This window comes from Streptomyces sp. x-19, assembly GCF_046549115.1.
Lineage (GTDB): Bacteria > Actinomycetota > Actinomycetes > Streptomycetales > Streptomycetaceae > Streptomyces > Streptomyces albulus_C.
Genome location: NZ_JAJPWK010000025.1, coordinates 1 through 57,479 on the forward strand (window position 1 = coordinate 1; position 57,479 = coordinate 57,479).

45 protein-coding genes and 2 pseudogenes (1 of these 47 running past the window's edge) are annotated in these 57,479 nt (G+C 72.3%); 19 read left to right on the forward strand and 28 right to left on the reverse strand.

The genetic code is table 11. The features are described 5' to 3' along the window. Both ACLJT4_RS34690 and ACLJT4_RS34695 read right to left on the reverse strand, forming a co-directional pair. A partial coding sequence (locus tag ACLJT4_RS34690; RefSeq protein WP_411128561.1) for an AMP-binding protein occupies positions 1–582 on the reverse strand: 582 nt, incomplete at its 3' end. 77 nt (positions 583–659) lie between these two features. Next, positions 660–2,057, reverse strand: a complete 1,398-nt coding sequence (locus ACLJT4_RS34695) for a serine hydrolase domain-containing protein (RefSeq protein WP_411128563.1) — start codon at positions 2,055–2,057, stop codon at positions 660–662. Positions 2,058–2,312: 255 nt separating this feature from the next. On the opposite strand from ACLJT4_RS34695, the gene ACLJT4_RS34700 reads away from it, so the two are divergent. From ACLJT4_RS34700 to ACLJT4_RS34710, 3 genes are all read left to right on the forward strand, one after another. Further along, the gene (locus ACLJT4_RS34700) at positions 2,313–3,095 is read left to right on the forward strand and encodes an ABC transporter ATP-binding protein (RefSeq protein ID WP_411128565.1); all 783 of its coding nucleotides are present in this window, start codon (positions 2,313–2,315) and stop codon (positions 3,093–3,095) included. 11 nt (positions 3,096–3,106) lie between these two features. Then, positions 3,107–5,662, forward strand: coding sequence for an FtsX-like permease family protein (locus ACLJT4_RS34705; RefSeq protein WP_411128567.1), 2,556 nt, complete (start codon positions 3,107–3,109; stop codon positions 5,660–5,662). A gap of 143 nt (positions 5,663–5,805) precedes the next feature. Next, entirely contained in the window at positions 5,806–6,240 is a 435-nt protein-coding gene (locus ACLJT4_RS34710) for a hypothetical protein (RefSeq protein WP_411128569.1), read from the forward strand. A 148-nt stretch (positions 6,241–6,388) separates the two neighbouring features. Here ACLJT4_RS34710 and ACLJT4_RS34715 read toward each other — a convergent pair whose 3' ends face one another. Then, positions 6,389–6,616: an MbtH family protein gene (locus tag ACLJT4_RS34715; protein WP_411128571.1), complete on the reverse strand. Its 228-nt coding sequence runs from the start codon at positions 6,614–6,616 to the stop codon at positions 6,389–6,391. Between the two features lie 160 nt (positions 6,617–6,776). Between ACLJT4_RS34715 and ACLJT4_RS34720 the strand changes: the two genes are divergently transcribed. The 6 genes from ACLJT4_RS34720 to ACLJT4_RS34745 all read left to right on the forward strand — a co-directional run bounded on the left by ACLJT4_RS34720 (position 6,777) and on the right by ACLJT4_RS34745 (position 12,914). Continuing rightward, positions 6,777–7,625, forward strand: coding sequence for an alpha/beta fold hydrolase (locus ACLJT4_RS34720; protein ID WP_411128573.1), 849 nt, complete (start codon positions 6,777–6,779; stop codon positions 7,623–7,625). Further along, a complete protein-coding gene (locus tag ACLJT4_RS34725; RefSeq protein WP_411128575.1) occupies positions 7,622–8,320 on the forward strand; it encodes a hypothetical protein in 699 nt (232 codons plus the stop codon). The genes ACLJT4_RS34720 and ACLJT4_RS34725 overlap by 4 nt, the downstream gene beginning before the upstream one ends. A 105-nt stretch (positions 8,321–8,425) precedes the next feature. Next, the gene (locus tag ACLJT4_RS34730) at positions 8,426–8,617 is read left to right on the forward strand and encodes a hypothetical protein (protein ID WP_411128577.1); all 192 of its coding nucleotides are present in this window, start codon (positions 8,426–8,428) and stop codon (positions 8,615–8,617) included. Positions 8,618–8,641: 24 nt separating this feature from the next. After that, positions 8,642–10,963: a TOMM precursor leader peptide-binding protein gene (locus tag ACLJT4_RS34735; protein ID WP_411128579.1), complete on the forward strand. Its 2,322-nt coding sequence runs from the start codon at positions 8,642–8,644 to the stop codon at positions 10,961–10,963. 78 nt (positions 10,964–11,041) lie between these two features. After that, on the forward strand, positions 11,042–12,283 hold the full coding sequence (locus ACLJT4_RS34740; RefSeq protein ID WP_411128581.1) for a sensor histidine kinase: 1,242 nt from the start codon (positions 11,042–11,044) through the stop codon (positions 12,281–12,283). Between the two features lie 19 nt (positions 12,284–12,302). Next, positions 12,303–12,914 carry a DNA-binding response regulator gene (locus tag ACLJT4_RS34745; protein ID WP_411128583.1) on the forward strand — a complete coding sequence of 204 codons (612 nt, stop codon included), beginning with the start codon at positions 12,303–12,305 and terminating at the stop codon, positions 12,912–12,914. A gap of 138 nt (positions 12,915–13,052) precedes the next feature. Here the strand turns inward: ACLJT4_RS34745 and ACLJT4_RS34750 are convergent, their stop codons facing one another. Both ACLJT4_RS34750 and ACLJT4_RS34755 read right to left on the reverse strand, forming a co-directional pair. Continuing rightward, complete coding sequence (locus tag ACLJT4_RS34750) at positions 13,053–13,706, reverse strand: LuxR C-terminal-related transcriptional regulator (protein WP_411128585.1); 654 nt, start codon at positions 13,704–13,706, stop codon at positions 13,053–13,055. Further along, on the reverse strand, positions 13,694–14,860 hold the full coding sequence (locus ACLJT4_RS34755; protein WP_411128587.1) for a sensor histidine kinase: 1,167 nt from the start codon (positions 14,858–14,860) through the stop codon (positions 13,694–13,696). The genes ACLJT4_RS34750 and ACLJT4_RS34755 overlap by 13 nt, the downstream gene beginning before the upstream one ends. A 201-nt stretch (positions 14,861–15,061) precedes the next feature. Here ACLJT4_RS34755 and ACLJT4_RS34760 point away from each other — a divergent pair, with 201 nt between their 5' ends. Then, complete coding sequence (locus ACLJT4_RS34760) at positions 15,062–15,247, forward strand: hypothetical protein (RefSeq protein ID WP_411128589.1); 186 nt, start codon at positions 15,062–15,064, stop codon at positions 15,245–15,247. Between the two features lie 1,149 nt (positions 15,248–16,396). On the opposite strand, the gene ACLJT4_RS34765 is transcribed toward ACLJT4_RS34760, so the two are convergent. Further along, the gene (locus tag ACLJT4_RS34765) at positions 16,397–18,556 is read right to left on the reverse strand and encodes a RecQ family ATP-dependent DNA helicase (RefSeq protein ID WP_411128591.1); all 2,160 of its coding nucleotides are present in this window, start codon (positions 18,554–18,556) and stop codon (positions 16,397–16,399) included. Positions 18,557–18,840: 284 nt separating this feature from the next. Beyond that, positions 18,841–19,620, reverse strand: a complete 780-nt coding sequence (locus ACLJT4_RS34770) for a hypothetical protein (protein ID WP_411128593.1) — start codon at positions 19,618–19,620, stop codon at positions 18,841–18,843. Between the two features lie 522 nt (positions 19,621–20,142). On the opposite strand from ACLJT4_RS34770, the pseudogene ACLJT4_RS34775 reads away from it, so the two are divergent. Continuing rightward, positions 20,143–21,423, forward strand: a pseudogene (locus ACLJT4_RS34775) (helicase-related protein); the annotation flags it as partial. A gap of 320 nt (positions 21,424–21,743) precedes the next feature. Then, positions 21,744–22,289: pseudogene (locus tag ACLJT4_RS34780) on the forward strand (hypothetical protein); the annotation flags it as partial. Between the two features lie 383 nt (positions 22,290–22,672). Here ACLJT4_RS34780 and ACLJT4_RS34785 read toward each other — a convergent pair. The 5 genes from ACLJT4_RS34785 to ACLJT4_RS34805 all read right to left on the reverse strand — a co-directional run bounded on the left by ACLJT4_RS34785 (position 22,673) and on the right by ACLJT4_RS34805 (position 26,829). Then, positions 22,673–23,359: a hypothetical protein gene (locus ACLJT4_RS34785; RefSeq protein WP_411128595.1), complete on the reverse strand. Its 687-nt coding sequence runs from the start codon at positions 23,357–23,359 to the stop codon at positions 22,673–22,675. A 67-nt stretch (positions 23,360–23,426) separates the two neighbouring features. Then, a complete protein-coding gene (locus ACLJT4_RS34790) occupies positions 23,427–24,128 on the reverse strand; it encodes a ribonuclease HII (RefSeq protein ID WP_016576566.1) in 702 nt (233 codons plus the stop codon). A 233-nt stretch (positions 24,129–24,361) separates the two neighbouring features. After that, complete coding sequence (locus ACLJT4_RS34795; protein ID WP_037633649.1) at positions 24,362–25,267, reverse strand: ADP-ribosylglycohydrolase family protein; 906 nt, start codon at positions 25,265–25,267, stop codon at positions 24,362–24,364. A gap of 11 nt (positions 25,268–25,278) precedes the next feature. Continuing rightward, positions 25,279–25,938, reverse strand: a complete 660-nt coding sequence (locus ACLJT4_RS34800) for a histidine phosphatase family protein (RefSeq protein WP_411128597.1) — start codon at positions 25,936–25,938, stop codon at positions 25,279–25,281. A gap of 285 nt (positions 25,939–26,223) precedes the next feature. Continuing rightward, complete coding sequence (locus ACLJT4_RS34805) at positions 26,224–26,829, reverse strand: YdbC family protein (protein WP_411128599.1); 606 nt, start codon at positions 26,827–26,829, stop codon at positions 26,224–26,226. A gap of 359 nt (positions 26,830–27,188) precedes the next feature. Between ACLJT4_RS34805 and ACLJT4_RS34810 the strand changes: the two genes are divergently transcribed. Further along, positions 27,189–27,710, forward strand: a complete 522-nt coding sequence (locus ACLJT4_RS34810) for a TerD family protein (protein WP_411128601.1) — start codon at positions 27,189–27,191, stop codon at positions 27,708–27,710. 349 nt (positions 27,711–28,059) lie between these two features. Next, entirely contained in the window at positions 28,060–28,917 is an 858-nt protein-coding gene (locus ACLJT4_RS34815; protein ID WP_411128603.1) for an alpha/beta fold hydrolase, read from the forward strand. A 143-nt stretch (positions 28,918–29,060) separates the two neighbouring features. On the opposite strand, the gene ACLJT4_RS34820 is transcribed toward ACLJT4_RS34815, so the two are convergent. After that, complete coding sequence (locus tag ACLJT4_RS34820; protein ID WP_411128605.1) at positions 29,061–31,946, reverse strand: vitamin B12-dependent ribonucleotide reductase; 2,886 nt, start codon at positions 31,944–31,946, stop codon at positions 29,061–29,063. Between the two features lie 121 nt (positions 31,947–32,067). Next, on the reverse strand, positions 32,068–32,595 hold the full coding sequence (gene nrdR, locus ACLJT4_RS34825; protein WP_016572372.1) for a transcriptional regulator NrdR: 528 nt from the start codon (positions 32,593–32,595) through the stop codon (positions 32,068–32,070). 560 nt (positions 32,596–33,155) lie between these two features. Here nrdR and lexA point away from each other — a divergent pair. Further along, the gene (gene lexA, locus ACLJT4_RS34830) at positions 33,156–33,953 is read left to right on the forward strand and encodes a transcriptional repressor LexA (RefSeq protein ID WP_411128608.1); all 798 of its coding nucleotides are present in this window, start codon (positions 33,156–33,158) and stop codon (positions 33,951–33,953) included. An 84-nt stretch (positions 33,954–34,037) separates the two neighbouring features. Here lexA and ACLJT4_RS34835 read toward each other — a convergent pair whose 3' ends face one another. The 5 genes from ACLJT4_RS34835 to ACLJT4_RS34855 form a co-directional block, all read right to left on the reverse strand. Next, complete coding sequence (locus ACLJT4_RS34835; protein ID WP_044379918.1) at positions 34,038–36,026, reverse strand: ATP-dependent DNA helicase; 1,989 nt, start codon at positions 36,024–36,026, stop codon at positions 34,038–34,040. Between the two features lie 61 nt (positions 36,027–36,087). Next, the gene (locus ACLJT4_RS34840) at positions 36,088–37,911 is read right to left on the reverse strand and encodes an IucA/IucC family protein (RefSeq protein ID WP_411128610.1); all 1,824 of its coding nucleotides are present in this window, start codon (positions 37,909–37,911) and stop codon (positions 36,088–36,090) included. A 114-nt stretch (positions 37,912–38,025) separates the two neighbouring features. Next, the gene (locus ACLJT4_RS34845) at positions 38,026–38,706 is read right to left on the reverse strand and encodes a GNAT family N-acetyltransferase (protein ID WP_411128612.1); all 681 of its coding nucleotides are present in this window, start codon (positions 38,704–38,706) and stop codon (positions 38,026–38,028) included. Between the two features lie 43 nt (positions 38,707–38,749). Next, positions 38,750–40,771: an IucA/IucC family protein gene (locus tag ACLJT4_RS34850; RefSeq protein WP_411128614.1), complete on the reverse strand. Its 2,022-nt coding sequence runs from the start codon at positions 40,769–40,771 to the stop codon at positions 38,750–38,752. Continuing rightward, entirely contained in the window at positions 40,768–42,162 is a 1,395-nt protein-coding gene (locus ACLJT4_RS34855; protein WP_411128616.1) for a diaminobutyrate--2-oxoglutarate transaminase family protein, read from the reverse strand. Before ACLJT4_RS34855 ends, ACLJT4_RS34850 begins: the two co-directional genes overlap by 4 nt. A gap of 284 nt (positions 42,163–42,446) precedes the next feature. On the opposite strand from ACLJT4_RS34855, the gene ACLJT4_RS34860 reads away from it, so the two are divergent. Continuing rightward, a complete protein-coding gene (locus ACLJT4_RS34860) occupies positions 42,447–43,634 on the forward strand; it encodes a trypsin-like serine peptidase (RefSeq protein ID WP_275462643.1) in 1,188 nt (395 codons plus the stop codon). 170 nt (positions 43,635–43,804) lie between these two features. On the opposite strand, the gene hflX is transcribed toward ACLJT4_RS34860, so the two are convergent. The 6 genes from hflX to miaA form a co-directional block, all read right to left on the reverse strand. Then, entirely contained in the window at positions 43,805–45,292 is a 1,488-nt protein-coding gene (hflX, locus tag ACLJT4_RS34865; RefSeq protein ID WP_411128618.1) for a GTPase HflX, read from the reverse strand. A gap of 247 nt (positions 45,293–45,539) precedes the next feature. After that, complete coding sequence (locus ACLJT4_RS34870; protein WP_411128620.1) at positions 45,540–47,174, reverse strand: M1 family metallopeptidase; 1,635 nt, start codon at positions 47,172–47,174, stop codon at positions 45,540–45,542. A 137-nt stretch (positions 47,175–47,311) separates the two neighbouring features. Next, positions 47,312–49,477: a RelA/SpoT family protein gene (locus tag ACLJT4_RS34875; protein WP_411128622.1), complete on the reverse strand. Its 2,166-nt coding sequence runs from the start codon at positions 49,475–49,477 to the stop codon at positions 47,312–47,314. A gap of 221 nt (positions 49,478–49,698) precedes the next feature. Beyond that, complete coding sequence (gene dapF, locus ACLJT4_RS34880; RefSeq protein ID WP_411128624.1) at positions 49,699–50,577, reverse strand: diaminopimelate epimerase; 879 nt, start codon at positions 50,575–50,577, stop codon at positions 49,699–49,701. A gap of 73 nt (positions 50,578–50,650) precedes the next feature. After that, entirely contained in the window at positions 50,651–51,169 is a 519-nt protein-coding gene (locus ACLJT4_RS34885) for a hypothetical protein (RefSeq protein WP_411128702.1), read from the reverse strand. A 109-nt stretch (positions 51,170–51,278) separates the two neighbouring features. Then, positions 51,279–52,217, reverse strand: a complete 939-nt coding sequence (miaA, locus tag ACLJT4_RS34890) for a tRNA (adenosine(37)-N6)-dimethylallyltransferase MiaA (RefSeq protein WP_411128626.1) — start codon at positions 52,215–52,217, stop codon at positions 51,279–51,281. 182 nt (positions 52,218–52,399) lie between these two features. Between miaA and ACLJT4_RS34895 the strand changes: the two genes are divergently transcribed. Next, on the forward strand, positions 52,400–52,858 hold the full coding sequence (locus tag ACLJT4_RS34895; protein ID WP_411128628.1) for a hypothetical protein: 459 nt from the start codon (positions 52,400–52,402) through the stop codon (positions 52,856–52,858). A gap of 97 nt (positions 52,859–52,955) precedes the next feature. Here ACLJT4_RS34895 and ACLJT4_RS34900 read toward each other — a convergent pair whose 3' ends face one another. From ACLJT4_RS34900 to ACLJT4_RS34910, 3 genes are all read right to left on the reverse strand, one after another. Next, entirely contained in the window at positions 52,956–53,675 is a 720-nt protein-coding gene (locus tag ACLJT4_RS34900; protein WP_411128630.1) for a class III extradiol dioxygenase subunit B-like domain-containing protein, read from the reverse strand. Between the two features lie 50 nt (positions 53,676–53,725). Continuing rightward, the gene (miaB, locus tag ACLJT4_RS34905) at positions 53,726–55,243 is read right to left on the reverse strand and encodes a tRNA (N6-isopentenyl adenosine(37)-C2)-methylthiotransferase MiaB (protein WP_411128704.1); all 1,518 of its coding nucleotides are present in this window, start codon (positions 55,241–55,243) and stop codon (positions 53,726–53,728) included. Positions 55,244–55,334: 91 nt separating this feature from the next. Then, complete coding sequence (locus ACLJT4_RS34910; protein ID WP_233660288.1) at positions 55,335–55,952, reverse strand: maleylpyruvate isomerase family mycothiol-dependent enzyme; 618 nt, start codon at positions 55,950–55,952, stop codon at positions 55,335–55,337. 118 nt (positions 55,953–56,070) lie between these two features. Between ACLJT4_RS34910 and ACLJT4_RS34915 the strand changes: the two genes are divergently transcribed. Further along, on the forward strand, positions 56,071–57,009 hold the full coding sequence (locus tag ACLJT4_RS34915; protein ID WP_411128632.1) for a LysR family transcriptional regulator: 939 nt from the start codon (positions 56,071–56,073) through the stop codon (positions 57,007–57,009). Between the two features lie 48 nt (positions 57,010–57,057). Then, on the forward strand, positions 57,058–57,479 hold the 5' end (the start) of the coding sequence (locus ACLJT4_RS34920; protein WP_411128634.1) for a TAXI family TRAP transporter solute-binding subunit. Its footprint extends 571 nt past the window's final position; the window shows 422 of its 993 coding nt (coding positions 1–422); the start codon lies at positions 57,058–57,060; its stop codon lies beyond the right edge, outside the window.

The window sequence follows — 57,479 nt, forward strand, 5'->3', positions numbered from 1 at the left end:
AGGCGTGATAGAGAAATTCGGGTCCCGTACGACGCGCAGGAAGCCTTCATGCGGAAGCACAACTCCCTTGGGACGACCGGTGGAACCGGAGGTGTAGAAGACATAGGCGGGACTCTGCGGAAACACGGCGACCGCCGGAGCGGTGGCCGGGCAGTCGGCGAGGGCGAGCTCCTCCCAGCGCACCACGCGGCCGCCGGTCGCGGCCGCCACCTCGGCGGTGGCGGCCTCGGCGAGCACCACGGCCGCGCCGGAGTCGGCGACCATGAACTCCAGGCGCTCACGCGGGTATTCGGGGTCGAGCGGTAGGGCGGCGGCGCCGGCCTTGAGCACGCCGAGCAGGGCCTCGACGGGCCGAACACCGCGGCCGAGGCAGATGCCGACCCGGTCGCCGGGGCCCACACCCCGGTCCAGCAGGGCGTGCGCGAGCCGGTTGGCCCGGGCGTCCAACTCCGCGTACGTCACCCGCTCGCCGTCACACACCACAGCGAGCGCGTTCGGGCTGTCGGCCACCCACACGCCGAACGCCTCGGGAAGCACCACACCTCCGAAGCCGCCACCCTGCGAAGCCCACGACTCCAGCACCCGAACCACTCCCCCACGCATAGAAACAAAACAAATTCAGACGGACGAAGAACGAAGCACGCGCCCCGAAAAGGGAATCAGCCGAGCCGGCCGATTCCCTTCCGCACCTGCAGTCGTCCGCCGCTCATATACATTCCGTCGACCTGCCCGGTGCGGGAATCCCGTACGAAGCAGTACAGGTCCTTGGATTCGTCACTGGCGTGTCCACCACCGGCCGTTTCGCCGGCCAGCCTGAATTCCAGGCCCCGGTGGATTTCCAGTACGGCCGGCGGCAGGCCCGGCCGGTCCAGCACCAATTTCCCGGTGCCGTCCCCGGCACGTTCCCCGCCGTCGGAGCGGCGGACCGTGAGGAGGTCGGCGCCCGAGCGGTACTCCCCGCACACCTCGGCGGCGGCCGCGTCCAGGTCGGCACCGGACAACGGCGCCCCGAGATCCGGCTCGCGGAAGCGTCCGATGTCGAAGCCCTTCACGGCGAGCGCCTCGAGGAAGGCGTTGCCCATCTGGCGGCCGGAGGTGGCATTGGTCATCAGAGCCACCGCGATCCCCCTCTCGGGGTCGAGGCGCACGGAACAGCTCGCCCCTCCGGTGTTGCCGTCGTGCCCCAGCCAGGTGCGGCCCGCGCCGTCGGTGTGGACGGCGAGGCCCAGTCCCCAGCCCTCGGCCAGGCCGAAGGCGGCCGAGCCCGGGACCGGGGTACGCATCTCCGCGAGGAGTTCGGGCTCCAGCACGCCCGCGGCGTCAGTGGTGAGGTGGACGGCGGCGTAGCGCAGCAGTCCCTCGGCGCTCGACATCAGCGCGCCCGCGGGCACCAGCGCCCGGGGCAGCCCGGGTTCGTCGACGGGCTGCACCGTGCCGGTCGGCAGGTGCACGGCGTGCTGCCCGGCCACCGGGGCGGGGGCGGAGCCACCGAGGAAGCCTGGCGTGACGCCGAGCGGGGTGAGGACGAAATCGCGCACCGCCTCCCACCAGGTCACCCCGGTCACGGACTCCAGGACCCGGCCGGCGAGGACGTAGCCGAGGTTGGCGTACGAGAAGTGCAGGCCGGGCTCGCACACGGCGGTGACATCGGCCGAGGCGGCCACGCAGTCGCGCAGCGAGAGGTCGCCCTCGACGGGCGGCATGTCCGGCAGCCCGGCGGTGTGGCTCAACAGGCCCCGCGGCGTCGCGATGAACAGCGGACTGTTCAGGGTCGCCGCCAGCTCCGGCAGCAACGGACCGACCGGCTCGTCGAGTTCCAGGTCGCCGTCGCTGACCAGCTGTGCCAGCAGCAGCGCGGTCGCCGACTTCGTCACCGAGCCCCACGGGAAGACGGTGTCGGGCGTGACCGGCCGGCCCGACCCGTGGCTCGCCTCTCCGTGGACGAAGGACGTGATCTCGCCGCGCTCGTAGACGGCGAATTGCACGCCCGGTACGAGGTATTCACGGGCGAGGGTTTCGAGCAGGCCGGCCACTTCGCCGTGCGCGGGCAACCTCATGGCAATTTCAGCGGATTCCGTCATCAAGTCCACCCAGGTCAATGAATAAGCGCCAGGGTAACGACGCCCCCACGCGCACCCCAAAGAGCTAAAGCCAGGAGTTAAACAGGTAGGTGGGCGGGGAGCCCTGGACGGTGGAGCCAGAGGAACGGGGAGGGTGCAGCCGGCTACACCTTCAATACGGGGTTAAGGGGGTTCGCCGCGCATCATCTCTTCCCATACTCTGATGCCGCTGACGAACTGAAGGGCAGAAATATGACATCGGTTTGGCGCCGGTCCGCCACAGCCGGGCACTCCGGCGACCACATAGCGGCCGCCGCGATGCGGATGGAGTCGGTGAGCAAGACCTACGGCACGGGAGCGGCCGCGGTCACCGCGTTGAACGACGTCTCGTTCGAGGTTCCCCGTGGGTCGTTCACGGCCGTCATGGGTCCGTCCGGCTCGGGCAAGAGCACCTTCCTGCAGTGTCTGGCCGGTCTCGACCGGCCGACGTCCGGCCGCGTCTACCTCGGTGACACCGAGCTGAGCGGCCTGAAGGAGTCGGCGCTGACGGCCGTCCGCCGGGAGCGGATCGGCTACGTGTTCCAGGCGTACAACCTGATGTCCGCCCTGACGGTGAAGCAGAACGTGACCCTGGTGCCCCGGCTGTCCAACACCGCAGTGGACGATGCCTGGTTGGAGGAGATCCTGCGCCGGGTCGGGTTGAGCGAGTACGCCGACCGCCGCCCCAGCCAGCTCTCGGGCGGCCAACAGCAGCGGGTGGCCATCGCCCGCGCACTGCTGGCCCGCCCCGACGCGGTGCTCGCCGACGAGCCGACGGGCGCCCTTGACACCCGCAGCAGCCAGGAGGTCCTGCGGCTGTTCCGGCAGATCGTCGACGAGACCGGGCAGACCCTGCTGATGGTGACGCACGACCCGGTGGCGGCGTCGTACGCCGACTCGGTGGTCTTCCTGGCCGACGGCCGGCTGGCCGGGCAACTGGTGCGGCCGACCCCGGACCAGGTGGCCGAGCGCCTGACGCACCTGGGCAACTGGTAGAGAGGCGCGGCATGTTCGACATCGCGTGGAGCACCATCAAGAATCGCAAGGGCGGGTTCATCGCGGCGTTCATCGCCGTCTTCTGCGGGTCCGCCGTCGTGGCCGCCTGTGGCGTCCTGCTCATGTCCGGCCTGCTGTCCGGGGTTTCGCCCGAACGCTACGCGGGTGCCGCGGTGATGATCGGCGGCAAACAGAGCAAGGACGTCGCCCAAAACTTCGACCAGCACTACGCGGAGCGGGTCACCCTCCCGGCGTCGCTGGCCGCCGAGGCCGCCAGGGTGCCCGGCGTGCGGGGGGCCGTCGGCGACCACACGATCGCGATGAGCATCGCCGGTCCGCAGGGCCGCACCCTTGAGCTCGGCCACCCGCTGTACGGGCACGGCTGGGAGTCGGCCGCGCTCGGCCCGTTCTCCCTCACAGAAGGCAGCGGGCCGCGCGGCGACCAGGACGCGGTGCTGGACACCGCGCTGGCACGGAAGGCCGGGGTGAAGGTCGGCGACAGGGTCCGGCTGGCCGTCGGCACCACCGGGGCCTCGTATCGGGTCACCGGCCTGACGACGGCGAAGGCCGGTCTCGACCGCCAGTCGGCAGTGTTCCTCACGGACGCGCGAGCGGCGCAACTGTCGCAGCGTCCGGACCGGGTGACCGCGATCGGCGTGCTCGCCGAGCCGGGCGCCGACGCCGGGAAGCTGGCCGACCGTCTCGCGAAGGCCCTGGCGGGCTCGCCGGAACCGATCTCCGTGTACACCGGTACGGACATTGGCGACCTGGAGTTCTTGGACGTCGGCCAGTCGCGCGGCTTCCTGGTCGCGCTCTCCGCGTCGTTCGGCGGCACCGCGCTGGTCGTGGTGGTCTTCGTGGTGTCCTCCACTCTGGGGCTGGCCGTCCACCAGCGCCGCCGCGAGCTCGCCATGCTGCGCGCGATCGCCGCCTCGCCCCGCCAGATCCACTCGCTGATCGGCAGTGAGATCCTGCTGGTAGCGGCGGTCGCCGCGGTACTCGGCGCGGGCCCGGGCTTCCTGATCGCAGGCACACTGCGCGACGCGTTCGCCGCGGTGGGCGTGCTGCCGGGCGACTTCGAGCTCTCGTACAACCCGACTCCTGCGGCCGCGGCCGTGGTGCTGTGCGTGCTGGGTGCCCAACTGGCCGGCTTCATCGCCGCCTTCCGCACCGCGCGGATCCAGCCCGTGGTAGCGCTGCGCGAGTCGCAGACCGAGCCGCCGCGGCTGAGCCGGGTCCGGCTCAACGCCGGGCGGATCCTCATCGTGCTGGGCCTGGCGGCGGCCGTCGTGCTGCCAACGGCGATACCCGGCCAGCTCGCGATCGCGGGCGCCGCGGGCTCGCTGCTGATCCTGATGTTCGGCTGCGCGCTGATTGGGCCTCAGCTGGTGAAGCTCGTCACGGGCCTGCTGGCGCCGCTACTGCGCCGCTTCCGGGTCAGCGGCTACCTGGCCGCCGCCAACACCAGCGCCAACTCGCGCCGTCTCAGCGCCGCCGTGGTCCCGCTGGCGCTCGGCGCGGCCATGGCCCTGATGCAGCTCTCCACCCTCTCCACGGTCGAGGCGGCCGCCGGGCACCAGGCCGCCACGGGCGTCGTCGCAGACTACGTGCTGGCCAGCGACGCCACTGGGCTGTCACCCGAACTGGCCGGCACCGTACGGGCGGTGCCGGGTGTCGGCACGGCGACCCCGGTCATCCGCTCCCAGGTGATGCTCACCTACCGCGAGATCGACAAGATGGCCACCCGTCCCTTCAGCGCGCAGGGCGTCGACCCACGCGGCATCGGCCGGACCCTCGACCTGGACGTGCGCAAGGGCAACCTGGAGGGGCTGAGCGGCGACACCGTGGCCCTCAGCTGGATGGCCGCGGACACCGCTGGCCTCGGCGTGGGTGACACCGCCGACGTCAATCTCGGCGACGGCGCCGAGAAGAAGCTGAAGGTGGTCGCCGTCTACGGCAACGGCCTGGGCTTCGGCGACGTCACGCTCCCCCACGACCTGTTGACCGCACACACCACCGACCGGCTCGACGCGGCCCTGCTGGTGACAGCGGCGGGCGCAGGCGACCGCGCCCGGGTGGGCACCGCCCTGACCGGCCTGGCGCAGCACACCCCGACCCTCCGGGTGCAGCGGCCCGACGAGTTCGCGGCAGTCCAGCAGGGCCAGTTCGCCCAGCAGTCATGGACCAACCTGATAGCCAACTCCCTGCTGCTGCTCTACGTGCTGATCGCCGTGGTGAACACCCTGGTGATGGCGACCACGGCCCGCAGCCGCGAGTTCGCCATGCTCCGCCTGATCGGCACCAGCCGGCGCCAGACCCGCCGGATGATGTTCATGGAGTCCTGGGTCGTGGTGATCACGGCGGTCGTGGCGGGCGTCTTCATCGCCGTTCCGCCGACGGTCGGCAGCAGCCTGGCCATGACCGGCCGTGCCCTGCCGCACGTGGACCCGGTGGTCTGGGCGGGCGTCGCCGCGTTCGTCGCCCTGCTCGGCTGGGCCTCCATCGCCCTGTCCACGCGCTCGGCCCTGCGCGGCCGGCCGATCGACGCGGTGTACACGGGTGACTAGGGTCTGCCCGGCTGCGGTGACCGGCCGGGGCAGGTGACCGACTCGACGCGGCGGCCGCCCGGGGCGAGCCACCGACCCGACTTGTGCGAGGGTGGCCGCGCGTACCGGCATCTGCTGGCCGACGGCGCGCGCTGCTCGCCACGGTGGCCTGGCTGGTGGTCTGGGCCGCCTCGGTGCCCGGTCCGGGCCACCGCGTCCGGCGACCGCTGGGTCAGCCGGTCAGCGCGGTGTTCCAGTTCGTCCAGCCCGCGCGCCGACTCGGCTCCGGCGCGCCGGTGCCGTACCCGTTCTCGTTCTTCTTCACCGTCGACTCGGCGCCGCGGGGCGTGGCGGCGACGGCTGACGCTCGGGCTGAGCGCCACGGTGGTGACACCGGTGCCGGCCCGGGCGCATGCCCGGCTGGTCGGGGCGCTGCCGACGCCTCCCGCCGTGCGCGACTCGCCGAGCTCGTACAGGAGCTCACCGCTGCCCGGGCGGCCACCCTTCATGCGCGCGGCAACGAACTGCGGTGCATCGAACGGGACTTGCGCGACGGCGCGCAGGCCCGCATGGCGGCGGGGCTGCCCTGCGCGTGGTGACCGCGGGACTCTTGGTGAACGAGCCGTACGACAACAGGGCGGGTGCTCCGGATCTCTCCGGGGCACCCGCCCTGCCCGTGGGGGGGGTGGTGGCGACGACTGCGGCGACAGGCCGTCAAGGCACCTGATGCGAGGCTCAGGCGGAGGGTCAGGCAGCGGTCTGCTCCGCCTGCTCCATTGCCCGTATGAGGCTGGCGGGCCGCATGTCGGTCCAGTTCTTCTCCACGTAGTCGAGGCACGCCTGACGGCTGGCCTCCCCGAACACGATGGTCCAGCCGGCCGGGACCTCAGCGAAGACGGGCCACAGCGAGTGCTGGTTCTCGTCGTTCACCAAGACGTGGAAGGTGCCGTTGTCGTCGTCGAACGGATTGTCCATAAGTCTTTGTCTCCCCTTCGGTCGTGCCGATCGTGACCCGCATGATCGGCACGACGCAACGATTTAAGGCAGGGTCGAAACTCATGGTCCGGCTGCACGCAGCCCACTACGTTGCCGAGCCGGAACCACCCGGTTCTGCGGCGCAGAGGAGGGCGTGACCGTGCCGGTCAGCACAATCAACGGAATCAGCCTCGGCTACGAGGTCACCGGCCACGGCAAACCCGTGGTGATGGTCATGGGCACCGGGGCGAGCGGCCGTGCCTGGCACCTGCACCAGGTGCCGGCGCTGGTGGCCGCGGGCTACCAGGTGGTCACCTTCAACAACCGCGGCATCCCGCCCACCGACGCCTGCGCGGACGGGTTCACCGTCGAGGACCTGGTGGCCGACACGGCCGCCCTGGTCGAGCACTTGGGCTTGGGGCCCAGCCGGTTCGTGGGCACCTCGCTCGGCTCCCACGTCGTCCAGGAGCTGTGTCTGTCCCGTCCGGACCTGGTCACCGAAGCCGCGCTGCTGGCGACCCGGGGCCGCAAGGACGCGATGCGCCGCTACCGCGACCGCGCCGTACGGGAGCTGCACGACAGCGGGGCTGTCCTGCCGCCGAGCTACGCCGCGACCGTACGCGCCATGGAGTACCTCTCCCCCGCGACGCTCGATCGGGACGGCGAGATCCAGGACTGGCTCGACCTCTTCGAGGTGGCTCCGGCCAGTGCGGCGGCCGGCTACCGGGCCCAGCTCGGCATCGAGATGGCCCCGGACCGTCTGGGCGCCTACCGGCAGATCACGGCACGCTGCCTGGTCATCGGGTTCGCCGACGACCTGGTTCTCCCCGCGCATTTGGGCCGGGAAGTCGCGGACGCCATCTCGGGTGCGCGGTACGTCGAGATCAAGAATGCGGGCCATTACGGCTACATGGAACGTCCGGACCGTGTGAACGCCGAACTCCTGCGCTTTTTCGGGCGCTTGGAGGAAACACGGGTTTCCGGGCGAGCGGAGGAAGCGCGAGCATGATTGTCGGAACGTCCGTGCGGGCGAGGGAACTTGGCCTGCTCCACCCGCGGGTCTGGCGCCTGACGTCCGAACGTCCGCTGCTGTCGGCGGCGGGCCTTTCGGCCGACGAAGCGGCCTCGCTCCACCAGCCGCACCGGCCGGTCCCCGCGGGATACCGGGAATTGCTCTCCGCACTGGGCTACCCGTCCGTCGTACCCGCCGGTGAACGCCTGCGCGAGCTCGTGGCCACCCGGGGCTGGCAGTCGCACGGCGCCGTCGTCGACGCCGTCACCGTGGCAACGCTGCGTCACGGTGCGGGCATTGGGCTGCACCGGGCACCGTCGGCCGGTGACGAGCAGGACCTGCTCGTCACCCGCGCGGAGGGCGGCGAGCGGATCATCCCGGCCTTCTCCAGCAAGTCCCGTCCGATCCCGCCGGGCGACCTCGTCTACGGCCTCACCCGGGACGGCCAGACCGTGGAGCCGCTCGCCTGGCTGGGCAAGCGCGACTGCGACGCGGCCGCCCACCAGCTCACCGCGGACACCCACGAGGCCCTCCTCGTGGTCCTCGGCGCGCCCGGCGAGGACGCGGCACACAGCGAGGAGATCGGCGCCACCGCCGCCGAGGTCCTCGCCGCGGCCCGGATCGAAGTGGCCATGACACCTGTGCCAGTCGGAGTTTCCGAACCGGATTCGAAGACTCTGCCAGGTTCATGACCTGTTGACACCCTTCTCCGCGTTTGCCAGACCTACCTGTAAAGTGCTGGTGCCGCGCGGGCCTGATCCAGAATCAACCGAAACCGAAAAGTTGGGGGAATAGTCATGTCCAATTCCATCTCCGCGTATAGCCGATTCGGTGAGCAGACCGCGGCGGACACGATGCGCTCGGCCCTGCGCGAGCTGGTCATCGAGGACCTCGACGCGCCCTCGTCCGTGGGCGCCGCCCTGCTGTCCGTCTGCGTCGTTTCCGTACCGGCCGGCACGTCCCTCGTGGCCCCCATACACGCCGAGTAGCGGACGGGAACGGGGAATCGACGCATGTCCGTGCCGGATGTGGATCATGCCGCACCGTCCGGTGAGGAGGATGGCACGCGGCTCGGCTTCAAGAGCCATCTGCGGGCGACCCTGGTCCCCGGAGAAGCCGCGTATCTCGTCTCGCACCGCGGCGTCACTGCCCTGCACGGCCCGCCCGCGGAGGTCCTCGTCCCCCTGCTGGACGGCAGCCGCGGCCCCGCAGCCGTCGTGCGCGAGGCCGCCCCGTCGCTGACGCCGGAGGAGGCCCACGCCTCGCTGCGCGCTCTGGACGCCGCCGGGTTGCTCCGGGTGCAACCCGCCGCCCCGGACGTCGCGCCCGTCGGCACTCACGGTGACCCGGCGGCGGAGGCTTACTGGGACCTGGCCGGCCTCGACGGCGGCCAGGTCCCGCACGAGCTGTCGCACCGCACTCTGCGGGTGGTCGCACCCGCGGGTCTGGACACCGCCGAGGCCGAAGCCGCCTGCGCCGCCTCCGGCCTCCTCCTCGCCGCCCCCGGCGAGGAGGACGCAGCCCTGACCCTCGTCCTGTGTGAGGACTACCTCTCGCCATGGCTGCGGGAGGTCGACGCCGAGCACCGCGCGGCCGGACGCCCCTGGTTGCTGGCCGGCCTCGGTTCCACTGCCTCCTGGGTCGGACCGGTGCTCCAGCCGCACGACGGCCCCTGCTGGCACTGCCTGGCGACCCGGCTGCGCGGCCACCGCCGCTCCGAGGAGCCATTGCGGCGGGCCCTCGCTCTGGCCGGGCCTCCGACCCGCCCGGCGGCCACCCTGCCGGCAGGCCGCTCACTGACGGTCCAGCTGGCCGTCCTGGAAGCCGCCAAGTGGCTGGCAGGCGTGCGCAATGACACACAGGGCGCCGTCCACATCTTCGACACCCTGCGGTTCGGGGCCACCTCCCACCCGGTCGCCCGGCTGCCCCAGTGCCCGGCCTGTGGCGACCCCGGCCTGGTGGCGCAGCGGGCCGGGCGCCCGTTCGTGGCGCGATCGCGCCCCAAGACCACGCTCGGCCTCAACGGCCACCGGGCCTTGTCCCCCACCGAGATGCTGCGCCGGTACGCGCCGCTGGTCGACCCCATCACCGGGATCGTCCGCGAGATCCGGCGGGCCCCGGGCAGCCCCGGCTTCGTCGACGCCTTCGTGGCCGGCGAGAACCTCGCCATGCGCAGCCCCACTCTCGCGGGGCTGCGCGCCGGCCTGCGCTCCCTCAGCGGCGGCAAGGGCCTGAGCGAAGAGGAGGCCCGGACCAGCGCCCTGGGCGAGGCGGTCGAACGGTACAGCGGCACCCGGCAGGGCGACGAGCCCGTCGTCCGCGACACCTACCGCGCACTGGGACCTGCGGCCGCGCTGCACCCCAACGCCTACCAGCTCTACTCCGACGAGCAGTTCGCCCGGCGCGATGCCATCAACGCGCGCGGCGACCGACTGCAGTACGTACCCCCGCGCTTCGACGAGGACCTGCCCACCGACTGGACCCCGGTCTGGTCGCTCACCCACGGCGTCCGACGTCTGGTGCCCACCTCCCTGCTGTACTTCAGCGAGGAGCCCTCGCCCGACGGCCTGTTCGCCGACTCCAACGGCAACGCCGCCGGCTCCAGCCCCGAGGACGCCCTGGTCCAGGGGTTCCTGGAGCTCGTCGAGAGGGACGCGGTGGCCTTGTGGTGGTACAACCGGACCCGGCGTCCCGGCATCGACCTCGACGCGTTTGACGAGCCGTACATCGGCCGGCTCCGCGAGGGCTACCGCTCCATGGGCCGCGAGATCTGGGCCCTGGACCTCACCTCCGACTTCGGCATCCCGGTGGTGGCGGCCCTGTCCCGGCGCACCGACAAGCCCGCCGAGGACATCGTCTTCGGCTTCGGCGCGCACTTCGACCCGCGCCTTGCACTGCGCCGCGCGCTGACCGAGATGGGGCAGCTGCTGCCGCTCGTGGCCACAGCCACGCCGGAGGGCACCGGCTACCGCGTCACCGACCCCGAGCCGCTGGACTGGTGGCTGCGCGCCACGGCCGCCGACCGACCGTATCTGCGCCCCGACGGCTCACGGCCACGCGACCCCGCCGATTGGACGTACGTGGCGACCGCCGACCTGCGGGAGGACGTCGAGCTGATCACCGAGACCATCCGCGCCCGCGGGATGGAGCTTCTCGTCCTCGACCAGACCCGGCCCGACCTGGAGCTTCCCGTGGTCAAGGTGCTGATACCGGGGCTGCGGCACTTCTGGCCCCGGTTCGCGCCCGGCCGGCTCTTCGACACCCCGGTAGCCCTGGGGCACCTCGCGCGGCCGACTCCGTACGAACAGCTGAATCCGGTCCCACTGTTCGTTTAGCTGTTCGACCAACCCTATGATCAAGCCAAACGCCCAGGTTCAGCCACAAAGCAGACAAGGCAGCCCACGCACACGACCATGCCAAGTCACGACGAGATCAACACCGCACCTCCGGTGACCGTGCCGGGCGGGGCCACAAACCACACGCCCGACGTCCCGGACCTGCCGGCACCCCAGCTGGCCCGCGTGATCCTCACGGTCGCGCTGCTCAGCTACCTGAGCGTCACGGTCCTCAACCTGCTGGGCACCGACCTGCCCACACCGTCACTGCTGACCTCGCTCGTCTGTCTGGCCCTCATCTTCGCCCTCCAGCTGCGGCACTCGGGCGCCGCCGTACGCTGGGCCCCCGTCCAGCACCGGACCCTCACCCTGGGCGTCCAGGCGCTGCTGACCTACCTGCCGATCGTGGTCTTCCACTCGCAATGGGGCGCCATGGCCGGCTTCCTCGCCGGCTCACTGCTCCTGGTGCTGCCCGGCCGGTGGGCCTGGCCCGCGTACGGGTTCGTCGGGCTGACCATGCTGATCCCGCCGACCCTGGACGGCCTCTCCATCCTGGAGACCGTCTACCTCGCACAGTCCACCCTGCTGACCGGCCTGGTGGTGTACGGGCTGACGCGGATGACCGAGCTCGTCCAGGCCCTGCACGACACCCGCAGCCAGCTGGCGGGCCTGGCAGTGGCCAGGGAACGGCTGCGCTTCGCCCGGGACCTCCACGACCTCCTCGGCTACAGCCTCTCTGCGATCACGCTCAAGAGCGAGCTGATCCACCGACTGATTCCCGTCCAGCCCCGCAGGGCCATGGAGGAGGTCAGTGAGGTGCTCAGCATCTCCCGGCAGTCGCTGGCCGACGTGCGCGCGGTCTCCAGTGGCCTGCGCAGCATGTCCCTGGAGCAGGAGATGCGGTCGGCCCAGTCGGTGCTGGAGGCGGCCGACGTCGAGGTGCGGCTGGAGATCCGGCTGGGCGCCCTCGGCCAGGAGGTCGACTCCGTGCTGGCCGCCGTGCTCCGCGAGGCCGTGACCAACGTGCTGCGGCACTCGCGCGCCGGCACCTGCGTGTTGACGGCCGTCCAGGAAGAAGGCCGGGTGCGGCTTTCGGTCTCCAACGATGGCGTGGACCCGTCGTATCGCGACGAGTCGCCCCACAGTGGTCGCGGACTGGGAAACCTGCGGGAACGCCTGCAGTCGACCCACGGCACGCTCACCGTCACCCGCGGCCCGGGCGGCACCTTCGGACTGGTCGCGGAGGCCCCGGCACGGCCGCCGCGCAGACTCGCAGCCCCTGACGACGCCGGCCTCGGCGCCCAGGAACCCGCCGCCTGACCTGGGAGGACCCTTCATCATGACGATCCGCATCCTGCTGGCCGAAGACATGAACATGGTGCGCGGTGCCCTGGTCGCCCTGCTCAACCTGGAGGACGACCTGGAGGTCGTCTGCGAGGTCGAGCGCGGCGACGAGATCCTCGACGCCGCCGCCCGGCACACGCCGGACGTCGCCGTCATCGACATCGACCTGCCCGGAATCGACGGACTCACCGCGGCCGAGCGGCTGCACAAGCAGCTCCCGGGGTGCCGCACTCTGATCCTCACCAGCCTTGGCCGTCCCGGCGCGTTGCGCAAAGCGCTGGCCGCGCAGGTGTCCGGCTTCCTGCTCAAGGACGCCCCTCCCCAGGAGCTGGCCACGGCCGTGCGCAGCGTGACGGCCGGGAACCGGGTGATCGACTCGCAGCTAGCCCTCTCCGCGTGGAACAGCACGGAGAGCCCGCTGACCGCACGCGAGTCGGAGGTCCTGCGGCTGACGGCCGACGGCCTGGAACCCGTCGAAATAGCCAGACACCTCCAACTCTCGCTCGGCACCGTCCGGAACTACCTCACCACCGTGGTGACCAAGCTGAACGCCCGGAACCGGGTGGACGCCATCAAGATCGCACGCGATTCCGAATGGCTGCTGTGACGCTCCCGCGCGAGCACCTGAGACGAGTATGGCGACCGGGCCCGGGGCGGCGGTACCGCGAGACTCATGTCTTCGGCGTGAATCTTTCACGGGTGCCGTGGGCTCAGGCCCTCCACATCCACCTGCGGCATGGATGCGTCACGTCCGGACCCTCTTGTTGAGATAGGCGAGGACGGCGAGCACCCGGCGGTGGCCGCTGTCGCTCGCAGGCAGCCCGAGCTTGAGGAACACATTGCCGATGTGCTTGCTCACCGCGCGCTCGGTGACCACCAGCTGGCCAGCGATCGTGGCGTTGTCCCGGCCCTCCGCCATCAGCTGGAGCACCTCGCGCTCGCGCGGCGTCAGCGAGTCGATCGGGTCATCCTTGCGTGTGGCCAGCAGCTCGGCCACCACCTCCGGGTCCAGCGCGGTGCCGCCGGAGGCGACCCGGTCCAGGGCGTCGAGAAACTCGTCGACCCGCCCGACGCGATCCTTGAGCAGATAGCCCACGCCACTCGCGCCGCCGCCCAACAGCTCAGCCGCGTACGTCTCCTCGACGTACTGCGACAGCACGAGCACGGGCAACCCGGGGATCTGCGCCCGCGCCGCGAGCGCCGCACGCAGCCCCTCGTCCCGGAAGCCGGGCGGCATCCGCACGTCCAGCACCGCGACGTCCGGCCGGTGCTCCAGGAGAGCGGGCAGCACCTCGGGGCCGCTGGCCGCTACCGCCGCCACTTCGTGCCCCGCGGAGGTGAGGAGCAGGACGAGCCCCTCCCGCAGCAGGGCATTGTCCTCGGCAATCACCACACGCACGGAAGCTCCACTTCGATACTGGTCGGCCCCCCGATGGGGCTCGACACCAGGACGGTGCCGTCGAGCGCCGCGATCCGCCGCCGCATGCCGAGCAGCCCGCTACCACCCGTCTCATCGGCGCCCCCGCAACCCTCATCGCGCACCGTGATCCTCAACGCCCGAGGGGCCCGGACGAGTTCCACCCAGGCGCGGCGGGACCCGCTGTGCTTGGCCGCGTTGGTAAGCGCTTCGGCGACGGCGAAATACGCCGCCGCCTCCACCGCGGCAGGCGCGCGCACATCGTCCTGCATGCCCTTCTCGGCCACCTCGACCTCCAGGCCGCTACCGACGGCGAGCGCCCGGACCGCGCCGACCAGCCCCCGGTCGGTCAGGATCGGCGGGTGGATGCCGCGCACCACGTGCCGGAGCTCGGTCAGCGCCTCCTCGACCTGGTCCTGCGCGTCGTCGAGGAGCTTGCGGGAGGCGTCGGAGTTGCTGTCGTACACCCTCCTGGCCATCCCCACCCGCATCGACAGGGCCACCAGGCGGGCCTGCGTACCGTCGTGCAGGTCGCGCTCGATGCGCCGCAGCTCGGCGCCGTGCGCCGCCACCGCGCCCGCCCGGGTCACGGTCAACTCCTCGACGCGCTCGGCGAGTTCGCTACTGCGCCGGGCGTCCGCCGAGGGCTCCAGCAGGGACCGGGACCAGGCCGCGTCCAGGTCGGCGAGCCGGCCGACGAGCGGCAGCACCAGGGCGCGGTGGCCCAGCAGCCCGCACCACACGCCGTCGACGAAGAGGGCGAAGATCCAGACGAGAAGCGCGGCGTACGCCAGTAGCCAGCCGTAGAGGAAGTGGGCCATCAGCCATCGCAGGTCACGGTAGGTGCCCTGGTCCTTGACCGCCGTGCGCACACGCTCGGAAAGCGTGCCGACGAGCGGCACGTACGCCTCGGGAACCTCCTCCCCCGTCCAGTCAGCCACCTCACGCCGCTTGGCCCCGGCGAGCTTGCGCAACAGCAGCACGGTCTCCGGCAGCACGCCCGCCCCGATGGCCATCGCCGTGACGACCACGGTGAACACCAGGACGGGCAGGAACAGAAGCGAGGCCAGAGCCAACCCGGCCGATCTCAGCAGCTGCCTCGTCGCCCGCCATGCGAGCCACAGCCTCTCTCTCATGGCCATCAGACTAGGCGACCACCGAGCACCGCAAAGGAGTGCGCACCACCCACCCCGTGGTGTAGCGGGCTACACCACGAGTCCGGCAGAGCACTCCCTCGATCTCCGGCCGGGGAAGCGGCATTGTGGTGTCCACCAGGCAAACGCTCTGGGAGAAACGCCCGGGGAACCGTCCCCACCGCTCAACGAAGGGAAACGGCCATGAAGGCCCTCAAGGCCCTGCTCTGGATCCTCCTCGTGGCAGCCGTCGCCGCCAACGTCTCCACCAGCTTCGCCTTCGAGGGCGCCAAGCAGGTCGTCATCAGCGTCAGCACGGGCTCGGTGGCAATCGTTTCGGCGGTGTGCCTCTTCCTCGCGCGCAACAAGCGGCGGACGAAGACCTCCTGATCCGCGGGGCGCCACCACGCATCACTCGTCAGCTCGTCCCTGGTGTCCACGAGTCCGCGGTCGCGCTAGGCATGAGCCGAGCACCATTCGCCCGCTGCCCACGCTTCGGGTGCTCCTCCGAACACGAGCCTTTCGAGAAGCGTGCGTTGCCGTTCGTTCAGGGCGAACCACCGGTGCAGGAACACCAGCCCACACCGCGCCCCACCCTCTGCATTGCACTGAAGGAGCGGCGGCCAAGGCCAGTGGGAGTACCCTGGGACTTTTCTGGGGCTTCCAGCTGCATCAACGGGCATGAGCGGGAAACAGCCGAAAGACTATTCATACAGGTCAGCGACTTGGAACCACGCTGCGCAGCAGGTCACGCAGCGCAGTGGACTCTTCCGGGACATCTGGCCAAGCTCATGGAGGAATACATCGGCTGAACCGGAGAATGGCGGCGCCCTCGCCCTGCTCCTCCGGGAGGGGCAAGCGCCTCCGACCTCCTCGCGCTCAACGTCGGCGACACCACCCCTTCGACGAAAGAGCCTGACCAAGTTGCTCCCGTGAAGGGTTCACCTCACACCGTTCGATCAGCAATCAGCCGCGCCTCTGCTCCGAGAAGCTGTCGGTGACCACCAAGAAGGCCCGCTGTTCCCCCTCCCTCGGGCCAACGCACGGGCTGTGATACCGCCACTGCCCATCTCCGACGGAGCAGCAGTACGGGCCACACGCAATCCGTCTCGGCTGGCTCCGCGACCGGCACTCACGAGGCAGCACCGGTAACTGAAACCCTCTCCACGATCAACGAGAAGAACCCGCCTGCCAACCCGCTCGAAGCCGGGGTGGCAGACGACTTCTGCCATGCCCTGACAGGCCGTCAGAACATGCGCCAAACGTGCGTCACGCACGTCAAACATGCGTCAAGATTTCACCCGTAACGCCCACAGCACACATAACGCACACTGCCTAAAACAGCAGGTCAGAGGCCCATTCTGGTGGGCTCAAGGATCGTCATGCACTCCACATGATGGGTCATCGGCAACACGTGGAGCCAATCAGCAAACCGCTCACTCTGCCCTTCACCGTGCACCTCGGCGTTCTGGACCGTAAGGGCTCCACCAAGACCGATTCCAGGGCTGGCTCGTCCACGGCGCCGCCAATGGAGTTCGCCTATCCAGCCAGCGCTAGAACGAGCGGAAGCACCTCATCAGTACCGGCCTGACGCAGGAGACGTGCACCTACGGCCAGCGTCCAACCCGAGTCGGCGTAATCATCAACGAGCAGCACCGGGCCGGGGGTGCCGGCCAAAGCGGCGGCCAGCTCGTCGGGCACGGTGAACGAGGCGGCCAGGGCGCGCAGCCGCTGAGCGGAGTTGCTGCGATGCGCCGCGTACTCGTCAGCCTGCGGGGTGTAGGCCAGGCTGCCCAGCAGCGGGAGCCTGCCGACCCGGGCCACGCCCCCCGCCAGTGAGGCGACCAGCTGCGGGCGGGTACGGGACGGCATGGCCACGATCCCCACCGGCCGCGCCACCGCGTCAGGAGAACCGCTGGCCCAGCCACCCGGCGAACGGGCCCAGTCGGCCATCACCGTCACGACGGCGGCCAGCACATCGCCCGGGACCGGCCCATCCGCCGCCTGCACCGACAGGAGCGGACGCAGGCGGTTGCCCCAGCCGATATCCGACAGCCTGCCCAACGCGCGCCCGGTGGCCGACTGTTGGCCCGCAGGGATACGACCCTTGAGGTCCAATCCGACCGCGGCGAGCCCGGTCGGCCACATCTTGCGAGGCTCGACCTCGACCCCCGGACGGTCCAACTCGCCCGTCGCCGCTGCAAGGGCCCCAGGAGAGACAGCCGGATCAAGCCAGGGGCCGGCGCAGGTGTCACAGCGACCACATGGAGCCGCCTTCTCGTCATCGAGCTGCCGCTGCAAGAACTCCATCCGGCAACCCTCCGTCGCCACGTAGTCCCGCATGGCCTGCTGCTCGGCCTCCCGCTGCCGGGCCACCCACGCATACCGCTCCGCGTCGTACGCCCACGGCTTCCCCGTCGCGGTCCAGCCGCCCTTCACGCGCTTGACCGCTCCGTCTACGTCCAGGACCTTCAGCATCGTCTCCAGGCGCGAGCGGCGAAGGTCCACCAACGGCTCCAATGCCGGCAGCGACAGCGGGCGGCCCGCCTGCTCCAGAACCATCAGGGTGCGCCGGACCTGCTCCTCCGGAGGGAATCCCACCGAAGCGAAGTACGCCCAGATCGCCTCGTCCTCCCGCCCGGGCAGCAGCAGAACATCCGCATGATCCACTCCACGCCCCGCACGCCCTACCTGCTGGTAATAGGCGATCGGAGACGAGGGTGACCCCAGGTGCACGACAAATCCCAGGTCCGGCTTGTCAAAGCCCATCCCCAGCGCGGACGTGGCGACCAGCGCCTTCACCCGGTTCGCCAGCAGGTCCTCCTCCGCCTGCAGCCGGTCGGCGTTCTCCGTCTTCCCCGTGTAGGAGGCCACCGGATACCCGCTCTGCCGCAGGAACGCCGCGACCTCCTCGGCCGCCGCGACCGTCAGCGTGTAGATGATCCCGGAACCCGGAAGGTCCCCCAGTCGCTCGCCCAGCCACGCCAGCCGATGCGCCGCATCAGGCAGCTCAAGCACCCCGAGCCGCAGGCTCTCCCGGTCCAGCGGCCCCCGCAGCACCAGAGCATCCCCGCCCCCCGTGCCCAGCTGCTCGGCCACATCCGCGGTCACCCGCGCATTCGCCGTCGCTGTCGTGGCGAGCACCGGCACACCCGCCGGCAACTCCGCCAACATCGTGCGCAGCCGGCGGTAGTCAGGCCGGAAGTCGTGGCCCCAGTCGGAAATACAGTGCGCCTCGTCCACCACCAACAAGCCGGCCGTGGCCGCAAGCTTGGGCAGCACTTGATCGCGAAAATCCACGGAATTGAGGCGTTCCGGACTTACGAGGAGAACATCGGTCTCACCCCGCTCGACCTCCCCGTAGATGGTTTCCCACTCCTCCGGATTGGCCGAGTTGATCGTGCGTGCCTGGATCCCGGCCCGCGCCGCCGACTCGACCTGGTTGCGCATCAGCGCCAGCAGCGGCGAGATGATCACCGTCGGGCCGGAGCCACGACGGCGCAGCAGCGCGGTGGCCACGAAGTACACCGCCGACTTGCCCCAACCGGTGCGCTGCACCACCAGCGCCCGTCGGCGCTCCTCCACCAGAGCCGCCACCGCCTGCCACTGGTCCTCCCGCAACCGCGCCGAACCCCCAGGGTCGCCGACGAGCTCAGCGAGGATGGCATCGGCTTCAGCACGGAGCTCCAGGTTGTCCATGCCCCCATGCAACCCGATGCCACTGACAATCAGCGAATCCACCCAGCACGCACGTCCGGCAAGTGTCCGCCGGGCACCAGCCAGCAGGTGCGGACGCCGAGGGACAGCACGACACCGATACGGGAAACGGAACCGCCAGACAGACGTTGCACGGTGGAGAGCCTTCTAGCGTTCGGCGGCAGGTCGCTGCCTCCCCTGTACGGACCGGCTCCGGGTGCGTCCGCACCAGGGGCGATGAAGGGGTGACCTCACTCCGTCACAAACGACGCGGCGAGAGCGTCAGCCTATTCTCCCAATTCCGCCGGGATCGGCGCGTCGAAGACATCAACAACGAACTCCGAGGTTCCGCTGCCTTCGAAGTCGACATCCCGGTTACTGTGCAGCAGCGTGTGAACCCTGACCCAGCGCCCCTCTGCACTTGCAGCTTCTGCTACGCCGAGCGCACCACGAACAGGTCCGAGGTCGGCAAGCGGCTGCTCGCTCGTCCAAGTCCTCAAGAGCTGTACTTCTGCAGGAAGGGCCCATGAGCGCGGCTCAGAGCTGGCCGGCACGGAGACCTCGTCACTGCGAAGCTGGACCACCCACGCGATGTCGCCATCGCTCCTGCGTTCGTTCGACATGCGGATACCGAACCCGATCATGTAGGCGCCATCGAGGTATTCCTCAAGCTCGTCGTCGATCTGCCTGAAATAGACGGCCTCACGGACGACATCGATCGGCCCGTATCCGGTGAAGGCTCCAAGCTCCGACGCACAATTTTCCTTCAGGTACTGCCGCGCCGCCTTAGCCACTGGGGCTGGAACGCGGTCCAGCACGGCTTGGAGAACCGTGTCATCCCGGTCGGCCAGGAAGCTGTTAAGACCTACGACGAACTCCTCCGTCAGGTGGAGATCACTTGCCCCCAGCGTGGTAACTGCCTCCAACCGATCGCTCGGGTCCTTACAGAGGGCAAAAATCCTGCTGCGCCCTGGGCTCGTGTGCGCGATGAATGAATAGACCACTGTCTGCCTCACCGGATGTCTCAGAAGCGGCAACAAAACGCACTTACACGTCAGTGCCGACACAAGTAAATGGAATCCCGCCCGCAAATCGACGTATCGACCGAACTACGTATTCGTTCGCATGGTCATTGGGGCAGTTTGCCGTCAGGCCCGGCACTTGGGCCCGGTCCTGCATAGCGCCAAAAGCTACCAAGGAGCCGCCGCGAAAGCAAAACAGAATGCACATTCGATAATTGGCAGCTCGCGCAGCCTGCCAGTCGCCAACGGCCGGGACGCGGTTGGCGTAGCCGACTCAATCGGGTTCGGCATTGCGGCAAGATACGACCTGTGAACACTTCATCGCTTTCTGTAAGCGTGGCACGAGCCGAGAAGCGTTGAGGCCGGCGAGCACCAGCAAGTCCAAGTCGCATCCGCAAGAACACCCTGCTCTGCAGCCGAATTGCCCACGAAGGGAGGCACCGGCCACGCAGGGATCGAGAACGGACGCAACTGCCTACTCGACCCTGACGCCCCCCGACCAGTGCATTTACGCAGGTCAGGGCCCCAATTCCACCTGGAATTTGAAGGCCCTCCCAGTTCTGTGGCCCCGAGCGGCTGAACAACCCGGACTTCCGCGATCAGGTGTTGCCCAAGCTCGCGGCGGCCACCAGGCTGCTGGTGGTGGACGAGGCGCACTGCATCTCCGACTGGGGCCATGACTTCCGTCCGGACTACCGGCGGCTGCGCACGATGCTGGCCGATCTCCCGCCCGGGGTTCCGGTGCTCGCCACGACGGCCACCGCCAACGCCCGGGTGACGGCCGACGTCGCCGAGCAGCTGGGGACGGGTGAGGGCTCCGCCGAGGCCCTGGTGCTGCGCGGGCCGTTGGACCGGGAGAGCCTGAGCCTGGGGGTGCTGCCGCTGCCGGACGCCGCGCACCGGCTGGCGTGGCTGGCGGACCATCTGGACGACCTGCCGGGCTCGGGGATCATCTACACGCTCACCGTCGCGGCCGCCGAGGAGGTCACCGCGTTCCTGCGGCACCGGGGGCACACGGTCGCCTCGTACACCGGCAAGACGGAGAACGCCGACCGTCAGCAGGCGGAGGACGACCTGCTCGCGAACCGGGTGAAGGCGCTGGTGGCGACGTCCGCGCTGGGGATGGGCTTCGACAAGCCCGACCTGGGGTTCGTGGTGCACCTGGGTTCGCCGTCGTCGCCGATCGCGTACTACCAGCAGGTGGGCCGGGCCGGCCGCGGTGTCGAGCACGCGGAGGTGCTGCTGCCGGGCCGGGAGGACGAGGCGATCTGGAAGTACTTCGCCTCGTTGGCGTTCCCGCCGGAGGAGCAGGTGCGGCGGACGCTGGAGGTGTTGGCGGCGGCGGACCGGCCGGTGTCGCTGCCGGCGCTGGAGCCGCAGGTCGAACTGCGCCGCTCCCGCCTGGAGATCATGCTCAAGGTGCTCGACGTGGACGGTGCCGTCCACCGGGTCAAGGGCGGTTGGACGGCCACCGGCCGGCCGTGGGCGTACGACGCGGAGCGCTATGCGTGGGTGGCGCGGCAGCGGGCGACCGAGCAGCAGGCGATGCGGGACTACGCCGCGGGGTCGGGGTGCCGGATGGAGTTCCTGCGGCGGCAGTTGGACGACGAGGAGGCGGCTCCGTGCGGCCGGTGCGACAACTGCGCGGGAGCGCGGTTCACCCCCGAGGTGTCCGCCGCCGCGCTGGACGCGGCCCGTGGTGAGCTGGGCCGCCCCGGCGTCGAGGTGGAACCGCGGCGGATGTGGCCGACGGGGCTGCCGGCCGTCGGCGTCGACCTCAAGGGCCGGATCCCGGCGGGCGAACTGACCGCGACAGGCCGGGCGTTGGGGCGTCTTTCGGACATCGGTTGCTGCGCAGGGCCGGGGCCGACGTGGTGTTCCCGCTGGTCCTCGCCGTGCAGGGGTAGCCGGCACGGCCGCCGGGGCCGCGGGGGCGGGACGGATCACCCGGGTATCGGAGGGCGGTGCGGTGGGCAGAGATAGCAGCGGTGTACCGGGATTTCCAGCCGTGCGCGGGGATTTGCTCGTTGCCGCAAGCCTGTACGAGCCGCGAGAATGGGAGGTGCTTCCCGGTGTCCGGCCGTGCGCGGTCCGACAGGGTCATGCCGTGGTGCGCCGGCGCGCCCGGTAGCAGCCCGGAGCGTGGACGCGCAGACGAAGGGAGGACGATGGCCTTCGGATTCGCCCGGCCCCCGCAGGACCCGCCGCCCGAATCGGCCGATTCCACCGCTCGCCTGGGGCGACTGTTGGAACCTGCGGAGTGGGCGTCGGCCGGAATCCCCCTCCTGCGCAACCCCCGTGACGTCGTCGCCGACCTGTACGGCCTCCATCTGCCGGGTTTGTCCAGCGTGATCGTGGCGGTGCTGGACGGTCAGGGACGGGTCGTCGCCAGCGCGTCGTTCACCGCTCCGACGGTGGCCCCTGACGGCTGGGCGTACCGCAACGCGCTGTTGGACCAGTTGCGTCGGGTCATTCCGCACGATCTGCGGCTGCGCGTGCCGGTCCGGACTGCCGTGCTCCTGCACTGCCGGGAGGACGGGCTCCGCTGGACCGAGGCGGACGGCGCGTGGATGTGGGGGCTGCGGGACGCCTGCACCCTGCACGGGCTCCGCTGCGGGGCGTTCATCGCGCTGACCCGGGACCACTGGCAGGTCCTGGGCGAAGGGCGGGGCGGGCGGCGGCCCAGGGCGCCGGCCCCCGGCAAGCCCCGTGGTGAGGACGCGGTGCGCGCGGGCTCCGGCCACGGCGCGCGCGGCGGGACCGGAGCAGCCGCCCCTGGGAACGTCACTCCCCCGCCTGCGGCACCGCCGCGTGACGTGCGACCCCCCGGGGGGCCGGCGGCCCCTGAGGACGTGCCGTCCGGCCAGGGGCAGGCGGCCGCGCAGCATGTGCCGTCGGCGCGGAGTGCCGCGCCGGGCGAGCAGCCGCGGAACGGCGGTCGGGGTGCGTCCGTGCGGACTGCCGGCGGTGCGGCGGACGCCCGGCTGCGCCGGGCGTCGCGCTGAGCGCCGCGGGCCCGGGCGGACGCCCGCAGTCCGGGCGCGCCAACGAGCCCGACCGGCCATGAGGGCCGGCGGGCCACGCCGGGCAGCGGCGGTCAGGCGTGGGCGCCGAGCACCGCGTTGATCCGCTCCGGGTCGCCGCAGACGATCAGCAGCGCTCCGGCTCGGGCCAGAGCAGCGGGCAGTGCCCGCGCGGTGGCGTCGTCGTTGTCGGCGTTGACAGCGTTGCCGTCGTTGCCGTCGTTGCCGTCGTTGACGGCGACGACCACGACGGGCCGCCCGGTGACGCGTTCGGCGCCGGCGTCGGCGTAGAACACGTCGTCGGCGGCGTCCTGCTGGGCCCAGTAGGACGCCGCGCCGAAGGACAGTTCGTGGGTGGCCCACGGGTGGTTCTCGCCGGTGGTCAGCACCAGGATCTCGCCCGGCGGACGGCCGGAGTCGAGGAGCAGGTCGACGGCCTCGTCGGCGGCGTCGACAGCTCCCCCGGCGGGCGCCGGGATCAGCTGGAGCTGGGGGCCCGCGGCGGTGCCGGTCGGGGCGACCGGCGGCTGCGGGGAGTCGGTGCGCTGCACCGGCGGGGCGGGAACGGGCCCGCGCGACGGGGCGGCGGGTCCGGGCTTGCCCGGACGGGCACTGGAGGCCGGGGCGCCTCGCGGCGGGGCGGGGCGGGGACCGGGACCAGGGACGGGACGGGGGGTCGGCGCGGTGCGGCCGGCGGCCGGAGTTGCGCGGGGACCCGGGACACTCTCGTGAATCTGAGGCTCCTCGGGGATGAGAGGCATAAAGGGATGTCTATCAAACGTAGGTGCGGGACATGTCAGTGGGTACCGAATTCCTGCCCCGCTCCGCTCAGAAGTCGAAGCCGAGTTGGCCACCGGCCTCCAGAGCGGCTGCTTCGGGGGTGACGCGCACCTTCTTGAGGTGCCGCCACCTGGGCAGGGCGTCCATATAGGACCAGGACACCCGGTGGTACGGCGTGGGACCGTACTCCTCCAGGGCGGTGCGGTGGGTCGGCGAGGGGTAGCCGGCGTTGGTCGCGAAGTCGAAGTCGGCGTACTCCAGGCCGAGTTCGGCCATCATGGCGTCCCGTTGCACCTTGGCGATCACGGACGCAGCGGCGACCGCGATACAGGACTGGTCTCCCTTGATGACCGTACGGACCCGCCACGGCGCGCCCAGGTAGTCGTGCTTGCCGTCGAGGATGACCGCGTCCGGTGGGACCGGGAGTGCCTCCAGGGCACGCACGGCGGCGAGCCGCAGTGCCGCGGTCATGCCCAGGGCGTCGATCTCCTCCGGAGAGGAGTGCCCCAGGGCGTACGAGGTGACCCAGGTGGCGAGCACCTCGCAGAGTTCGGTGCGGCGCTTGGGGGTCAGCAGCTTGGAATCGGTGAGTCCGTCCGGTGGTCGGCGCAGTCCGGTGATGGCGGCGCAGACGGTGACCGGGCCGGCCCAGGCTCCGCGCCCGACCTCGTCGATCCCTGCGACGATCTTGGCGCCCGTGGTGGCGCGCAGCGATCGTTCGACGGTATGGGTGGGGGGCTCGTACGGCATGGCGCCAGCCAGATTACGCCTATTCGGCGCGGCCGTCCGCATCGGATCCGAAGCTGGCGCCCACGGGCCCGCCAGGAGGGCCGGACGCGGCGGGCCGGAGCGCCCTTCGGCGGGTCGGTTCGGGCGGCCGGGCGGGCGCGCGGCAGGCGGGAGCGGTGGGTGAAGTCACCCGTCGGCGGGGCCCGTTGGGTGGCGGGGCGGACGGGTCGGGCGGGCAGGCGGTGCGGCGGCGGTCAGAGGGCGGGGGTCCAGGCGGGGAGCGGCTCGGTGCGGTCGAGCCATTCCCGGGGCGGGGCGCCACCGGGGGACGCGGCGACGATGCCGCCGACGATGCCGCAGGTGGTGTCGACGTCGCCGCCGGCCCGTGCGGTGGTCCAGAACGCCTGCTCGAAGTTCCCGAGGTTGCGGGCGGCGGCCCACAGGGTGAACGGCACGGTGTCGTGGGCGCTGGTGCGGCGCCCGCAGCCCAGGACGGCGGCGACGGTGCCGGGGTCGGCGTAGTCGAGCATGTCGCGGGCCCGGCGGAGGCCGGCCTGTACCGCGCTGCGCGGGATGAGGGCCAGTACGCCGTCGATCAGCTCCTCCGGGCGGAGGGTCCGGTCCGGGTCGGCGACCAGGGCGGCCGCGGCGGCCACGGCCATGGCGCCGACGACGGCCTCGCGGTGCTGGTGGGTGGGGTAGGCGGAGATCTCCGCCTGGTGGGTGGCCTGCTCGGGGTCGTCGGCGTACCAGGCGCCGAGGGGGGCGATGCGCATGGCGGCGCCGTTGCCCCAGGACCCGTGGCCGTTGAAGAGCGCGGCGGACAGCTCGCGCCAGTCGCCGCCTCCCCGGATCAGGCGGAGCAGGCGGTCGACGGCCCGGCCGTAGTTGCGGGCGTCGTCGTGGCGGTCGGCGAAGGAACGGGCCAGGGCGTCCTGGTCGACGCGGTGGTGGGTGGTGAGGACGGCCAGGACCGAACAGGCCATCTCGGTGTCGTCGGTCCACCGCCACGGCGCGGGCGGCAGCTCGCGGCGCTTGAGGGTCGGGTAGTGGGCGGGGACGAAGAACTGCGCTCCGAGGGCGTCGCCCACGGAGAGACCGCGCAGGCTCGCCAGAGCCCGCGCACAGCGGTGCGCGTCACGGGGGTCGGGGGTCGTCATCGCTGTGCACTTTAACCGGTGATGCCGTACGGCTCGGGTTCACACCAGCGGTCGAAGGGCCGGTCGAGGACGTAGCGGCCGTCCGAACCGAGGATCAGGGTGCGCCATTCGGCGTTGCCCGGGTTGGACAGCGATTCGAAGTCGGCGACCGACCAGTGGAACCACCGCATGCAGAACAACCGCATGGTGAGGCCGTGCGTGACGATCAGGACGTTGGGCGGGTGGTGGGGGTCCTCGAAGCTGCGCCAGAGGCTCTCCAGGAAGGCTCCGACGCGGTCGTAGACGTCGGCGCCGGACTCGCCCTGTGCGAAGCGGTAGAAGAAGTGGCCGTAGGCGTCGCGGTAGACCTTCTGGCGCCGTACGTCGTCACGGTCCTGCCAGTTGCCCCAGTCCTGCTCGCGGAGTCGGGGCTCCTCGCGGATCCGGACGTTGCCGGGGTCCAGGTCGAGGCTCCGGAAGGTCTGGTGGGTGCGGCGGTAGGGCGACACGTAGGCGGAGATCCGTTCGTTGCCGAACATCGCGCGCAGCCGGTGGCCGGCCTCCTCCGCCTGGCGCAGCCCGGTCCGGGTCAGGGCGAGCGCGTGGTCCGGCTCGCGCTCGTAGACGGTGTCGTCGACGTTCCCCACGGACTCGCCGTGGCGGAGCAGGACGATGCGTCGGGGCCGGGCCATGCGGCCAGCCTAGATCGCCTGCCCTGTACATGCCGGGCGTGGCGGGCGGGGCCGGTGGGGCGTCGTGCGCTTCGGTCGGCGCCCCTGACCCGTCGGCCCTCGCGGCTCGCGTGGCATGACGACGTGGGGACGGCGCGCCATGCGGCCGCTAAAGCGACAGGAGTCGCCATTGCGCGAAGGAGGTTCGGCGCGACCGCCGACCCCGTTCCGGCTCCGACCGGCCGGCGGCGCGCCCCGGGCCACGGGACGGACCAGGCGCCGCAACGGGCCGGCCGAGCGTCGCGCTCACACCGTCCAGGAGGGTTCGAGTTGCACCACGTCGCCCGCGATGGCCTGGACGTCGGCGGCTATCTGGGCGCGCAGCGCCAGCCGCTCCACCCGCTCCGGGCGGTACTTGCCGCGCTCGGCCGCCGACTGCCACATCGACAGGACCAGGAATTCCTCCCCCGGCGCCCGGCCGACCATCCCCCGGAGCATGCCGGGCGATCCGGCCATCGCCGGGTTCCAGACCTTCTCCTGCATGAGCACGAAGTGCTCCACCCGCTCCGGGCGCACCTGGCAGTGCGCCAACCGCAAGACGTCCGCGTCCCCGAACGTCGGCCGGAACCCCACCTTCACGTCGAATTCATGCTCGAACAGCCGGATTTGGGTGTCCTTGTAGGTGCCGGACTGGGCGGCCGCCAACCGGTCGTGCGAGCGGGCCATGAAGGAGTCGTAGAACGCCCGGCTCTCCCAGAAGCCGACCAGGTGGGCCACGCCGGGGCGGGACCGGCTCCAGCCCCCGGCCTGTCCCCGGAAGCCGGGCTCGCCCAAGAGCCCGGCCCACTTCCGCTGCCCCCGTTCGAACCCTCGGCGGTCCACGACGGTGAGGCGAATCCACTTGACCAGCACCGCGCCATCGTACGGCCCGACAGCCACCGAACCCCCTGTTCACCGACTATCGACCGCCCGAACTCCCTTACGGGGGAGCGACGGTGACCGCCGCCGTCCCGGGGCGGCGCGGACACGCCGCGCCGCGCTACCCGCCGCCCCACTGAACTGCCTTATGGAAAAGCCGACTTGTGGACAAACCGCGCCTCGCACCTCCGGAACGCCCCGAGCGGGGGCGCAGCCGCCGCGCGCGGCTGCGCGCATACGGGGCCGGGTTTCCCCGCAGCGTGGGACGATGGTCGAACACGGGGAAATCCCGGGGAGTTGTCCGCGGGGACGCGGACGGGCTGGGCCGCGGGAGCTGACGGAAGGGGAGCCCGGTGAGCACGCTCAACAAAGGGATCGAGAAGGTCGTGGTGGCGCTCGGATGGGATCCCAGCCCCATCGGTGAGCCGGACATCGACCTGGACATCATCGCGGCGACGTACACGACGGACGCGCCGCAGGGCGAACCGGCCTATCTGGTGCACTTCGACAGCCGGTCGCCCGACGGCACCATCACCCTCAACCGCGACAGCCGCACCGGTCAGGGCTTCGGCGACGACGAGGTCATGACGCTGGAGTTGGAGCGACTGTCCGAGCGCTACTCCCGCGTCGTGGTGGGCGTGGTGATCCAACAGGTGCACGGCCGGCGGGTCTTCGGCGAGGTGGCGAACACACTCATCGAGGTGCGCGAGGGCTACAGCAGGCTCGCGCACGAGGACTTCGCCGGGGTCGCGGACGCCACCTCGGCGACCGTCGCCGAGTTCGCGCGGGACGCGTCCGGCGAATGGCGGTTCCGGTCCGCACTGCGCGGGTTCGACGCCGAACCGGACGCGTTCAGCAGGCTGATGGGCGGCTGACGGCTCGGGCTACGGACGGGGAGGGGAGGCGGTGACGAGCCGCCTCCCCTCCGACGTTCCCGGGGTGCGGCGCACCCGTCGTCCGCCCGCGTGCCACGTCGGGAGGGCCGCCCCCGCCGAGCAATTCCCCCGCCACCACATAAGGCTCTCCCGCCCCACCCTTCCCAGGGGAATGCCGTCTTGCACCATTCCGCCATTCCCCCATTCCCCCCCATTCCCTCATTCCCCCATTCCTCCGTTCCCCCGTTCACCGGCTTCCACTGCCGTCCACTGCCGTCCGTCAGCCCCCTCATCACCCCTTGCCTCATCACCCCTTGCCACACCGTTCCCACATGCCGAGGATTGCCGCATGCCTGTTCTCACCGCGCTCGACGGGACCCCGCTCGCGTATCACGTCGTGGGGGAGGGCGAACCACTGCTCTGCCTGCCCGGCGGACCGATGCGCGCTTCCGCCTACCTCGGTGATCTCGGGGGAATGGCCGCCCATCGCCAATTGATCCGGCTCGATCTGCGCGGCACCGGTGAATCCGGCGTTCCGGCCGATCCGGCGACCTACCGCTGCGACCGGCAGGTCGACGACGTCGAAACGCTGCGCGCACACCTCGGACTCGACCGCGTGGACGTCCTCGCGCACTCCGCGGCGGGCGACCTGGCCCTACTCCACGCCGCCCGTCACCCGGACCGGATCCGCAGCCTCACCCTGGTCACCGCCCGGGCCCGCGCCCTGGGGATCGACTTCACCGAGCAGCACCGGCGCGAAGCCGCCGCCCTGCGGTCCGCCGAACCGTGGTTCCCGGCCGCGTACCGCAGCTACCAGGCGGTGTGGTCGGATACCGCAACGGACGCCGACTGGGACGCCATCGCACCGTTCTTCTACGGCCGTTGGGACGCGGCCGCGCAACGGCACGCCGCGCAGGAGGTGCCGCAGAGCAATGAGGAGGCCGGGGAGCGGTACGCCGCCGCCGGCGCCTTCGACCCGGCCGCGACGCGGGCCGCCCTGGCCACGCTGGACGCGCCCGTGCTGCTCCTCGCGGGCGCCCTGGACAGCGGCCCGCTGCCCCGCGTCGCCGAGGAGGTCGCCGCGCTGCTGCCGGGCGCCGCCCTGACCGTCCAGCCGGGGGCCGGTCACTACCCCTGGCTCGACGCCCCGGAACGCTTCACCCGGACCGTCGCGGCATTCCTCCGTGCGGCGGAGGTCCCGGCGTAGGCCGACCCTCCCCCTGGGCCGGCCGGCACCGCGCCGGCCTCCTAGCACGACAGGGCGGCGACCCCGGGTCATCCGGGGCCACCGCCCTGTTCAGCTCATGCCCGGCGGCCGGTCATCGGCCGCCGCCCCGAGGGGCGCCGGGCTCAGCTGCAGCCGCTGGTCGAGCCGCAGCCCTCGCAGAGGTAGCAGCTGCCGGCCCGCTGCATCTTGGTGCCGCAGGAGAAGCACAGCGGCGCATCGGCGTTGATGCCCAGCTGCATCTCCACCAGCTCGGCGTTGGTGTGCGCCTGCTTGGGAGCCGGTGCTGCGGCCTCCTCGACGGCCTTCGCCACCGGCGCGGCGTCCTTCAGCGGCTCGATCTGCCGCGGCGCGGACTGGGCCAGGCCCTCCACGTCGACCTCGTCCTCGGGCAGCTCGTACGAGCCGGTCTCCAGGTGGCGCTGACGCTCCTCGACGGAGTGGATGCCGAGGGCCGAGCGGGTCTCGAACGGCAGGAAGTCCAGCGCCAGGCGGCGGAAGATGTAGTCGACGATCGACTGCGCCATCCGCACGTCCGGGTCGTCCGTCATGCCGGCCGGCTCGAAGCGCATGTTGACGAACTTCGCGACGTAGGTCTCCAGCGGCACGCCGTACTGGAGGCCGACCGACACCGCGATGGAGAAGGCGTCCATCATGCCCGCGAGGGTCGAGCCCTGCTTGGACATCTTCAGGAAGACCTCACCGAGACCGTCGTCCGGGTAGGAGTTGGCGGTCATGTAGCCCTCGGCACCGCCGACCGTGAAGGACGTGGTGATCCCCGGGCGCCCCTTGGGGAGGCGCTTGCGGACCGGGCGGTACTCGACGACCTTCTTCTCGGCGGTCTGCGCGACGGCCTCGGGCTTCTTCTCCTCTTCCTTCTTCTTGGCGGAGAGGGGCTGACCGACCTTGCAGTTGTCGCGGTAGATCGCGAGCGCCTTCAGGCCGAGCTTCCAGCCCTGGAAGTAGACGTCCTCGATCTCCTCGACGGTGGCGGTCTCCGGGACGTTGACCGTCTTGGAGATCGCACCAGACAGGAACGGCTGGGCCGCGGCCATCATGCGGACGTGGCCCATCGGGGAGATGGAGCGCTCGCCCATGGCGCAGTCGAAGACCTCGTAGTGCTCCAGCTTGAGGCCGGGGGCGTCGACGACGTTGCCGTGGTCGGCGATGTGGGCGACGATCGCCTCGACCTGCTCGGGCTGGTAGCCGAGCCGCTTCAGCGCCTTGGGGACCGTGTTGTTCACGATCTGCATGGAGCCGCCGCCGACCAGCTTCTTGAACTTGACGAGCGCCAGGTCCGGCTCGACGCCGGTGGTGTCGCAGTCCATCATCAGGCCGATGGTGCCGGTCGGGGCCAGCACCGACGCCTGGGCGTTGCGGAAGCCGTTCTTCTCGCCGAGGCGCAGCACGTCCTGCCACGCCTCGGTCGCCGCGGCCCACACCGGGGTGTCCAGGTCGTCCATGCGCACCGCGACGCCGTTGGCGTCGGAGTGCTGCTTCATGACGCGCTTGTGGGCGTCGGCGTTGCGGGCGTAGCCGTCGTACGGGCCGACGACCGAGGCCAGCTCGGCGGAGCGCTTGTAGGAGGTGCCGGTCATCAGCGAGGTGATGGCACCGGCCAGCGCGCGGCCGCCGTCGGAGTCGTAGGCGTGACCGGTGGCCATCAGCAGCGCGCCGAGGTTGGCGTAGCCGATGCCCAGCTGGCGGAAGGCGCGGGTGGTCTCACCGATCTTCTCGGTGGGGAAGTCCGCGAAGCAGATCGAGATGTCCATGGCCGTGATGACCAGCTCGACGACCTTGGCGAACCGCGCGGCGTCGAAGGACTGGTTGCCCTTGTCGTCGTCGCGGAGGAACTTCAGGAGGTTGAGCGAGGCGAGGTTGCACGAGGAGTTGTCCAGGTGCATGTACTCGCTGCACGGGTTGGACGCGGTGATCCGGCCCGTCTCCGGCGAGGTGTGCCAGTGGTTGATGGTGTCGTCGTACTGGATGCCGGGGTCGGCGCAGGCCCAGGCGGCCTCGGCCATCTTGCGGAACAGGCCCTTGGCGTCGACCTCCTCGATGACCTCGCCGCTCATCCGGCCGCGCAGGCCGAACTTCGAGCCGGTCTCGACGGCCTTCATGAACTCGTCGTTCACGCGGACCGAGTTGTTGGCGTTCTGGTACTGGACGGACGTGATGTCGTCGCCGCCCAGGTCCATGTCGAAGCCCGCGTCGCGCAGCGCGCGGATCTTCTCCTCTTCCTTGACCTTGGTCTCGATGAACGCCTCGACGTCGGGGTGGTCGACGTCCAGGACGACCATCTTGGCCGCGCGGCGGGTGGCACCGCCCGACTTGATGGTGCCGGCGGAGGCGTCGGCGCCGCGCATGAAGGAGACCGGGCCGGAGGCGTTGCCGCCGGAGGACAGCAGCTCCTTGGAGGAGCGGATGCGGGAGAGGTTCAGGCCGGCGCCGGAGCCGCCCTTGAAGATCATCCCCTCTTCCTTGTACCAGTCCAGGATCGACTCCATGGAGTCGTCCACGGAGAGGATGAAGCAGGCGCTGACCTGCTGCGGCTGCTGGGTGCCGACGTTGAACCAGACCGGGGAGTTGAAGCTGAAGACCTGGTGGAGGAGGGCGTAGGCCAGCTCGTGCTCGAAGATCTCGGCGTCGTCCGCGGAGGCGAAGTAGCCGTTGTCCTCGCCGCCCTTGCGGTACGTCTTGACCACGCGGTCGATGAGCTGCTTCAGGCTCGACTCGCGGGCCGGGGAGCCCACCGCACCGCGGAAGTACTTGCTCGTGACGATGTTGACCGCGTTCACCGACCAGAACTCGGGGAACTCGACGCCACGCTGCTCGAAGTTGACCGAGCCGTCGCGCCAGTTGGTCATGACGACGTCACGGCGCGCCCACTCAACCTCGTCGTACGGATGCACGCCGGGGGTGGTGTGGATGCGCTCGATGCGCAGACCCTTGCTCGCCTTGCTGCCCTTGGCGCGGGAGCCTCGTGCCGGGCCGCTCGTCGTCTCTGTCATTCCGCCTCCCTATACGGGCAAACGCCCATATGTGCACACAAATTCCGTGGCACGGTGTATGTCTTGCCGGAACCGGGGCGCCCTGCTCTCGCCCCGGTTCAGGATTGGATGCGTGCCGAACTCAGTCGGCAGCCGTGGCGGGCACGGGAACGGCCGGGTCGCCGGCCTCCTCGTCACTCCCGCCGTGCGCGGGCGGCCCCTGCTCGCGCTGCTCACGCAGCTCGGCGATGGCCGCCTCGAAGTCTTCAAGCGAGTCGAACGCCCGGTAGACGGACGCGAAGCGCAGGTACGCGACGAGGTCGAGTTCCTGCAGCGGGCCCAGTATGGCGAGCCCGACGTCATGGGTGGTCAGCTCGGCGCTGCCGGTGGCACGCACCGCCTCCTCGACCCGCTGGCCGAGCTTGGCGAGGGCGTCCTCGGTGACCGGCCGCCCCTGGCACGCCTTGCGCACCCCGGCGATGACCTTGGTGCGACTGAAGGGCTCGGTGACCCCGCTCCGCTTGATCACCATCAGCGACGCCGTCTCGACGGTCGTGAAACGGCGGGAGCAGTCGGGGCACTGGCGACGCCGACGGATCGACGTCCCGTCGTCCGTGGTGCGACTGTCGACGACCCGGCTGTCCGGGTGCCTGCAGAAGGGGCAGTGCATGGCTCCACCCTCCTCACCCTCGGAAACGGACGCACGCCAAAGAGAACCGGCGTACGGCGACTGACCTCCGGCCGGTCCGTACGGGCCCTTCGGAGCAGCCACAAGCATAGGCGATCCTTGGGGCCCGACAGACCCGACACCACAACTTGTAGGAGGCCGAACGCATCTAAGCACTACATGTGGTGTCGGGGCGCTTATATCTGCCTACCGCGTGTCGCGGCGGCGGCGGGCCGGCGGGCCGTCCACGAGAGTACGGGAAGCCACCCGGCGCGGGGACCGGAGGGGCGGGGATGACACAATCGGCGAGGCCGCGGAGAAGCTCCGCCGCGGTGCCGCTCGCCGCTATTCGGGACGGGTTCCGGCCGGCATTCCGCAGTGGATTCCGGACGGGAATCCGGGGCAGGACGTCCCGGAGGCCCGAATTGCCATTCGGCCATACACCTCGCTGCTTGATCAGGTCAGCCAATCGCGGAATTTTTCACTCGAACGTGTGTTTGGCGCAACCTTTCGAAAGCAACTACCGTTGGCTAACTAGGGAGAACATTTCGAGAGGGGCCGACGTGACCACCACCGCAGACAGCGCGACCATCACCGCACAAAGCCACTCCCCGAGCCGATTCGAGCAACCGCAAAGGGCACCGCGGCCGATGGACGACACCACGTCGGACTCCGAAGAGCACAAGCCGACTCGCTCGCTCCCGGGGCGCCCCCCGGGTATTCGCGCCGACAGTTCCGGACTCACCGACCGCCAGCGCCGCGTGATCGAAGTGATCCGGGATTCGGTGCAGCGGCGCGGATATCCACCGTCGATGCGGGAGATCGGGCAGGCCGTCGGGCTCTCCAGCACGTCGTCCGTCGCCCACCAGCTGATGGCGCTGGAGCGGAAGGGCTTCCTCCGCCGCGACCCGCACCGCCCGCGGGCGTACGAGGTGCGCGCCTCGGACCAGTCCACGAGCGCGGCGACCGAGACCGCCGGCAAGCCCGCGGCGTCCTACGTCCCGCTGGTCGGCCGGATCGCGGCCGGCGGCCCGATCCTCGCCGAGGAGTCCGTCGAGGACGTCTTCCCCCTCCCCCGCCAGTTGGTCGGCGACGGTGAGCTGTTCGTGCTGAAGGTCGTCGGCGACTCCATGATCGAGGCCGCGATCTGCGACGGCGACTGGGTCACCGTCCGCCGCCAGCCGGTCGCCGAGAACGGCGACATCGTCGCCGCGATGCTCGACGGCGAGGCGACCGTCAAGCGCTTCAAGCGCGAGGACGGCCACGTCTGGCTGCTGCCGCACAACGCCGCGTACCAGCCCATCCCCGGTGACGAGGCGACGATCCTCGGCAAGGTGGTCGCGGTGCTGCGCCGGGTCTGACCGCCCGGCCCCCACGACCGAGCCCCGGGACGGAACCACTGCGCCGGTTCCGTCCCGGGGCTCTGCGCTGTCCCGACGGGCCCGCTACTCCCCCGCCGCGTCCTCGCCCACGGCGGCCTTGGCCGCCTGGTCGATGCGGGCCAGTGAACCGCGGACCAGATTGCGGTCGGTGGTGTACCAGAAGTCCGGCATGGACTTGCGGAGGAAGGAGCCGTAGCGGGCCCGCTCCACTCGCGGGTCCAGCACCGCCACCACGCCGCGGTCCCCCGTGGCCCGCACCAGACGGCCCGCCCCCTGGGCCATCAACAGCGCGGCATGGGTCGCCGCGACCGCCATGAAGCCGTTGCCGCCGGCCTCCTCCACCGACTTCTGCCGGGCGCTCATCAACGGATCGTCCGGCCGCGGGAAGGGCACCCGGTCCATGACCACCAGCTGGCAGTTCGGCCCCGGCACGTCCACGCCCTGCCACAGCGACAGGGTCCCGAACAGGCACGTCCTGGCGTCCGCCGCGAACGTCCGGATCAGCTCGCCGAGGGTCTCCTCGCCCTGGAGCAGGACCGGGACGTCGAGCCGGCCGCGCATCGCCTCCGCCGCGGCCTGGGCGCCCCGCATCGACGAGAAGAGCCCCAGCGTCCGACCGCCGGCCGCCTCGATCAGCTCGGCGAGTTCGTCGAGCATGTCGTCGCGGCTGCCCTCCCGGCCGGGCTGGGCGAGGTGCTTGGCGACGTAGAGGATGCCCTGCTTGCCGTAGTCGAAGGGCGAGCCGACGTCGAGGCCCTTCCACACCGGCTCGTCCTCGCGCGCGGTGCCCTCCGGGCCCAGTCCCAGCGAGGCGGCCACGCCGTTGAAGTCACCGCCCAGCTTGAGGGTGGCGGAGGTCAGCACCACCGAACGGTCGGTGAAGAGCTTCTCCCGCAGCAGGCCGGAGACCGACAGCGGCGCCACCCGCAGCGACGCGCCGAACCGGTCGTGGCGCTCGTACCAGACCACGTCGTACTCGGAGCCGTTCACGATCCGCTCGGCGACGTCGTGGACGTTCTCCACCGCGGCCAGGGCCTGCTTGCGGACCGCGTCCTCGTCCTGGACGGACTTGTCGCGGGTCGAACCGAGGGCGACGATCACCGTGCGGGCCGCGTCCCGCAGCGCCATCAGGCAGTACCCCAGGTCCTCGGGGACCTCCTCCAGGCGGCCGGGCAGGGCCAGCTCCATCAGGCGCTCGAAGGTGTCCGAAGCGGTCTGGAGCTGATCGGCGACCTTCTCGTTGACCAACTTGGCGGCGCGGCGGACCGCCCGGCCGACCTGGCCGGGGGTGAGCTCGCCGGTGGCCACGCCGGTGACCCGGGAGACCAACTCGTGCGCCTCGTCGATGATCAGGACCTCGTGCTGCGGCAGGATCGGGGCGCCCTCGATGGCGTCGATCGCCAGCAGCGCGTGGTTGGTGATCACCACGTCGGCGAGTTTGGCCCGCTCCCGGGCCGCCTCGGCGAAGCACTCCGCGCCGTAGGCGCACTTCGAGGCGCCCAGGCACTCCCGGGAGGCGACCGAGACCTGGCCCCAGGCGCGGTCGGAGACGCCGGGGGTCAGGTCGTCGCGGTCGCCGGTCTCGGTCTCGTCCGCCCAGTCGCGCAGCCGCAGCAGGTCCTTGCCGAGCTTGCTGGTCGGCGTCGCCTGTTCGAAGACGTCGAAGAGGCCGTCCTCCTCTTCCTGCGGGACGCCCTCGTGGAGGCGGTGCAGGCAGAGGTAGTTCGAGCGGCCCTTGAGCATCGCGAACTGCGGCCGGCGACGCAGCTGGGGATGGAGCGCCTCGACCGTCCGCGGCAGATCGCGCTCGACGAGCTGGCGCTGGAGGGCCAAGGTGGCCGTGGCCACCACCACCCGCTCGCCGTGGGCCAGCGCCGGCACCAGATAGCCGAGGGACTTTCCGGTGCCGGTGCCGGCCTGGACCAGCAGGTGGGCCTGGTCGTCCACGGCGTCGGCGACAGCCTCGGCCATGGCCACCTGGCCGGGCCGCTCGGTGCCGCCGACGGCGGAGACGGCGGCGTGGAGCAGATCGGGGAGAGAGGGCTTCGTCATAGCGTCTGCAAGCCTACGCGGGACCACCGACAGCACGCGGCGGTCACGCGGCGTACAGGGGTCACGGACCGTACAGGGGATTGGGGACGGTGCCGTGGACGGCGGCGTGCGGGCGGTCGCGACGATCGCGGTAACCGTCCACGTGCAGCCGGTTGCGGTTCAGACACAGCCGCTCGATCTCCGGGGTGAGCAGGTCGAAGGTCTCCTGCCGCGCCTTGAGGCGCGGGAAGCGCTCGTGGTGGCGCAGGATCTCCGCCCGGACGAGCGACCAGAACTCCTCCTCGGGCACGCCCAGTTGGTCCTCGCACAGCGGCGCGAGGTAGCGGAAGACGCCGACGAAGAGGCCGGAGTGGATGAACTGGGTGAGGAACGCGGGGGGTTCGGTCAGCAGCACCGCCCGCACGTCGTCCGGCATGGCGTCGTGCTCGGGGAGCGGTTGGGCGCTGGTGTTCACGTCGTCGACGAAGTCCTTCATCGCCAGGCGGGTGGGGACGTCGTCCTCGTCGAAGACGACGATGGCGTTCTCGCCGTGCGGGGAGAAGACCGTGCCGTACTGGTAGAGGAAGTGCAGCAGCGGCGGCAGCAGGGCGGTGAACAGGTGGGCCAGCCAGGTCCGCGCGGGCAGGCCGGACCGGTGCACCAGCTCCGCGGTCAGCGCCCGGCCGGTCGGGTCGGTCTGGAGGAGGGAGGCCAGGGTGCGGGCCCGCTCCCCCGGGTCGAGGTGGTCGGCGAGCGGTTCCCGCCAGATGCAGCCGAGCAGTTCCTTGTACTGGTAGGGGACGCCGGGCAGCCGGTCGTAGAGGGGGTGCTCGACGGTGACGGAGGCGGTCTCGCCCAGCAGGATCACCCGGGTCTCGTCGCGCAGATACGTATCGCCGTCGCGCAGGCCGTGCACCCAGCTGGTGACGGCGGGGGCGGCGAGGGTGCGCTCGGTGGGCAGGCCGCGCCAGACCAGGGTGTTGAGGATGGACAGCGGGAGCTTGACGGTGCGGGCGTGGGGGCGGGTGAGGTTGAGGAAGGTGCGGATCGACTGCTGCGGGAGGCGGAGGTCGTCGTCGGCGGGGAGCGGGACGAGGGAGCCGTCGGCGAGCTGCGGGGCGAAGAGCGGGGCGATGGTCTCGTCCCACTGCCAGGGGTGGACGGGGAGGTAGAGGTAGTCGGCGGGGTCGTGGCCCGCGTCGGTGAGGGTGGTGGCGAAGGCGTGCCGGAGGGCGGGTGCGAGCTCCTCGCGGTAGAGGCGGTCGGGGGTGGCCAGGGCGGGGACGCCGCGGTAGTGGGCGAGGCTGCGGTGCGCGGCGAGCCAGGGCAGGCGCCGGGGGCTGCGGGCCTCGGGGGCCCAGGTCTCCGCGTCGGTCGCCGAGAAGCCGAGCCGGCCCTTGTTGGCGACGAGCCAGGGATGGCCGGTCTGGTGGCCTTCGAGGGCGGCGTAGTCGAGGTCGGCGAGTTCCGCGGCGCTCAGCGCGGTGGCGTCCAGGTGGGTGTCGGCGGCGAGGGTGGCGGTCAGTTCGCGGATGAGGTGGCCGGTGGTGTCGCCGGACAGGCCGAGGACGGTGTCATGGGCGTGGGTGAGGAAGCGCAGCGGGTCGGCGTGCGGGGTGATCGAGTGGGGGTCGATGCGCCAGTGGCCGTAGGAGCCCCTGCGGGCGGTGAAGCGGTAGGTGAGGTCGTCGGTGATCGGCAGGCGGTAGCGGGGGCTGCCGTCGGGGGCGGTGCCGTCGGGTTGCGGGGCCAGGATCTCCTCGTAGGCGAACTCCGCCAGGGTCTTGGCGAAGAGCCGGCGGGCGGCGCGCTGCCAGGCGTCGGACGCGGGACGTCCGGCGGGCGCGGGGGACGGGCCGGCGGCGGCCGGGCCGGGTCGGCCGGTGGGGACGGGGGGACGGGACACGGGAGACAAGGTGGGACTCCTCGGTACGGGACCGGCCCGGCACGTGCGGGGGACAACCGGGCCGGCGGGATGGATGGCGGACCGGACCGGGGCCGTCGACGGACGGCCCCGGGGTCAGAGCTGGTGGCGGTGGGCGCGGTCGCGGACCATCAGCGCCGCGCGCTTCTCCGGTAGGCGGATCTCCTCGGCGTAGCGGAAGCCGGCGCCCAGGAACGCCGCGACGGACGCGGTGTTGCGCAGGTCGGGTTCGGCGAGGACCCGGCCGCACCGGGGGCGCTGGTCGAGGACGAGGTCGGCGGTGACGCGCAGCAGCGCCGTGCCGAGGCCCCGGCCGCGGTCGCGGTCGGGCCCGATGAGCAGGTGGATGCCGGTGTCGTGCGGGCGGGCCGGGTAGTACCCGGCGAGGCGGTCCAGGTCGGCGCGGTAGATCTCCCAGTAGCTCATCGGGGCGCCGTCCAGGACGCCCAGACAGGGCACGCTGCGTCCGTCGCCGGCCAGTTGGGGACGCAGGTGGGCGGCGGTGATCTCCGAGGAGCCGGCCAACTCCCAGAAGGCGGCGACGGCGGGGTCGTTCATCCAGGCGGCGATCCGGTCGAGGTCGCGGTCCGGGTCCACGGGGACGAGGGCGAACGGCCCGGCGGGGGTGTCGGCCGGCGGCCAGTGGGCGAGGTCGTCCAGCAGCGGGCCCGCGGCCGGGATGGTGGCAGCGGGCGGCAGCGCGCCGGGGTCGGGCGCGGGCGGGTCGCCGAGGGTGTCGTCCGGCGCGGGGGTGAGGCCGGATTCGAGGGGTGACACGTGACGCACTCCTGTGGGGCTGGGTCGACGGGGACGACGGGGCCTAGGGCGCGAGCGGATTGGACAGGGTGACGTAGACGGATTGGGTGTCGACCGGGCCGACGAGTTCGTCCAGGCCGTGCAGGCGGGTCGCGAGGTTGGCCTTGCAGCGCAGCGTGCGAGCGGAGAGCAGCCGCTCCGGCAGCGTCGAGCGGTGGGCCCGGGGGGCCGCAGCGGCGTCGACGAGGAACCGCCGGAAGGCGGCGAGCAGGACCTCCTCGCGGATCAGGCGGGCCGCGCCGAACGCCCCGATGAGCCCGAAGACGTTGTTGATGCCGAGGTAGTAGGCGAAGCGCTCGTCGGTGACGTCGTCGGCGACGAAGGTGTCGCTGGCGGTGCCGACGCCGGGCAGTCGGCGCTCCAACTCGGCGCGGCGGGAGGCCCGGAAGTAGTAGCCCTGGTTGTCGCGGTAGCGGCCGCCGGCCGGCCAGCCGTCGGCGTCCAGCAGGACCAGGGTGTTCTGCTGATGGGCCTCCAGGGCGACGCCGGCCGTGCCGTCGAGCCAGAGGACGGGCCGGACGACGGTTTCGAGGTAGCGCAGGAACCACTCGATGGCCACCGGCCCGGCCGGCCGGCCGGTGCGGGAGCTGAGCGCGCCGACCACGCTCTCCAGGCGCGAGCGCATCGCGCCGTGGCCCGGCCAGGGGCGCGGGGCGGTGAGCCCGGCGATGCAGACGGCGTCCTCGGCGGGGCCGAAGGGCTGGTGGCGGATGACGACGTCGAGGCCCTGGACGGGGGTGCCGTCCGGTCCGTCGACGGCGAGGTACGCGGGGTCGCGGACGACGTCGAAGCCGGGCGTGCCGGGGAAGGCGGCCCGCCACTGCGCGGCCAGGCCGGTGCGCAGCAGCCGGTGGACCTCGACGCCGCGGAGCAGTTCCTTGCGGAGGTTCTCCCGGCGGGAGTTGGTGATGCGCAGTCCCAGGGAGAGCTTGAGCATCGCGGGTGCGCCGGGGCGGCAGACGGTGCGGACGGAGGAGGTGGGGTACCAGTGGGGTCCGTGCGGGCCGAGGTCGTGCAGCAGTCCGGCGGCGCGCAGGGCCGCGGTCTCGGGGCGGGCGGCGAGGTCCCGGGCCTGCCAGGGGTGCAGCGGCAGCGGCACGGTGCCGTCGGGCAACGGCAGCCCTTCGCCGGCGAGTTCGGCGGCGAGTTGGGCGGCCGGGACGGTGCGGCCGCGCTCGGTCCAGGCGGAGTCGGTGGCGACCGCGGAGGGGTGCACGGCCATCCAGTGCAGCGGGAAGGCGCCGCGGAGTTCGGGCGAGTAGGCGTGGGTCTCGGCTTCGGTGAGGCCCTCGCGGCTCTTGGGCGTGGGGTGCAGGGGGTGGCCCAGCAGGAGCGACTGCTCGGCTTCGAGGAAGCGGGAGCCCTGGTCCGCGGCGGGGTGGGCGCGCCGGTCGGCGATGAACAGGGCGGTGGTGCGGACGGAGTTGGCGACCCGGCCGACGAGTTCGGCGCCGTCGCCGTCCGGGGCCTGCGGGGCGTCGTCGTCGGCGGGCGGCCCGTCGCCGTCGGCGACCCGGTGCTCGCCGCCGTCGGAGGCCCGTCGGTCACCGTGGTGCGCGGCCTCGCGGCGCAGGAGGGCGGCGAGGGTGACGGCGTCCAGCGGGGCGGAGCCGGGCGGGGTGCCTTCGAGGGTGGGGGCGCCCAGGCGGTGCCAGCCGGTGGGTGACCAGTAGCGGACGGGGATGTGCAGGGCGGCGGCGCTGGCGTGCAGGGCCAGGCGCAGCCGGCCGGCGGCCGGGCGGGGCGTGCCGTGCTCGCGGAGCCAGCAGCGGAGCAGGTTCTCGATGCCGGCGGCGTCGGCGGCGGCGGCCGGGTCGGGGTGGTCGAGGGGGTCGGCGTCGGGGTGGCGCACGGGGTCGTACGGGTCGGGCTCGCGGTGGTCGGCGGCGGGGGTCTGCTGGTGGCAGGTGTCGTCGCCGGGGCGGCGCTGTTGACGGGGGACGGACTCGATGAGGCCGGCGCCCGGGTGGTGGGCGGGGAATCGTTCGGTCGCCTGGGTGCCGTCGGGACCGGGGCGTTCGTTCATGCGGGGGTGCCTCGCAGGGTGGTGGGTGGCGAGCCCAGGGGCCCGGGAGTGGCGCGGACGGCCGCCGCGATGGCGTCGGCGAGGCGGTCGAGGACCGCGTCCGCCTGTTCGTCGGTGAGGGTCAGGGGCGGCAGCAGGCGAATGACGGCGGAGTGCCGGCCGCCGAGTTCGACGATCAGGCCGCGGTCCAGGCAGGCCCGTTGGACGGCGGCGGCGAGGGCCGGGTCGGCGGGTCGGGCGCCCAGGGCGTCGGCGGCGCCGTCCCGGTCGACGATCTCGACGCCGAGCATCAGGCCGCGGCCGCGGACGTCACCGATGCAGTCGTGGGCGGCGGCGAGGTCGCGGAGCCGGCCGAGCATCGTGGCGCCGAGCTCGGCGGCGCGGGCGGCGAGGCCGTTGCGGCGGACGTAGGCGAGGGTGGCGGTGCCGGCGGCCATGGCGAGTTGGTTGCCGCGGAAGGTGCCGGCGTGCGCGCCGGGGCGCCAGGCGTCCAGTTCCTCGCGGTAGACGATGACGGCGAGCGGGAGGCTGCCGCCGATGGCCTTGGAGAGCACCAGGACGTCGGGCACGATGCCACTCTGTTCGACGGCCCAGAAGGTGCCGGTGCGGCCGACGCCGGTCTGCACCTCGTCGACGATGAGCGGGACGTCGCGGGCGGCGGTGAGCTCCCGCATCCGGCGCAGCCAGCCGACCGGCGCGGGGATCACGCCGCCCTCGCCCTGGACCGGTTCGAGGATCATCCCGGCGGGCCGGGGCACCCCGCCCTTGGGGTCGTCGAGGAGGTTCTCGGTGAAGCGCGCGGAGAGTTCGGCGCCGTGCTCGCCGCCGACGCCGAAGGGGCAGCGGTAGGCGTACGGGTAGGGCAGCCGGGTCACGCCGGGGTGGCGGGCGCCCCCGGAGGCGGCCAGGGCGTCCGCGGTCATGCCGTGGTAGGCGCCGGAGAAGGCCGCCAGGCCGTCCCGTCCGGTGGCGGTGCGGACGAGGGTGAAGGCGGCCTCGACGGCGTCGGTACCGGCCGGGCCGCAGAACTGGATCCGTCCCTTTTCGGCCAACTCGCCGGGCAGGGTGGCGAACAGCTCGGTGGTGAAGGCGTCCTTGACCGGGGTGGCCAGGTCGAGGACGTGCAGCGGCGCGCCGGAGTCGAGGACGGCGCGGACGGCTTCCAGGACCACGGGGTGGTTGTGGCCCAGGGCCAGGGTGCCGGCTCCGGAGAGGCAGTCGAGGTAGCGCCGGCCGTCGGCGCCCTCGATGGTCAGCCCGCGGGCGCGCACCGGGACGATCGGCAGCGAGCGCGCGTAGGTGCGGGCGGCGGACTCACGCAGGGCCTGGCGGCGCAGGATCCCCTCGTGGGCCGGCGGCACGGCCGCCGGCACGGATTCGGTCAACGCCACGGCAGTTGTGTCCTCCTGCTGGTGAACGGCTGGTATACCGCGCGGGCCCGACCGGCGGCCCGGCCGTCCCCCGTACGTACCAACGACGCCGGCCGCACGGGAACACGGCCGACGGCAAGATCCTTGCCGGCCGGGAACCGGGGCCCCGGGTACCGCCGTCCCTGCGAACACCGGCATAGTGGGGGGCTGCACCCGGATCTTGCGGTTCATGACAAGGCCCTGACCGGGGCACCGCTCACGAGCCCTACCGGCTCCGTCCGTTTGACACAGGGGGAGAACCACCCATGCGATCGATACGTCGGCCCGTGCTGGCCGCCGCCGCCCTCACCGCCGTGGTGGCGCTCACCGCGACGGGCTGCGGGCCCTCGGGCGACAACGCGGACGCCAAGCCGTCCGAGTCGGCCCAGGACACCGCGGGCGGAGGTGCGATCAAGATCCCCAAGGAGCTCCAGGACAAGCTCAAGGAACACGGCGTCGACCTGGACAAGTGGAAGAACGGCGAGTGGAAGAACTGGGACAAGGACACCTGGCTCCGCGAGGCCGGCGAGTTCATCAACCCGGTCATCAAGAACTTCTGGAACCCGGACAAGATCGGTAAGGTCAAGCCCCCGCAGGACCCGAGCAAGATCTCGGACATCACCGAGGACCAGGGCAAGACGGACCCGGAGCCGACCGCGGTGCCCGCGCAGGCGGTCAAGACCCCGTACACCTCCACCGCGCCGGGCGTCGGCCTGCTGCTCTTCAGCACGCCGCAGGGTGAGTCCCGTTGCTCCGCCACCGTCGTCAAGGACCCGGCGCACCCGGGCAAGTCCAACCTCGTGTGGACTGCTGCGCACTGCGTGCACGCCGGCAAGAACGGCGGTTGGTACCGGAACATGATGTTCGTCCCGAACTTCAACCGGACCGGCGTCTCGGCCGCCCAGATGAAGACCACGCCCTACGAGGACCGGGTCCCGTCGGGCAAGTGGTGGGCGGACGACATGGCGACGACCAAGGAGTGGATCGCCGGCGGCGGCGCCGTTCCGGGCGTGCCGATGGCCCCGTACGACTTCGCGCTGATGCACGTGAAGCCGGAGGAGAGCACCGGCGGCAAGTCGCTGGAGGAGATGGCCGGCGGCGCGTACGCGGTGGACTTCGGCGCCCCGGCGATGTCGAAGATCCCGAGCCTGACGGCGCAGGGCTACCCGGCCGAGGCCCCGTTCGACGGTGCGGCGCAGCAGTCCTGCACCGACAAGCCCAGCCGGCTGACGATGGACGCCAAGAAGCCGACGATGTACCGGATCGGCTGCACCATGACCGGCGGTTCGTCCGGTGGCCCCTGGTTCATCAAGGGCTCCGACGGTCAGCCGGTGCTGATCTCGAACACCTCGATGGGGCCGCGTCCGGCCCAGTGGCTGGCCGGTCCGCACCTGGGCACCGAGGCCAAGTCGATCTTCGACGCGATGAGCAAGAAGTGGGCCAACCAGCAGTAGGGACCCACTAGGTGGCGCCGGGTCACGGCGCCACCCCGCCGCGCGGTCCGCTCCGCTCGGCGCACGACGAAGGCCCGCCCCCGATGATCCGGGGGCGGGCCTTCGTCACGTGCGCGTGGCGGTGCGCTCCGCGGCCGTCAACCGGCCGTCAGGCAGCCGTCAGGCAGCCGTCAGGCAGCCGGGGCGAACGACCGGAATTCGGCGGCCAGTTCCTCGTGGACGCGAGCCTTGAGGACCGTGCCGTCGGCGGTGTGCTCCTCGGAGAGGACCTCGCCCTCGGCGTGCGCCCGGGACACCAGGGCACCCTGGGTGTAGGGCACCAGCACCTCGATCTCGACCTGCGGGCGCGGGAGTTCCTCATCGAGCAGGGTCAACAGCTCGGTGATGCCCTCGCCGGTGCGGGCGGAGACCACCAGGGCGCGCTTCTCCTGGCGCAGCAGCCGCTGGAGCGTCAACGGGTCGGCCGCGTCGGCCTTGTTGACCACGACGATCTCGGGCACCTCGGTGGCGCCCACGTCGCGGATCACCTCGCGGACCGCCGCCAGCTGCTCCTCCGGCACCGGGTGCGAGCCGTCGACCACGTGCAGGATGAGGTCGGCGTCGGCGACCTCCTCCATGGTGGAGCGGAACGCCTCGACGAGGTGGTGCGGCAGGTGGCGGACGAAGCCGACGGTGTCGGCGAGGGTGTAGAGCCGCCCGCTGGGGGTCTCGGCCCGCCGGACCGTCGGGTCCAGGGTGGCGAACAGGGCGTTCTCCACCAGGACGCCGGCGCCGGTGAGGCGGTTGAGCAGGGAGGACTTGCCGGCGTTGGTGTAGCCGGCGATGGCGACCGAGGGGACCTTGTTGCGCCGGCGCTCCTGGCGCTTGACGTCCCGGCCGGTCTTCATCTCCGCGATCTCCCGGCGCATCTTCGCCATCTTCTCGCGGATCCGCCGCCGGTCCGTCTCGATCTTGGTCTCACCGGGACCACGGGTGGCCATGCCGCCGCCCGCCGAACCGGAGCCGCCGCCACCCATCTGCCGGGACAGCGACTGGCCCCAACCACGGAGCCTGGGCAGCATGTACTGCATCTGTGCCAGCGAGACCTGCGCCTTGCCCTCCCGGGACTTGGCGTGCTGGGCGAAGATGTCGAGGATCAGGGCGGTCCGGTCGACCACCTTGACCTTGACGACGTCCTCCAGGTGGATCAGCTGGCCCGGGGAGAGCTCACCGTCGCAGACCACGGTGTCGGCCCCGGATTCGAGGACGATGTCACGCAGCTCCAGGGCCTTGCCGGAGCCGATGTAGGTGGCCGGGTCCGGCTTGTCGCGGCGCTGGATGACGCCGTCGAGCACCATCGCACCGGCGGTCTCGGCCAGCGCGGCCAGCTCGGCGAGGGAGTTCTCCGCCTCCTGCACCGTCCCGGACGTCCAGACGCCGACCAGCACCACGCGCTCCAGGCGCAGCTGTCGGTACTCGACCTCGGTGACGTCCTCGAGCTCGGTGGAGAGCCCGGCGACGCGGCGCAGTGCCGCGCGTGCGGAGCGGTCGTACTGGTCGCCGTCGCGCTCCCCGTCGATCTCGTGGCTCCAGGCGACGTCCTCTTCCATCAGGGCGTCGGCCCGAAGGCTCTCGGGGAGGCGCTGCCGGTCCTGCGGAAGGGAAGAAGAGGAGGTCATTTGATCCTTTGTGTCGTTGGGAGCCCCCGGGGACCGGTCGGTCCCGCCGGGACTGGTTGACTGTGCCGTTCGCTGTGTCAACGTCCGGGCCGGCCCGGAGATTCCCGGGCGTCGACCCGGGCCGACCGGATGATGGTCGCACGGCCGGGAGACGGGCGTCACGCGGGTTTTCCGGTGCTTTCGGCGGGGTTCCCGTGCGGGCCCGGCGGCTCCCGCACGGGCCGCGGGGCGCCCGCCCCGACCGCGGTCACGCCTTGTGGAGGTGCGGCGCACCCGGCGTGACGGCGACCCGCGGCGCCGGTTGCGGCGTCTTGCCGTCCGCCGCGGCCTGCTTGGCCGCCTGCGGCTTCCACTCGGGGTGTCCGGGCATCGGCGGGGTCTTGGCCCCGTAGAGCCACTCCCAGAAGAAGCCGGAGAGGTTGTGGCCGTAGATGTCGGAGGCCAGCGAGATGAAGTCGGCGGTGCCGGCCGAACCGTCGTGGTGTTTGGCCACCCACTCCCGTTCCAGACGGTCGAAGCCGGCCTTGCCCATCTTGTGCTGCAGGGCGTACAGGACCAGGGCGCTGCCGTCGTAGATCACCGGCCGGAAGATGCCGATCTTGCGGCCCTGGTCGGGGAGCTTGGGCAGGGCCGGCGGGCCACCCTCCGCGCGCCACCCGTCGGACGCCTGGTAGGCCCGCTGCATCCGGGCTTCCAGGGAGGCCCGCGGGCCGCCCTTCTCCTGGGCGTAGAGCGCCTCGTACCAGGTGGCGTGGGCCTCGTTGAGCCAGACGTCGGACCACCGGCGGGGGCTGACGCTGTCGCCGAACCACTGGTGGGACAGCTCGTGCACCATCACCGACTCCACGTACCAGTCCGGCACTTGGGTGGTGGTGAACAGCCGCTTCTCGAAGAGCGAGAGCGTCTGCGTCTCCAGCTCGAAGCCGGTGCTGGCGTCGGCCATCAGCACCCCGTACGTCTCGAACGGGTACGGGCCGACCTTCTGCTCCATCCAGGCCACCTGGTCCGGCGTCTTGGCGAGCCAGCGGGCGAGCGCGCCGCGGGAGCCGGCCGGGACGACGTCGCGCAGCGGCAGCCCGTGCGGACCGCGGTGCGTCACCACGCTGGAGCGGCCGATGGACACCTGCGCGAGTTCGGTGGCCATGGGGTGGGCGGTGCGGTAGGTCCAGGTGCGGCGCGGGCCACGGGTGCCCTCGCCGACGGGCAGCCCGTTGGCGACGACCGTCAGCCCCTGGGGGGCGGTGACGTGGAAGGTGAAGTAGGCCTTGTCGGACGGGTGGTCGTTGCAGGGGAAGACCCGGTGGGCGGCGTCGGCCTGATTGGCCATCGCCAGTCCGTCGGTGGTGCGGATCCAGCCGCCGTTGCCCTTGCCGCGCGGGTCGCTGGTGTGGTGGACGACGATGCGGAGCTTCTGCCCGGGGGTGATGTGCGCGGCCGGGGTGAGCACGAGGTCCTCGCCGGCCTGTTGGTGCGCGGCGGGCCGGCCGTCGATCTGGACGGAGCGCACGGCGCCGTCGGCGAAGTCGAGGTTGAGTTGTTCGAGGGTGGCGGTGGCCTCGGCGTTGATCACGGTGACCGCGTCGATCGGGCGGTCGTTGTGGCCCGAGTAGTCGAGGGAGATGTCGTACGAGGTGACGTGGTAGCCGGGGTTGCCGAGGAAGGGGAAGAGGCGGTCGCCGATGCCCTGCGGTTCGGCGGGCTGCGGGGCGGCCGCGGCGACGGTGGCGGCGATCGCGAGGCCGAGGGCGGCGACCCGGCGGGGCGTCCGGCCGTGGCGGGCGCCGGGGCGCCGGCCGGCGGTGGCGTCCGCGGAACGGTCGGTGGTGCGGTCAAAAGCGGTCCCGTCGGGCTCGCGGGACGGGCGGCGCAAGGGAAGCGACATGGGCTACCGCTATCAGCGCGGCCCGCCCGCCCGTGGACGGCACGTCAGCACGGCACCCGAACGAGCGGCACCTCGGCCATCCGGCTTGCGCCCGCGCGCCGGATCTGACCCCGGTCCTGCCCGCGGGTGTCCGGGGGCTAGGAACGCACCGTCGTGGTGGCCCGGACCACGTCGAAGACGCCCGGTACGTCGCGCATCGCGCGCATCAGGGAGGGCAGGCCGGCGGCGTTGGGCAGGTGGAGGGTGTAGGTGTGCCGGACCAGTTGCTCGTGCGGGGGTTCGACGGCAGCGGAGACCACGGCGGCGCCCTGGGCGGCGATCGCCTCGGTCAGGTCGGGCAGCAGGTGCGGCCGGCTGAACGCCTCGGCCAGCAGCGTCACCCGGCAGCCGGGGCCGCCCGGGCCGGCGCCGCGCCAGCGCACCCCGACCGGTTGCCGCCCCATCGCCGCCATCCTGGCCACCGCGGGGCACAGGGCGCGGTGGACGGTGACCGCGCCGCCGCGGACCGCGAAGCCGGTGACGGTGTCCGGCGGCACCGGCGTGCAGCAGCCGGCCAGGCGGACGGCCGCGCCGGGCAGGTCGGCCACCGCGAGGCCGGAGGCGGTGGCGGCGTGGTCCGGGCCGGTGAGCCGCCCGCCGCGCCCGCCGGCCGGCACCCGACGGCGTTCGGTGCGGCGGCCGGCGGGCGTGGCGGGCGGCTCGCCGGTGTCCTGTGGGCGGGCCAGCCATCGGGAGATGGCGAGCCGGGCGGCGGGGGTGCGCGCGTGGTCGAGCCACTGCGGCGAGGGGCCGGCGGAGTCCTGGGCCATCAGCAGGTGGAGGCTGTCGCCGTCCCGCAGGACGGTGCCGAGGGTGACCAGGCGGCCGTTGACGCGGGCGCCGATGCAGCCGTGCCCCGCGTCGCCGTGCCGGGCGTAGGCCGCGTCCACGCAACTCGCCCCGGCGGGCAGTCCGATCGTGCCGCCGGGGTCGTCCGCGGCGGCGCCGGTGCAGAAGACGGTGATCTCGCCCTCCTGGGCGAGGTCGTCGCGGAGCGAGGTCCAGAAGGTGTCCGGATCGGGGGTGGTGCGCTGCCAGGTCAGCAGCCGGTCGAGCCAGCCGGGGCGGGTCGGGTCGGCCCGCTCGCCCTCGGGGGCGTCGGCGCCGTCGGTGGGGACGTGCGGATCGCCCAGGGCGATCACCCCGGCCTCGGCGACCCGGTGCATGCGGTGGGTGCGGATCAGGGTTTCGGCGACGTCGCCGGTCTCGCCGCTGATGGCGGTGTGCAGCGACTGGTAGAGGTTGAACTTGGGGGTCGCGATGAAGTCCTTGAACTCCGAGACCACCGGGGTGAAGCAGGTGTGCAGTTCGCCGAGGACGGCGTAGCAGTCGGCGTCCTCGGCGACCAGGACCAGCAGGCGCCCCAGGTCCGCGGCGGTGAGCCGGCCGCGGGCCAGCAGGACCCGGTGCACGGAGACGAAGTGCCGCGGTCGGACGAGGACTTGGGCCTCGATGCCGGCGTCGGCGAGGATCGCGCGGGCCCGGGCGGCGAGCGCGGCGAGCGGGTCGGGGCGGCCGGCGTACGAGGCGACGAGGTGCCGGGTCGCGGTGTACTCCTCGGGGTGCAGGACCGCGAAGACCATGTCCTCCAGCTCGGTCTTGAGCGCCTGGACGCCGAGGCGCTCGGCGAGCGGGATCAGCACGTCCCGGGTGACCCCGGCGATCCGGGCCTGCTTCTCCGGGCGCATCACGCCGAGGGTGCGCATGTTGTGCAGCCGGTCGGCGAGTTTGATGGACATCACCCGGACGTCGTTGCCGGTGGCGACGAGCATCTTGCGGAAGGTCTCCGGCTCGGCGGCGGCGCCGTAGTCGACCTTCTCCAGTTTGGTGACGCCGTCGACCAGGTAGCAGACCTCGGCGCCGAACTCCGTGCGCACCTGGTCGAGGGTCATGTCGGTGTCCTCGACGGTGTCGTGGAGCAGGGAGGCGGTCAACGTGGTGGTTTCCGCGCCGAGTTCGGCGAGGATCAGGGTCACCGCGAGCGGGTGGGTGATGTACGGCTCGCCGCTCTTGCGCGTCTGACCGCGGTGCGAGGACTCGGCGCGCTGGTACGCCTTGCTGAGGATGTCCAGGTCGGCGTCGGGGTGGTGGCGGCGGTGCACCTTGGCGACGTGTTCCAGGGCGTCCGGGAGGCCGTCGCGGGCGGCCGGGCCGAGGAGGGCGGCACGGCCGATGCGGCGCAGCCCCCGGAGCGCCGGCCGGGGGCGGCCGCGCCTGCGATCCGCTGCTTCAGGGTTTCCAGGATTCGTGGCCTCTGCGCTCATGGGCACCTCCGGCGGCGTCGACCGGCGGTGGGAGGCCGTCAGTTCGGGCGCCCGGGCCGGTGCTTGATGCTACCGAGCCCATCACGCAGCGCTGTCCACCTCTCGCTCAGCGTGAAACGGATCACCCATTCGAGGGAAGTTTCTGGCCGGAATCGTTTCTCCTCGCCGAAACCGTTTCCCCTGGTCGAGGGGCGTGCTCCGGCGCTCGCGGCCCGTACCCGTCAGCCGGCGAGTGCGCCCGCCAGCCACTCCGGTGCGAAGGTGCCCTCGGCGACGATCACGGCCGGCCCGGTCATCTCGACCGTGCCGTCCGGCAGCTCGGTGATGGTCAGGCTGCCGCCGAGGACGTCGACGGTGTACGTGACCGGGGTGCCGGTCGCGGCCGGGTCCAGGCCGTCCCGGCGGGCGGTGGCGACGGCCACCGCGCAGGCGCCGGTGCCGCAGGAACGGGTCTCGCCGGAGCCGCGCTCGTGGACCCGCATCGCCACGTGGCGCGGTCCGCGGTCCACGACGAACTCGATGTTGACGCCGTGCGGGTAGACCGCGGCCGGGCTGAACTGCGGTTGTGCGCGCAGCTCCCCGGCGTGCGCCAGGTCCTCGACGAACGCGACGGCGTGCGGATTGCCCATGTTGACGTTGCGGGCCGGCCAACTGCGCCCGTCGACCTCGACCACCACGCCGTCCTCGGGGAGCGCGGCGCGCCCCATGGCGACGGTGACGTCACCGGTCTTGGCGAGGTGCACGCGGAGCACTCCGGCGCGGGTGGCGATCGCCACGTCGCCGGCCTCGACCAGCTCGGCGTGCAGGAGGTAGCGGGCGAAGACCCGCAGGCCGTTGCCGCACATCTCGGCGATCGAGCCGTCGCCGTTGCGGTAGTCCATGAACCACTCGGCCTCGTCGGCCAGCGCCCGCGCGTCGGGGTGCGCGGCGGACCGCACCACGTGCAGCAGTCCGTCGCCGCCCACTCCGGCACGGCGGTCGCAGATCCGGGCGACGGCGGTCGCGGGCAGGTCGAGCCGGCCGTCCGGATCCGGGACGATCACGAAGTCGTTCTCGGTGCCGTGGCCCTTGAGGAAGGCGATGCGCTGCGTGCTGGTCACCCCTGAATCCTACGGCCAGCGCGGCGCGCCGGCCGGACGGGGCGGGGCCCGGCGACGGACCGGGCCGCGGGCCTCAGCGGAGGCGGGCCACCCGCCAGATGGCCAGCGCCGCGAGGACGGCGACCACGGCGGCGTAGAGGAGGACCACCCGCCAGTCCGCGCGGCGGCCGGAACCGCGGACCGGCAGGCCGGGCCAGGTGTGGCCGACCCGGCGGGCCGCCATCATGCCGGTGCCGGCGGCGCAGCAGCACAACAGCAGGCCGAGCATCGCGATGACCGCGCCGCCGTCGCCGCCGAACTCGAAGGCCAACGGGAAGGCGAACATCAGCGAGCCGAGGGCGGCCAGCGCCACGATCGGGGCGAGCTGCCACAGCCGCAGCCGCCGGGGCGGGCGCAGGTCGCGGAAGGACTCGCCGCCCTCGGGGGACGGGCCCGGCTCGGCGTCGGGGCCGTCCGAGGCGTCGAGGGTGGCCGGGGGACCGTCGGGGAGGCCGTCGGCGTCGTGGACCGGCGGGCCGTCCTCGGCCGGCGGTGCGGTTCCGGCGCCGTCCTGGTCCGGTTGTTGGGCACGGTTGCGCGGGCTGGCCTCCATTGCCACGCGCCCTCCCCACTGCCAGATTGCACGCCTCGATCGAAGGTCGATGATGACACGCCCTCAGCGACCCGGATGACGGCCGGAGCGTCCCGATGCCATGACGTGATCAGGCTGTGACCGGTCGTTCGAGCAACCCCAGTGCCAGGGGCGCGAGGTCGGCCCGGCGGTCGGCGGCCCCGCTGAGCCAGTGGACCCTCGGGTCACGGCGGAACCACGAGTCCTGGCGGCGGGCGAAGCGCTTAGTGGCGCGCACCGTCTCGTCGCGCGCGGCCTGCTCGGTGCACTCCCCCGCCAGGTAGCCGAGCACCTGCTGGTAGCCGAGCGCCCGCGAGGCGGTCCGGCCCTCGCGCAGCCCCTCGGCGGCCAGCCGCCGCACCTCGTCGACCAGGCCGGCCTCCCACATCCGGTCGACCCGGGTGGCGATGCGCTCGTCGAGCTCGGGGCGCTCGACGTCCACGCCGATCTGCAGGGTGTCGTAGACCGCTTCGTGGCCGGGGAGGTTGGCGGTGAACGGGCGGCCGGTGATCTCGATGACCTCCAGCGCGCGCACGATCCGGCGGCCGTTGCCGGCCAGGATCGCGCGGCCGGCCTCCGGGTCGGCGGCGGCGAGCCGGGCATGCAGGGCGCCGCTGCCCAGTTCGGCGAGCTCGGCCTCCAGGCGGGCCCGGACCGCGGGGTCGGTGCCGGGGAACTCCAGGGCGTCGAGGGCGCCACGGACGTAGAGGCCGGAGCCGCCGACCAGGACCGGGGTGCGGCCCTCGGCGAGCAGCCGGTCGATCTCGGCGCGGGCGAGCCGCTGGTACTCGGCGACGTTGGCGGCGCGGGTGACGTCCCAGATGTCGAGGAGGCGGTGCGGCACGCCCTGCTGTTCCTCGGGGGTGAGCTTGGCGGTGCCGATGTCCATGCCCCGGTAGAGCTGCATCGAGTCGGCGTTGATCACTTCGCCGCCGAGGTGCTGGGCGAGCGCGACGCCCAGGTCGGACTTTCCGGCCGCGGTGGGGCCGACGACGGCGATGACCCGGGGGGTGGGGACGACGGTGTTCACCCCGTCAGTCTCGCAAACCTCGCCCGGTCATCTCGAACGAGCGACGTGACGGGGCGCGGACGGCGTCGTTGCCTGTTGCGAGATCCCGAATGCCGGTGCGCTGCCGGGGCCCGTCGGGCGGCGCAAGGTGACGCTCCGGGCGACGCGGGATTTCCCCCACACAAGGTGCGTAGGAGCAAGTTATGGGCGTGTTTTCGCGGTTCCGCCGGCGCAAGTCCGACGCGGCGGAGGAGAGTGCCGCGACGGCCGCGGCGGAGGCTGCGGCGGAGGGGACGCCGGGGGCGGACGAGGCCGCCGCCCCGGAAGCGGCGGAGTCGGGTGCGCCGGCGGAGGCTGCGGCGGAGCCCGCGACGGCCGACGCCGCGGAGGCGCCGGAGGCCGTGGTGACGGACTCCCCGGCCGAGCCGGGCGAGCCGGTCGAACCGGTCGAACCGGTCGAACCGGTCGGGGAGCCTGCGGCGGACGGTGCGGCCGGCGCGGAGGGCGCCGGGGCCACGGCGGAGGCCGACTCGGCGGAGCGGGCGGAAGCGGCGCCGGAGCCGGCCGGGTCGGGTCCGGTGGAGGGCGGCGCCGCGATCCCGCGGCAGCAGTCGGTGCCGACCGCGGTGGACAGCGAGGCCGGCGAGGGCGCGCAGAAGTAGCCGCTCGACGCGAGGGCGCGGCGGACCGGGAGCCGGTGAGGCTCCCGGTCCGCCGCGCCCTCGCGTGCGGTGCGGGTGGCGTGCGCCGCCGGTGTGGTTACGTCCAGGCCGCCACGGCGTAGCCGACGCCGTACGGGGCCTCCTCGTGCAGCAGCTGGCCGCGCAGCCCGGCGCCCTCGGCGGCGCCCGCCAGGACCTGCCAGCTGGACCGCCCGGACACCATGAGGTCGGCGGCGAGCCGCTCGTCCAGGGCGGCCAGGGCGGCGGTGTCGGCGGCCCCCAGGGCGCGGGCCGCGCCGGCGTCGAACGCCTCGGCCCGCTCGTCGAAGTAGCCGGGGGCCTTGACGGAGCGGCGGGCGCTGCCGTCGCCGAGCACCAGCAGGGCCACCCGGGGCGCGGATCCGGCGAGCTCACGGCCCAGCGGACGGCAGCGGTCGCCGGGCAGGGACTCGGGCACGCCGAACCCTTCCACGGGCACCTCCCACCGGTCCGCGCGGGACAGCAGCCAGGCGCCGACGGCCAGCGCGGGCGGCAGCTGCGGCCCGCCCGACGGCGTCGGACCGGCGGCCCCCAACGTGACGTCGAGGTCCACCCCGAAGCCGCGGAAGGAGCCGGTGGAACCCTGCGGATACCGGGCCTCGGCGGTCCCGTCGGTGGTCGGGGCGAGCACGACCAGCCGGTCGGGACGGGCCGCGGCGAGCACCCCGAGCGCGTCCCGGCAGGCGGCCCGCACCGGGTCCAGTTCCGGTGCGGCGCCCGTGGCGACCTCGGGGACGAGCAGCGGCGGGCAGGGGCAGATGGCTGCGGCAACGAGCATGCACGCAGCGTAACGCCCGGGTCGCCGCCCGGGTCCTGGGGTGGCCGGGGTCAGTCGCAGCCGCAGCCGCCCGCGGCGGCCGGCAGCGGCTCGGGGACGCCGACCTTCGGCAGGCCCAGCAGCACCCCGGCCGACGCGGCGGCCTGCGCGGTGTCCTTGGCGTTGCGCTTCTCCCAGGCGTCGCCGGCACGGGTACGGCGCACGCCGAGCACCTCGCCCTCGGCCAGGAGGTGGTGCGGGGCGGCGTAGGTGATCTCGACGGTGACCACGTCACCGGGGCGCACCGGCTCGTCCGGCTTGGTGAAGTGGACCAGGCGGTTGTCGGGGGCGCGGCCGGAGAGGCGGTGGGTGGCGCCGTCCTTGCGGCCCTCGCCCTCCGCGACCATCAGCTCCAGGGTGCGGCCGACCTGCTTCTTGTTCTCGCTCCAGGAGATCTCCTCCTGGAGGGCGACCAGGCGCTCGTAGCGGGCCTGCACGACCTCCTTGGGGATCTGGTCGGCCATCTCGGCGGCCGGGGTGCCGGGCCGCTTGGAGTACTGGAAGGTGAACGCCTGGGCGAAGCGTGCCTCGCGGACGACGTGCAGGGTCTGCTCGAAGTCCTCCTCGGTCTCGCCGGGGAAGCCGACGATGATGTCGGTGGTGAGTGCCGCGTGCGGGATGGCGGCGCGCACCTTCTCGATGATGCCGAGGTAGCGCTCCTGGCGGTACGAGCGGCGCATCGCCTTCAGGACGGTGTCGGACCCCGACTGCAGCGGCATGTGCAGCTGCGGCATCACGTTGGGCGTCTCGGCCATCGCCGCGATCACGTCGTCGGTGAAGTCGCGCGGGTGCGGGGAGGTGAAGCGGACCCGCTCCAGCCCCTCGATCGCGCCGCAGGCCCGCAGCAGCTTGCTGAACGCCTCGCGGTCGCCCATGTCGGAGCCGTAGGCGTTGACGTTCTGGCCGAGCAGGGTGATCTCGGAGACGCCCTCGGCGACCAGCGCCTCGACCTCGGCGAGGATCTCGCCGGGGCGGCGGTCCTTCTCCTTGCCGCGCAGCGCCGGGACGATGCAGAAGGTGCAGGTGTTGTTGCAGCCGACGGAGATGGAGACCCAGGCCGCGTAGGCGCTCTCGCGGCGGGTGGGCAGCGTGGAGGGGAACGCCTCCAGCGACTCGGCGATCTCGACCTGCGCCTCCTCCTGGACGCGGGCGCGCTCCAGGAGGACCGGCAGCTTGCCGATGTTGTGCGTGCCGAAGACGACGTCCACCCAGGGCGCCTTCTTCACGATGGTGTCGCGGTCCTTCTGGGCCAGGCAGCCGCCGACCGCGATCTGCATGCCGGGGCGGCGGGCCTTCATCGGCGCGAGCCGGCCGAGGTTGCCGTACAGCCGGTTGTCGGCGTTCTCCCGCACCGCGCAGGTGTTGAAGACGACGACGTCCGCTTCGCCCTCGCCGGTGCCCTCCGGGGCCCGTACGTAGCCCGCGTCCTCCAACAGGCCCGAGAGCCGTTCGGAGTCATGGACGTTCATCTGGCACCCGTAGGTGCGCACCTCGTACGTTTTCACTTCGGCCACTGCTCCACCGGGCACGTCGTTACCGCTCACCCGTCCAGGGTACGGGCTCCCGGCGGGGCGTTCGGCGGCCTGCTACGCGCGGCGGTACCACGGGGCGGTGTCGGGCTCAGGCCGCGGCGAAGCGGGCCTGCGGCGCGCCGTGCAGCCGGCCCGGGGGCAGCTTCCTGCCGAAGGCGACCAGGAGGAGGTCCTGGGCGGCGCCGCGGAGCGCGGTGCCGGTGCCGTAGGACCAGTCGAGGTCGTCGGCGTGCAGGGCGACGCCGTCGAGGTCGGCGCCGAAGAACTTCGTGCCGCGCGGGGTGAGGCCGTCGAGCAGGACGCGCAGCCGGTCCTCGGGGACGCGGCGGTCCAGGCCGAGCGGGACGGCGATGTCGAGGCCGTGCACGACGTCGTGGCCCAGGGCCGCCGCCAGGCCGCCGACGGGTGGCGTCCAGGGGTGGTGCGCGTGGTCCCGCAGGGCCGCGGCGAGGGCCGCCGGCGTCAGGGCGGCGGCGTCCTGGCGGGCGCACCGGTCGGTCATCCGGTCCAGGCTGCCGCGGGCCTTGAGGAGCTCGACGGCGAGCGTGCGCAGTGGGCGGCGGAAGCCCAGCGACATGTGGGCGGCGACCTCCCGGACCCGCCAGCCCGCGCACAGCGAGGGCGCGTCCCACTGCGCGGGGGTGAGGGTGTCCAGCAGGTCGGCCAGTTCGCGGCGTTCGGCGGCGATCGCGGCGCGGATGTCCATCGGTGCTCCCCCTGTCCGGTGCGGCCCGGGTGTGCGGTGGGCCGCTCGTCCTCCAGGCTGGTGGGGGAGCAGTCATAAGTCCAAGACTTGGTTCTTCTGGTCACTAGAATCGCTGGTTATGGAACTGCGGCAGCTGCGCTACTTCGTGGCGGTGGCGGAGGAAGCCAACTTCACCCGGGCCGCGGCCCGTCTGCACCTGGCGCAGCCGGGGGTCAGCGCGCAGGTCCGGCAGCTCGAACGGGAGCTGGGGGAAACGCTGCTGGACCGCTCGGGCCGGTCGGTGACGCTGACCGAGGTGGGCGCGGCGGTGCTGCCGTACGCGCGGGCGGCGCTGGCCGCCGTCGAGGGTGCGCGGCAGACCGTGGCGGAGTTCACGGGGCTGCTGCGCGGCCACGTGGCCTTCGGGCTGGTGTCGGGGGCCGACGCGGGCTGGGAGGGCCGGGCGGTGTCGCTGTTGGCGGACTTCCACGACGCGCATCCCCAGGTGGACGTCGCCGTCACCACGGACGGTTCGGAACGGATGCTCCTCGCCCTGCAGCGCGGGGAGTTGGACCTGGCGCTGCTGGGGACCGCCGAGGCGGAGCCCCCGGCGGGCCTGTCGTTCCGGATCGTCGTGGACGAGGCGCTGGTCGCGGCGGTCGCCCCGGACAGCCCGCTGCTGGCGGTCGCACAGGACGGGCGGATCCCGCCGGCGGCGCTGCGCGACCAGCCGTTGATCTGCCTGCCGCGCGGCACCGGGGTCCGCGGGGTGCTGGAGCGGGTCTGTGCCGACGCCGGGTTCCGGCCGCGGATCGCGTTCGAGGCGGCCGCGCCGAAGCTGCTCGCCGGGCTCGCGGCCCGCGGTCTGGGCGTGGCGGTCGTGCCGGCGCCGGCCGCCGCGAGGGCCGAGGGGGTGCGGACGCTGGAGTTCGACGGGGCCCGGCCGCGTGGCCGGATCGCGTTGGCGTGGCGGGCCGACGGGCCGGCCGGGCCGGCGGCCAGGGCGCTGCTGGACCACCTGCGGGCGGCCTTGGGAACACCGGGCCGCAAGGGTGATCGGGCGGCGGCGAAGCCGTAACCTTCCGGACCCTCCCGTCGGGGCCTGCGGACTGGCAGGATCTCGCCCATGGCGATACTCCCCCGCCCTGGCCGGCGCCGGGCGCTGACCTCGGCTGCCGCGGCCCTGGCCCTCCTCGGGCTGGTGCTGTGGTGTCTGCAGCCGGGCGGGGCCGCCGCGCCCCGTGGTCGGGTGACGCTGGCCACCGGCGTGCCGACCGGGGTGTACGCGCGCTACGGGGAGTTGCTGAAGGACGACGTCGCGCGGGACCTGCCGGGCGTGGACCTGCGGCTCCTGCGGAGCGAGGGGTCGATCGACAACCTGCGTCAACTGGCCACCGGGCGGGCGGCGTTCACCATCGCGACCGCGGACGCGGTGGCCGACTACCAGGCCCGGCACGAGTCCGGCGCGGACCGGCTGCGGGCCTGTGCCCGGCTCTACGACGACTACATGCAGCTGGTGGTGCCCCGGGGCTCCGCGGTGGGTTCGGC

What these genes read in the sequence shown, in the direction of transcription:
- ACLJT4_RS34695 (WP_411128563.1), bottom strand. Translation starts at nt 2,057, where the DNA reads ATGAGGTTGCCCGCGCACGGCGAAGTGGCCGGCCTGCTCGAAACCCTC.
- ACLJT4_RS34700 (WP_411128565.1), top strand. Translation starts at nt 2,313, where the DNA reads ATGACATCGGTTTGGCGCCGGTCCGCCACAGCCGGGCACTCCGGCGAC.
- ACLJT4_RS34705 (WP_411128567.1), top strand. Translation starts at nt 3,107, where the DNA reads ATGTTCGACATCGCGTGGAGCACCATCAAGAATCGCAAGGGCGGGTTC.
- ACLJT4_RS34715 (WP_411128571.1), bottom strand. Translation starts at nt 6,616, where the DNA reads ATGGACAATCCGTTCGACGACGACAACGGCACCTTCCACGTCTTGGTG.
- ACLJT4_RS34725 (WP_411128575.1), top strand. Translation starts at nt 7,622, where the DNA reads ATGATTGTCGGAACGTCCGTGCGGGCGAGGGAACTTGGCCTGCTCCAC.
- ACLJT4_RS34730 (WP_411128577.1), top strand. Translation starts at nt 8,426, where the DNA reads ATGTCCAATTCCATCTCCGCGTATAGCCGATTCGGTGAGCAGACCGCG.
- ACLJT4_RS34735 (WP_411128579.1), top strand. Translation starts at nt 8,642, where the DNA reads ATGTCCGTGCCGGATGTGGATCATGCCGCACCGTCCGGTGAGGAGGAT.
- ACLJT4_RS34740 (WP_411128581.1), top strand. Translation starts at nt 11,042, where the DNA reads ATGCCAAGTCACGACGAGATCAACACCGCACCTCCGGTGACCGTGCCG.
- ACLJT4_RS34745 (WP_411128583.1), top strand. Translation starts at nt 12,303, where the DNA reads ATGACGATCCGCATCCTGCTGGCCGAAGACATGAACATGGTGCGCGGT.
- ACLJT4_RS34755 (WP_411128587.1), bottom strand. Translation starts at nt 14,860, where the DNA reads ATGAGAGAGAGGCTGTGGCTCGCATGGCGGGCGACGAGGCAGCTGCTG.
- ACLJT4_RS34760 (WP_411128589.1), top strand. Translation starts at nt 15,062, where the DNA reads ATGAAGGCCCTCAAGGCCCTGCTCTGGATCCTCCTCGTGGCAGCCGTC.
- ACLJT4_RS34765 (WP_411128591.1), bottom strand. Translation starts at nt 18,556, where the DNA reads ATGGACAACCTGGAGCTCCGTGCTGAAGCCGATGCCATCCTCGCTGAG.
- ACLJT4_RS34785 (WP_411128595.1), bottom strand. Translation starts at nt 23,359, where the DNA reads ATGCCTCTCATCCCCGAGGAGCCTCAGATTCACGAGAGTGTCCCGGGT.
- ACLJT4_RS34790 (WP_016576566.1), bottom strand. Translation starts at nt 24,128, where the DNA reads ATGCCGTACGAGCCCCCCACCCATACCGTCGAACGATCGCTGCGCGCC.
- ACLJT4_RS34795 (WP_037633649.1), bottom strand. Translation starts at nt 25,267, where the DNA reads ATGACGACCCCCGACCCCCGTGACGCGCACCGCTGTGCGCGGGCTCTG.
- ACLJT4_RS34800 (WP_411128597.1), bottom strand. Translation starts at nt 25,938, where the DNA reads ATGGCCCGGCCCCGACGCATCGTCCTGCTCCGCCACGGCGAGTCCGTG.
- ACLJT4_RS34815 (WP_411128603.1), top strand. Translation starts at nt 28,060, where the DNA reads ATGCCTGTTCTCACCGCGCTCGACGGGACCCCGCTCGCGTATCACGTC.
- ACLJT4_RS34820 (WP_411128605.1), bottom strand. Translation starts at nt 31,946, where the DNA reads ATGACAGAGACGACGAGCGGCCCGGCACGAGGCTCCCGCGCCAAGGGC.
- nrdR (WP_016572372.1), bottom strand. Translation starts at nt 32,595, where the DNA reads ATGCACTGCCCCTTCTGCAGGCACCCGGACAGCCGGGTCGTCGACAGT.
- ACLJT4_RS34835 (WP_044379918.1), bottom strand. Translation starts at nt 36,026, where the DNA reads ATGACGAAGCCCTCTCTCCCCGATCTGCTCCACGCCGCCGTCTCCGCC.
- ACLJT4_RS34850 (WP_411128614.1), bottom strand. Translation starts at nt 40,771, where the DNA reads ATGAACGAACGCCCCGGTCCCGACGGCACCCAGGCGACCGAACGATTC.
- ACLJT4_RS34860 (WP_275462643.1), top strand. Translation starts at nt 42,447, where the DNA reads ATGCGATCGATACGTCGGCCCGTGCTGGCCGCCGCCGCCCTCACCGCC.
- hflX (WP_411128618.1), bottom strand. Translation starts at nt 45,292, where the DNA reads ATGACCTCCTCTTCTTCCCTTCCGCAGGACCGGCAGCGCCTCCCCGAG.
- ACLJT4_RS34870 (WP_411128620.1), bottom strand. Translation starts at nt 47,174, where the DNA reads ATGTCGCTTCCCTTGCGCCGCCCGTCCCGCGAGCCCGACGGGACCGCT.
- ACLJT4_RS34875 (WP_411128622.1), bottom strand. Translation starts at nt 49,477, where the DNA reads ATGAGCGCAGAGGCCACGAATCCTGGAAACCCTGAAGCAGCGGATCGC.
- ACLJT4_RS34885 (WP_411128702.1), bottom strand. Translation starts at nt 51,169, where the DNA reads ATGGAGGCCAGCCCGCGCAACCGTGCCCAACAACCGGACCAGGACGGC.
- ACLJT4_RS34895 (WP_411128628.1), top strand. Translation starts at nt 52,400, where the DNA reads ATGGGCGTGTTTTCGCGGTTCCGCCGGCGCAAGTCCGACGCGGCGGAG.
- ACLJT4_RS34900 (WP_411128630.1), bottom strand. Translation starts at nt 53,675, where the DNA reads ATGCTCGTTGCCGCAGCCATCTGCCCCTGCCCGCCGCTGCTCGTCCCC.
- ACLJT4_RS34910 (WP_233660288.1), bottom strand. Translation starts at nt 55,952, where the DNA reads ATGGACATCCGCGCCGCGATCGCCGCCGAACGCCGCGAACTGGCCGAC.
- ACLJT4_RS34915 (WP_411128632.1), top strand. Translation starts at nt 56,071, where the DNA reads ATGGAACTGCGGCAGCTGCGCTACTTCGTGGCGGTGGCGGAGGAAGCC.